This window comes from Gammaproteobacteria bacterium (assembly GCA_029880545.1).
Classification (GTDB): domain Bacteria; phylum Pseudomonadota; class Gammaproteobacteria; order Acidiferrobacterales; family SZUA-150; genus JAOUOD01.
The window spans coordinates 173014-230684 of record JAOUOD010000004.1 but is presented as its reverse complement, the minus strand read 5'-3'; the positions used below and the strand labels follow the sequence as shown (position 1 = coordinate 230684).

General features: G+C 54.3%; 56 protein-coding genes (2 of these 56 only partly in view). 14 read left to right on the top strand and 42 right to left on the bottom strand.

Annotated elements, in window-relative coordinates; genetic code table 11:
* The 8 genes from hemN to OEZ10_06420 all read right to left on the bottom strand — a co-directional run.
* A protein-coding gene (hemN, locus tag OEZ10_06455) for an oxygen-independent coproporphyrinogen III oxidase (GenBank protein MDH5632624.1) crosses the window boundary here: on the bottom strand, positions 1–472 show its 5' end (the start). 911 nt of this gene lie to the left of the window's left edge; the window shows 472 of its 1383 coding nt (coding positions 1–472); its start codon is at positions 470–472; its stop codon lies beyond the left edge, outside the window.
* Positions 473–956: 484 nt separating this feature from the next.
* Positions 957–1814: a tetratricopeptide repeat protein gene (locus OEZ10_06450; GenBank protein MDH5632623.1), complete on the bottom strand. Its 858-nt coding sequence runs from the start codon at positions 1812–1814 to the stop codon at positions 957–959.
* 27 nt (positions 1815–1841) lie between these two features.
* Positions 1842–3110, bottom strand: coding sequence for a TRAP transporter large permease subunit (locus OEZ10_06445; GenBank protein MDH5632622.1), 1269 nt, complete (start codon positions 3108–3110; stop codon positions 1842–1844).
* On the bottom strand, positions 3107–3640 hold the full coding sequence (locus OEZ10_06440; protein MDH5632621.1) for a TRAP transporter small permease: 534 nt from the start codon (positions 3638–3640) through the stop codon (positions 3107–3109). Before OEZ10_06440 ends, OEZ10_06445 begins: the two co-directional genes overlap by 4 nt.
* Positions 3637–4656, bottom strand: coding sequence for a TRAP transporter substrate-binding protein DctP (gene dctP, locus OEZ10_06435; GenBank protein MDH5632620.1), 1020 nt, complete (start codon positions 4654–4656; stop codon positions 3637–3639). The genes OEZ10_06440 and dctP (OEZ10_06435) overlap by 4 nt, the downstream gene beginning before the upstream one ends.
* Positions 4643–5524: a TRAP transporter TatT component family protein gene (locus OEZ10_06430; GenBank protein MDH5632619.1), complete on the bottom strand. Its 882-nt coding sequence runs from the start codon at positions 5522–5524 to the stop codon at positions 4643–4645. Before OEZ10_06430 ends, dctP (OEZ10_06435) begins: the two co-directional genes overlap by 14 nt.
* Before the next feature lie 168 nt (positions 5525–5692).
* The gene (moaA, locus tag OEZ10_06425; GenBank protein MDH5632618.1) at positions 5693–6700 is read right to left on the bottom strand and encodes a GTP 3',8-cyclase MoaA; all 1008 of its coding nucleotides are present in this window, start codon (positions 6698–6700) and stop codon (positions 5693–5695) included.
* A 45-nt stretch (positions 6701–6745) separates the two neighbouring features.
* Positions 6746–7264: a hypothetical protein gene (locus OEZ10_06420; GenBank protein ID MDH5632617.1), complete on the bottom strand. Its 519-nt coding sequence runs from the start codon at positions 7262–7264 to the stop codon at positions 6746–6748.
* 209 nt (positions 7265–7473) lie between these two features.
* Here OEZ10_06420 and OEZ10_06415 point away from each other — a divergent pair, with 209 nt between their 5' ends.
* Positions 7474–8520 (top strand): COX15/CtaA family protein, encoded by a 1047-nt coding sequence (locus OEZ10_06415; protein ID MDH5632616.1) that lies wholly within the window; start codon positions 7474–7476, stop codon positions 8518–8520.
* Positions 8521–8531: 11 nt separating this feature from the next.
* Here OEZ10_06415 and OEZ10_06410 read toward each other — a convergent pair whose 3' ends face one another.
* The 3 genes from OEZ10_06410 to OEZ10_06400 all read right to left on the bottom strand — a co-directional run bounded on the left by OEZ10_06410 (position 8532) and on the right by OEZ10_06400 (position 12312).
* Entirely contained in the window at positions 8532–10985 is a 2454-nt protein-coding gene (locus OEZ10_06410) for an EAL domain-containing protein (protein ID MDH5632615.1), read from the bottom strand.
* 166 nt (positions 10986–11151) lie between these two features.
* On the bottom strand, positions 11152–11877 hold the full coding sequence (locus OEZ10_06405; GenBank protein MDH5632614.1) for a 16S rRNA (uracil(1498)-N(3))-methyltransferase: 726 nt from the start codon (positions 11875–11877) through the stop codon (positions 11152–11154).
* A 36-nt stretch (positions 11878–11913) separates the two neighbouring features.
* Positions 11914–12312: a TraR/DksA family transcriptional regulator gene (locus tag OEZ10_06400; protein ID MDH5632613.1), complete on the bottom strand. Its 399-nt coding sequence runs from the start codon at positions 12310–12312 to the stop codon at positions 11914–11916.
* Positions 12313–12413: 101 nt separating this feature from the next.
* On the opposite strand from OEZ10_06400, the gene moaC reads away from it, so the two are divergent.
* Positions 12414–12896, top strand: a complete 483-nt coding sequence (gene moaC, locus OEZ10_06395; GenBank protein ID MDH5632612.1) for a cyclic pyranopterin monophosphate synthase MoaC — start codon at positions 12414–12416, stop codon at positions 12894–12896.
* 69 nt (positions 12897–12965) lie between these two features.
* On the opposite strand, the gene OEZ10_06390 is transcribed toward moaC, so the two are convergent.
* Together OEZ10_06390 and OEZ10_06385 are read right to left on the bottom strand one after the other, a co-directional pair.
* Positions 12966–13547, bottom strand: coding sequence for a porin family protein (locus tag OEZ10_06390; protein MDH5632611.1), 582 nt, complete (start codon positions 13545–13547; stop codon positions 12966–12968).
* 84 nt (positions 13548–13631) lie between these two features.
* Positions 13632–14216 carry a hypothetical protein gene (locus OEZ10_06385; protein ID MDH5632610.1) on the bottom strand — a complete coding sequence of 195 codons (585 nt, stop codon included), beginning with the start codon at positions 14214–14216 and terminating at the stop codon, positions 13632–13634.
* Positions 14217–14542: 326 nt separating this feature from the next.
* Here OEZ10_06385 and OEZ10_06380 point away from each other — a divergent pair, with 326 nt between their 5' ends.
* From OEZ10_06380 to nhaD, 3 genes are all read left to right on the top strand, one after another.
* Positions 14543–14737, top strand: coding sequence for a DUF2892 domain-containing protein (locus OEZ10_06380; GenBank protein MDH5632609.1), 195 nt, complete (start codon positions 14543–14545; stop codon positions 14735–14737).
* A gap of 145 nt (positions 14738–14882) precedes the next feature.
* On the top strand, positions 14883–18389 hold the full coding sequence (locus OEZ10_06375) for an FAD-dependent oxidoreductase (GenBank protein ID MDH5632608.1): 3507 nt from the start codon (positions 14883–14885) through the stop codon (positions 18387–18389).
* Between the two features lie 170 nt (positions 18390–18559).
* The gene (nhaD, locus tag OEZ10_06370) at positions 18560–20035 is read left to right on the top strand and encodes a sodium:proton antiporter NhaD (GenBank protein MDH5632607.1); all 1476 of its coding nucleotides are present in this window, start codon (positions 18560–18562) and stop codon (positions 20033–20035) included.
* Between the two features lie 49 nt (positions 20036–20084).
* Here nhaD and OEZ10_06365 read toward each other — a convergent pair whose 3' ends face one another.
* The 4 genes from OEZ10_06365 to OEZ10_06350 all read right to left on the bottom strand — a co-directional run bounded on the left by OEZ10_06365 (position 20085) and on the right by OEZ10_06350 (position 25013).
* Entirely contained in the window at positions 20085–20432 is a 348-nt protein-coding gene (locus OEZ10_06365; GenBank protein MDH5632606.1) for a hypothetical protein, read from the bottom strand.
* A 249-nt stretch (positions 20433–20681) separates the two neighbouring features.
* Complete coding sequence (locus OEZ10_06360; GenBank protein MDH5632605.1) at positions 20682–21080, bottom strand: GFA family protein; 399 nt, start codon at positions 21078–21080, stop codon at positions 20682–20684.
* 62 nt (positions 21081–21142) lie between these two features.
* Positions 21143–23632 (bottom strand): EAL domain-containing protein, encoded by a 2490-nt coding sequence (locus tag OEZ10_06355; GenBank protein MDH5632604.1) that lies wholly within the window; start codon positions 23630–23632, stop codon positions 21143–21145.
* A gap of 214 nt (positions 23633–23846) precedes the next feature.
* Complete coding sequence (locus tag OEZ10_06350) at positions 23847–25013, bottom strand: patatin-like phospholipase family protein (protein MDH5632603.1); 1167 nt, start codon at positions 25011–25013, stop codon at positions 23847–23849.
* A 181-nt stretch (positions 25014–25194) separates the two neighbouring features.
* Here OEZ10_06350 and OEZ10_06345 point away from each other — a divergent pair, with 181 nt between their 5' ends.
* Both OEZ10_06345 and hflD read left to right on the top strand, forming a co-directional pair.
* Positions 25195–25449: an iron-sulfur cluster assembly protein gene (locus tag OEZ10_06345; GenBank protein ID MDH5632602.1), complete on the top strand. Its 255-nt coding sequence runs from the start codon at positions 25195–25197 to the stop codon at positions 25447–25449.
* Between the two features lie 13 nt (positions 25450–25462).
* A complete protein-coding gene (hflD, locus tag OEZ10_06340) occupies positions 25463–26113 on the top strand; it encodes a high frequency lysogenization protein HflD (protein ID MDH5632601.1) in 651 nt (216 codons plus the stop codon).
* Positions 26114–26128: 15 nt separating this feature from the next.
* Here the strand turns inward: hflD and OEZ10_06335 are convergent, their stop codons facing one another.
* The 5 genes from OEZ10_06335 to OEZ10_06315 all read right to left on the bottom strand — a co-directional run bounded on the left by OEZ10_06335 (position 26129) and on the right by OEZ10_06315 (position 32280).
* Positions 26129–27304, bottom strand: a complete 1176-nt coding sequence (locus OEZ10_06335; GenBank protein MDH5632600.1) for a GGDEF domain-containing protein — start codon at positions 27302–27304, stop codon at positions 26129–26131.
* Between the two features lie 102 nt (positions 27305–27406).
* A complete protein-coding gene (locus tag OEZ10_06330; GenBank protein ID MDH5632599.1) occupies positions 27407–29512 on the bottom strand; it encodes a VWA domain-containing protein in 2106 nt (701 codons plus the stop codon).
* A gap of 16 nt (positions 29513–29528) precedes the next feature.
* Positions 29529–30341: an AAA family ATPase gene (locus OEZ10_06325; GenBank protein MDH5632598.1), complete on the bottom strand. Its 813-nt coding sequence runs from the start codon at positions 30339–30341 to the stop codon at positions 29529–29531.
* A 134-nt stretch (positions 30342–30475) separates the two neighbouring features.
* Complete coding sequence (locus OEZ10_06320; protein MDH5632597.1) at positions 30476–31030, bottom strand: response regulator transcription factor; 555 nt, start codon at positions 31028–31030, stop codon at positions 30476–30478.
* On the bottom strand, positions 31027–32280 hold the full coding sequence (locus OEZ10_06315) for an ATP-binding protein (GenBank protein ID MDH5632596.1): 1254 nt from the start codon (positions 32278–32280) through the stop codon (positions 31027–31029). Before OEZ10_06315 ends, OEZ10_06320 begins: the two co-directional genes overlap by 4 nt.
* A gap of 131 nt (positions 32281–32411) precedes the next feature.
* On the opposite strand from OEZ10_06315, the gene OEZ10_06310 reads away from it, so the two are divergent.
* From OEZ10_06310 to mtnC, 4 genes are all read left to right on the top strand, one after another.
* Positions 32412–33674, top strand: coding sequence for a PhoX family protein (locus OEZ10_06310; protein ID MDH5632595.1), 1263 nt, complete (start codon positions 32412–32414; stop codon positions 33672–33674).
* Between the two features lie 170 nt (positions 33675–33844).
* The gene (locus OEZ10_06305) at positions 33845–34465 is read left to right on the top strand and encodes a methylthioribulose 1-phosphate dehydratase (protein ID MDH5632594.1); all 621 of its coding nucleotides are present in this window, start codon (positions 33845–33847) and stop codon (positions 34463–34465) included.
* Positions 34462–35019 carry an acireductone dioxygenase gene (locus OEZ10_06300; GenBank protein ID MDH5632593.1) on the top strand — a complete coding sequence of 186 codons (558 nt, stop codon included), beginning with the start codon at positions 34462–34464 and terminating at the stop codon, positions 35017–35019. Before OEZ10_06305 ends, OEZ10_06300 begins: the two co-directional genes overlap by 4 nt.
* 2 nt (positions 35020–35021) lie before the next feature.
* Positions 35022–35696: an acireductone synthase gene (gene mtnC / locus OEZ10_06295; protein MDH5632592.1), complete on the top strand. Its 675-nt coding sequence runs from the start codon at positions 35022–35024 to the stop codon at positions 35694–35696.
* A gap of 9 nt (positions 35697–35705) precedes the next feature.
* Here mtnC and OEZ10_06290 read toward each other — a convergent pair whose 3' ends face one another.
* The 9 genes from OEZ10_06290 to OEZ10_06250 all read right to left on the bottom strand — a co-directional run bounded on the left by OEZ10_06290 (position 35706) and on the right by OEZ10_06250 (position 46361).
* A complete protein-coding gene (locus tag OEZ10_06290; GenBank protein MDH5632591.1) occupies positions 35706–37889 on the bottom strand; it encodes a malate synthase G in 2184 nt (727 codons plus the stop codon).
* A gap of 81 nt (positions 37890–37970) precedes the next feature.
* Complete coding sequence (locus OEZ10_06285) at positions 37971–39335, bottom strand: TRAP transporter large permease subunit (GenBank protein MDH5632590.1); 1365 nt, start codon at positions 39333–39335, stop codon at positions 37971–37973.
* Positions 39336–39338: 3 nt separating this feature from the next.
* Entirely contained in the window at positions 39339–40481 is a 1143-nt protein-coding gene (locus OEZ10_06280) for a TRAP transporter small permease subunit (protein MDH5632589.1), read from the bottom strand.
* 126 nt (positions 40482–40607) lie between these two features.
* Complete coding sequence (gene dctP, locus OEZ10_06275; protein ID MDH5632588.1) at positions 40608–41753, bottom strand: TRAP transporter substrate-binding protein DctP; 1146 nt, start codon at positions 41751–41753, stop codon at positions 40608–40610.
* Positions 41754–42021: 268 nt separating this feature from the next.
* Complete coding sequence (locus tag OEZ10_06270) at positions 42022–42681, bottom strand: cyclase family protein (protein ID MDH5632587.1); 660 nt, start codon at positions 42679–42681, stop codon at positions 42022–42024.
* Positions 42682–42732: 51 nt separating this feature from the next.
* Positions 42733–43512 carry a PhzF family phenazine biosynthesis protein gene (locus OEZ10_06265; protein MDH5632586.1) on the bottom strand — a complete coding sequence of 260 codons (780 nt, stop codon included), beginning with the start codon at positions 43510–43512 and terminating at the stop codon, positions 42733–42735.
* Between the two features lie 9 nt (positions 43513–43521).
* Entirely contained in the window at positions 43522–44799 is a 1278-nt protein-coding gene (locus OEZ10_06260) for a TRAP transporter large permease subunit (protein MDH5632585.1), read from the bottom strand.
* Entirely contained in the window at positions 44796–45320 is a 525-nt protein-coding gene (locus tag OEZ10_06255; GenBank protein MDH5632584.1) for a TRAP transporter small permease, read from the bottom strand. The genes OEZ10_06260 and OEZ10_06255 overlap by 4 nt, the downstream gene beginning before the upstream one ends.
* A 33-nt stretch (positions 45321–45353) precedes the next feature.
* Entirely contained in the window at positions 45354–46361 is a 1008-nt protein-coding gene (locus tag OEZ10_06250; GenBank protein MDH5632583.1) for a TRAP transporter substrate-binding protein, read from the bottom strand.
* A 235-nt stretch (positions 46362–46596) separates the two neighbouring features.
* Here OEZ10_06250 and OEZ10_06245 point away from each other — a divergent pair, with 235 nt between their 5' ends.
* Entirely contained in the window at positions 46597–47373 is a 777-nt protein-coding gene (locus tag OEZ10_06245) for a sulfite exporter TauE/SafE family protein (protein ID MDH5632582.1), read from the top strand.
* Here OEZ10_06245 and OEZ10_06240 read toward each other — a convergent pair.
* The 11 genes from OEZ10_06240 to gatC all read right to left on the bottom strand — a co-directional run bounded on the left by OEZ10_06240 (position 47364) and on the right by gatC (position 55725).
* Positions 47364–47894, bottom strand: coding sequence for an NnrU family protein (locus tag OEZ10_06240; GenBank protein ID MDH5632581.1), 531 nt, complete (start codon positions 47892–47894; stop codon positions 47364–47366). The two genes, OEZ10_06245 and OEZ10_06240, sit on opposite strands and share 10 nt — an antisense overlap.
* A 53-nt stretch (positions 47895–47947) precedes the next feature.
* Positions 47948–49078, bottom strand: a complete 1131-nt coding sequence (locus OEZ10_06235) for an HD domain-containing protein (GenBank protein ID MDH5632580.1) — start codon at positions 49076–49078, stop codon at positions 47948–47950.
* A gap of 67 nt (positions 49079–49145) precedes the next feature.
* Positions 49146–49469 (bottom strand): YciI family protein, encoded by a 324-nt coding sequence (locus OEZ10_06230; protein MDH5632579.1) that lies wholly within the window; start codon positions 49467–49469, stop codon positions 49146–49148.
* Positions 49470–49509: 40 nt separating this feature from the next.
* The gene (locus OEZ10_06225) at positions 49510–49860 is read right to left on the bottom strand and encodes a DUF6176 family protein (GenBank protein ID MDH5632578.1); all 351 of its coding nucleotides are present in this window, start codon (positions 49858–49860) and stop codon (positions 49510–49512) included.
* Positions 49857–50147, bottom strand: coding sequence for a DUF1330 domain-containing protein (locus tag OEZ10_06220; protein MDH5632577.1), 291 nt, complete (start codon positions 50145–50147; stop codon positions 49857–49859). The genes OEZ10_06225 and OEZ10_06220 overlap by 4 nt, the downstream gene beginning before the upstream one ends.
* A gap of 69 nt (positions 50148–50216) precedes the next feature.
* The gene (locus tag OEZ10_06215) at positions 50217–50861 is read right to left on the bottom strand and encodes a class I SAM-dependent methyltransferase (protein MDH5632576.1); all 645 of its coding nucleotides are present in this window, start codon (positions 50859–50861) and stop codon (positions 50217–50219) included.
* A 132-nt stretch (positions 50862–50993) separates the two neighbouring features.
* Positions 50994–51545, bottom strand: coding sequence for a hypothetical protein (locus OEZ10_06210; GenBank protein ID MDH5632575.1), 552 nt, complete (start codon positions 51543–51545; stop codon positions 50994–50996).
* Between the two features lie 153 nt (positions 51546–51698).
* Entirely contained in the window at positions 51699–52439 is a 741-nt protein-coding gene (locus OEZ10_06205) for an isoprenylcysteine carboxylmethyltransferase family protein (GenBank protein ID MDH5632574.1), read from the bottom strand.
* A gap of 43 nt (positions 52440–52482) precedes the next feature.
* A complete protein-coding gene (gene gatB, locus OEZ10_06200) occupies positions 52483–53916 on the bottom strand; it encodes an Asp-tRNA(Asn)/Glu-tRNA(Gln) amidotransferase subunit GatB (protein MDH5632573.1) in 1434 nt (477 codons plus the stop codon).
* A 10-nt stretch (positions 53917–53926) separates the two neighbouring features.
* The gene (gene gatA, locus OEZ10_06195) at positions 53927–55384 is read right to left on the bottom strand and encodes an Asp-tRNA(Asn)/Glu-tRNA(Gln) amidotransferase subunit GatA (GenBank protein ID MDH5632572.1); all 1458 of its coding nucleotides are present in this window, start codon (positions 55382–55384) and stop codon (positions 53927–53929) included.
* Positions 55385–55422: 38 nt separating this feature from the next.
* Complete coding sequence (gatC, locus tag OEZ10_06190) at positions 55423–55725, bottom strand: Asp-tRNA(Asn)/Glu-tRNA(Gln) amidotransferase subunit GatC (GenBank protein MDH5632571.1); 303 nt, start codon at positions 55723–55725, stop codon at positions 55423–55425.
* Positions 55726–55852: 127 nt separating this feature from the next.
* Between gatC and OEZ10_06185 the strand changes: the two genes are divergently transcribed.
* Together OEZ10_06185 and mreC are read left to right on the top strand one after the other, a co-directional pair.
* The gene (locus OEZ10_06185; protein ID MDH5632570.1) at positions 55853–56893 is read left to right on the top strand and encodes a rod shape-determining protein; all 1041 of its coding nucleotides are present in this window, start codon (positions 55853–55855) and stop codon (positions 56891–56893) included.
* A gap of 36 nt (positions 56894–56929) precedes the next feature.
* Positions 56930–57671, top strand: partial view of a rod shape-determining protein MreC gene (mreC, locus tag OEZ10_06180; GenBank protein ID MDH5632569.1) — the 5' portion only. 137 nt of this gene lie beyond the right edge of the window; the window shows 742 of its 879 coding nt (coding positions 1–742); it begins with the start codon at positions 56930–56932; its stop codon lies beyond the right edge, outside the window.

Genomic DNA, 57671 nt, shown 5'->3' with positions numbered 1-57671 from the left:
CTGCGTCCAGCTCTCTCGGGTCAATCTCGATGGAGTACTCGCCGGTATCATCGTCGTGCAGGTTAAAGTGTTTGCGCGTTACTGACATCAGCTCGCGCATTTCATCATGGCTGATAAATGTGGGTGTACCGCCGCCCCAGTGAAGCTGGTCGACCGACCTGTCCGTATCCAGCTCCGCAGCGACCATGGCCATCTCTTGATAAACCAGCGCCAAATACGGTGCTGCACGCTCGCGGTGCTTGGTTACCACCTTGGAGCAACCGCAATAAAAGCACACGGTATTGCAGAAAGGGACGTGAAAATACAGTGACAACGGCCGACCGCTGGAATTGGAATCACGCAACGCCTGACGATAGTCCTGCTCGCCATAACCGACATCAAATTGAACTGCCGTAGGATAAGACGTATACCGGGGTCCGCTGGTGTCGTATTTGCGTATCAGCGATTCTTCGAACAGGATTTCTTTGGCCATGGGGTACAATCTGCGATGGTCAGGAAGCTTATGATACCCCGTCTGTTGTCTTGTTGTCTGCCCCCGTAAATACTGACCCGATTCCGCCCCGGCCGCCTGGCAACACCCGGGCCGAGGTCAAAAACACTCTCGCCAAACCTCGTTTTGGCCGGGTGACAGCAAATGGTCTTTCGATTACGCCGGGCCACATCCTGACCCCAAAACTTGGTCGTACTCCTCTTTAGTGAGAGAAACTTTAACGCCACAACGCCCAACCACATCACCGCGCCGCCTTATTTAGAAGCTGCAATACCATCGGCCTGCTCCAGGCAGGCTCTTCGAGGCTGGCTGCAACAAAAAACTGACATGCAGATGAAATATCGATTGGCGTTTCCAAGTTACCGGGATTGCCAGGCAGTTGATTACATCAGCCACGGAGCGGCAATACCGGCGCCAGGTGGTAATCGGCCGGGGAACCGGGAAGGAACACGATACCACGGCGAATCTAGTGCAGATAGCTGCTGAGTTTTTGCCAATAAACGGAGGTCAACGGGTGATCGCGACCAAGCAGGTCGAACAGGGCAAGCATACTACGTCGACCAATATCATCGCGAAAATGCCGATGCTTTTCGACTACAATCATGAGCTGTTCAAGCGCCGCTTCAAAATCATTTTCCAGTACGCAGGTTGCCGCCAGCCTGAACCGGGTTTCCGGCAAATCGTTGCGAGCCAGTTCATCAATTAATGCTGATCTGTCGTGCCCGGATTCGACCAGCAGCTCAAGATGGGTTTTCAGTGAGCCTATCTCCGGCTTCTGCTGCATGGATTCGTCAAGACCGGCCACCACATCCAGTCCACGCTGATAGGCCTTCATGACGATCAGGAATTTCAGCAAGGCAGCAGTAACCCGCATATTGAACGGATCGGCCGCAACCAGCTGTACCAGAACATCAACTGCCTTGCCCTGATCGCCCGAATGAAACAAGGCGGTTGCGTGAGCCAATACCTTGTCAGACGGCGTAGCCAGGTATCGATCAATGGCGTCGATGAAGGATTTCTCCGACTCAGCCCCGTGGATACGATGCACCACCTCGCCATCACGATAGATATGCACGGTGGGCAGACTGTTGACTCCGAGCTGCCTGGACAACTGGCCATAGCTGTCGGTATTGATATTTACCAGCAGAAACCGGCCTTGATAGCTTTGTACCAACGCCTTGAGTGTGTCCCACACGCGCAGGCACGGACCCACGCCCGCCGACCAGAAATTAACCAGCACAGGCCCCCGGGTCGAGTTTTCCAGGACCAGTTGCCGGAATGACTCGTCAGTTGCATCGAAAACAAAATCGGGATTACTGTCCATAAGAAGGATTCATGGAAACAGGATGCATCATTGGCTGATGGCAAACAGGGACAGCGTCGGCCAATAGGTAATAATCAGTACTGCCAGCATCATGATAAACATGAACGGAATACTGGCCCGGTACAGCTCCATGACCGGACGATTAAACCGGAAACTGGCAATAAACAGGTTCATGCCCACCGGCGGCGTGAAATACCCGATCTGCATGTTGGCCAGGAAAATAATGCCAAGATGCACCGGGTGGACACCATAGCTCACGGCCATCGGCAATATCAACGGAACAATAATCACCAGCGCGGAAAATATATCCAGCATCATGCCCAGCATCAAAAGAAACAGGTTGAGCAGAATCAGGAAAGTCAGCTTGCTGTCGACATACTCACGAACGAATGCCAGCAACTTTTGCGGTATCTGCGCGTCCACCATGTAGTTGGTAGATGCCAGTGAGACCGCGAGGATAATCAGTACGCCGCCGATCAATACCATGGCTTCATGCATGATCTCCGACAACTGCCGCGGCCTGATCTCACGAAGCACAAACAGTGACACGACCAGTACGTACAGCAGCAGCGCGGCGGCCGCTTCTGATATGGCCAGCACTCCACCATAAATGCCGCCCAGCACAACAAATGGAATAGGAATCTCCCATCGCGCCAGGTAAACCGCCTTGCGGATCGTCTGCCAGTCAGATGGCTTCTTTTCCATGGCCGGGCTGTGAAACACGCACCAGCTGCCAAGCAATAACAGCATCAGCAATCCTGGAGCAATGCCGGCAACAAACAGCTCATCTATGGAAACCGGTGCACCGACACCCACTTGCTGGACAATAACGCCGTAAAGAATCAGCGCAATGGATGGCGGGAACAACAAGCCCAGGCTGCCGGATGACGTAATCAGTCCAAGGCTGAAACGCTCGGCATACCCGCCCTTGATCAGGGCCGGGTAAAGCAAGGCACCAAGAGCGATAATGGTTACGCCCGAGGCGCCGGTCAACGCGGTGAACATGGCACAGGCGGCCAGCGCCACCAGCGCGAGTCCACCGGGCAACCAGCCAAACAGCGCATCAACCAGGTTAACCAGTCGGCTCGATGCCTGGGTATGACTCAAAAGATACCCGGCCAGTGTAAACAGCGGTATCGCTACCAGTACCGGTGTTTCAACCAGCCTGTAAATTTCAATAATGACAACGGAAAGATCTATCTCTCCCTGGTGAAAACCGTACAGTGCCGATGCCGCAATGACAATAAACAGGGGCGTACCCAGCAAGGCGAGGATTAGCAGCAGCGCGGGAATCATTTGCTGATACCCGTGATACCGGATAATTCATGCAGTGCATACAGGGCAAAACGCAGCGCCATGACGCTGAATCCCAGTGGTATGACTGCGGCAACAATCCAGGTCGTAACAAATGCAAATGCGGTTGTTCCCGCTTCCAGCTCCATGCCAACAAAACGCATGCTGTGCCATGCCAGCAACAGGCATATGAAAAATGACACCCCGTGGATCAGCAGATGCAGCCAATGAGTCCAGCGCTTCGGAAGATAGCGCGACAGCACATCAATTCGAATATGACGATTGTCCCGCGTCGCCACCATGGCACCGATCATGGCTACCCACAGCACCAGTGCACGCAATAGCGGGTCGGCCCAGACCAGGCCGCCGCCAAACAGGTTGCGCAGCAGTATCTGGGCAATAGCGAACAATGCCATCGCACCGATCAAGACAACCAGCATGACATCTTCAAGGTAATGCAGTTTTGCGATCAGCGGTGATGCCGGCGGCGGCGGTTTTGGTGCATCCAGGCCGTTATGATTAAGGTCGATCATTTTTTTTCAGCGGCACGAGAACTCTTCAGGATTCCGAACATCTTGTCCACCGTCTTGCCACCGACGACTCCCTGCTGCCTGAGCTGATTGGCGGCACCGGTGGCAATTTCATACCAGCGCTTGCGTTCCGCCTGTTCAAGCTCAACATAGGTGATGCCCTGTGATTTTAATGCTGCAATTGCCTGATCGTTATCGGCACGGTTGGCCCGGTCTATTTCCTTGTAAATTCTCTCCATGACATCACGCACAATAGTCCTGTCCGCCGGAGATATTTTCATGAATTGCTTCTTGTCGATCACCATAAGCGCGTAAATATACATTAGCGGCAGATTGGTTAGATGAGTGACGCGTGTATGCCACTGCAGCGCGATAGCCGCTATAGGTGGTCCGCTGACGGTATTGATCAGCCCGGTCTGTAGCCCGGTCAGTACATCGGACACCGGCAGTGCTACCGGGGTAACACCGCCCTGCTGGAACACTGCGTAAGTAATCCTGTCCCCGTTGGGCGCCCATACTTTCAGGTCCTTGAGGTCGGCAACTGAATGCACCGCCTTGTTGGACATCAGGTAGGCGAAGCCGCCTTCGGCCAGGCCAAAACTGACATAGCTCTTTTTGTCCAGGCCGGCGATCAGTTCAGGATCAATGATAGCCCGCACCGTGTCCACTTCGTCGAGGTTACGGAAAGCAAACGGCATATTATAGGCAAGCATGTCAGGCAGAATCTTTGCCAGGCTGCCGCCGGTAATCGCGCCGCCGTGCAGTTGACCGACTCGCATCTTGCGCAACACGCTTTCATCATCACCCATGATGCCGCCGGGGTAAAACTTGAAGTTGACCCGATCAGATGTTTTTTCCGAAATCTCTGCGGCACCGGCACGCATCTTCTGCATCCACGCCGTGCCTTCAGGTGACAAGGTGGCGATTTTCAGCGTCAGCGCCTGGGCCGTTGAAACAGACAGGCCGGCCATCATGGCCAGCATCAGTCCCTGCAATCCGAATTTTCTAGAAATACTCATTGGCAGACCTTAAAAGTTTTTGTGCACGTTCCTGCGCCAGGACATTGGTCAGGGTAAAGCCGCTGGCCTCGACATTGGCAGCAACCACTTGTTTCAACACACTATCGTGCAATTTGCGATTAAATGTCGGACGCGCGTATTTTTCCGCCAGCATGACCTGGGCCATCAGATTCTTTTTGTCCGAAAGATCAAAGGCCTTTTCGAAAAACTGTCGCGCTTCTTCAGGTTTCCCTCCCAGTGCCGGTGGCAACAATGACGCCAGGCCACCCAGGTAGAGGTATATCACGCCCTGGTCATGATCGGGGTGCAGCTGTGCTACGCGCTCCATGGCAACACGCACCTTGGGAATGTCGGCGACTATTTTCCAGTTTCCGCTGTTGACCTGGATCCAGCCCGCCCAGACACTGGCATAGGTATACAGGGCGGCGGCATCACTGTCTTCGACTTTTGAAATTACCCCGGAATACTCGGCGAAGGATTTCGTACTCAAATCACAGTACGCCTTGCGTTTCAGACAAAGGCCCTTGTTGACATGGCTCCATGCCTTGCCGCTCAACCGCCGTGCACGGTCAACATCATTGACGAAAATACTGGAGTAGGAATCATAGATTCGCGCCCCGGCAAACAGGACACGATAATTGTTTCCGTCACCCTCGACCAGGCTGTCTACCAGCAACAGGTAGGCGGGCGCGCCCTGGCGCACGGTTTCCGGATCGTTCTGGTTGCGAACTGCCGCCCCCAGGTTGGTGGCCAATTCGTCAGCAGCCAGGCTTACCACGTAGGTGCAACCCGACACCGTTGCCGCCAACAGCGCCAGCAAAAATACCGATACGACTCTCAATCCTGGACCCAAAACCGCTCGCCTCACGAAATTATCCGAACTCCCGCGTCTGCCTGTATCCAGACTGCCGGGGCCAGACAAACAACCAGAAAGTAATAATATGTATTGAATGATCAGGCGGGAAAAGACTACAGAAAAAACCGGCCAAACACTAGGAATGCGTGGCCAACGTCATTACCGGTCGGGAATTCCCCGTCAACCGCCGGTCATGGACATGAATCGAACGACTTGTTCCGGCTTGTCGGTAAACTCGTGCTTTTGCGGTTTGAGGGCCAGCGCCTCAACAATAGCGGCCTGCAACGCGGCGTCATCAGCGCCACTGCGCAATACCGAGCGTAAATCATATCGGGCATCCTGGCCCAGGCACAGGTACAGCTGGCCATCAGCAGACAAGCGTACCCGGTTACAGGTTTCACAAAAATGTCGTGATATGGGAGTAATAAACCCGATACGCAACTCGGTTCCGGCGACTTGCTCATAGCGCGCCGGACCGCCACCGGGCATGACGCCGGGGACCAGCTCGAACCGGCGTTTTAGCAGGGCGCGAACGTCGTCCAGGCTATGATAGTGGCTGGACGCCCAGCGACCGGTACTGCCCACGGGCATGGTTTCAATGAAGCGCAGGGTAAAGTCGTGCTCAAGGCAGAATTCCACCATGTGCTCGTATTCATCATCGTTGATGCCTTTCAGGGCCACCATATTGATTTTGACAGGGCCAAAGCCGGCGTCCTTGGCCGCCATAATTCCTGCCAACGCCTTGTCCAGTCGACCGCCACCGGTGATCTCCGAAAAACGCTGGGGCTTCAGGCTGTCGAGACTGATATTGAGACGACTGATACCGGCCTGGCGCAGAGACTCGGCGTGCCTTTCAAGCAATACAGCATTGGTGCTGAGCGACAAGTCACTGATTCCCGGGATGGCATGCAGTCGCGCTGCCAGCTCCGGCAACCCTTTTCGAACCAGCGGTTCTCCGCCAGTAAGGCGTACACGCTTCAAACCCATCGCGGCGAAAGCGCGCATCAGGGTTTCTATTTCTGCAAAATCCAGCCACTCATCAGGAACCTCAAAATCCCGGAACCCCTTGGGCAAGCAATAACTGCAACGCAGGTTGCAACGGTCAGTCACGGAAAGCCGGACATATTCAATATGACGGCCAAACGGGTCCGTCAGAACGGGAGCTGAAGCTGGATTATGCTGAGTCATGAACTGAAGTATATCGCCAGAAGATTCGGACTTCGCCCCTAATTTCTATGCGACAAAACGCATTTCAATGGCCTTGGGCTCGGCGATGCAGCTTTCAAGGCACAAGCCGCAACCCGGACAATGACCGCTGTCAATAACCGGCTTGTAACTGTCGGTACGGTAGATGGCACCGTCAACCGGGCAGACGGTCAGGCAGGCGTCACAGTCCTGATCGGGGGAAGCCAGGCACCGCTCGGCAACAACCGACAACAGCCCCAACCGCGGCATTTCTCCCGGCTCAGGCATACGCAACGCGCCGGTTTCGCAAGCTGACACGCATGGCCAGTCTTCACACAAATGGCAGGCGTGCCGGCAAAGCTCCATCGCCGGCGTTGCCGAACGCAGAAAACCGCAGCGGGCGGGCAGCAGGTGCAGCGCATGATGGGGACACGCGTGAACACAGTCCGCGCAATGGGTACAACGGCGCAGGAATTGCGCCTCAGGCAGGGCAAACGGTGGCCGCACACAGCAGCGCGGCAAACCCTCGCCCATCTCGGACAATTGTTCCTCGGCGGCCTGCATCATCAGCCCCCGAATCAAGTCACCTTTTCGTTTCCCCTCAACCATAAATGTGCTGTCAGCAGTATTCTGTGCTGCGCTGTTTTCCTGATTTTCCCCAAGTTTGAACTATAGAGGCGGACTGCGAATCATTCATTGATACGAATCAATATTTGTATGGGCCTGACTTGGAGCGTCCATATTGGGTAAGATTCAGCCCGGATGAGGAGGAAGATATGACAACAACAAGCATTAAAGCCGACCGGGATCGGCACCTGGCCATCTGGCTGCTGGTAATTTGCGCACTGATTTTTGCCATGGTCGTACTGGGAGGTGTAACCCGGCTCACCCGTTCCGGGTTATCCATGGTCGAATGGGCTCCCATTATGGGCGTAGTGCCACCCATAGGCGACGAAGCCTGGCAACAAACATTCGACAAATACAAGCAGTTTCCCGAGTACCAGAAAATCAACCAGGGCATGAGCGTTGATGAATTCAAGTCGATATTCTGGTTTGAGTATAGTCATCGACTGCTGGGTCGAATAATTGGTCTCGCGTTCCTGGTACCATTTTTGTATTTTCTCATGCGCGGCTATGTGCGCAGACCGCTGATTCCCAAACTGGCTATCATGTTTGTTCTCGGGGGGCTCCAGGGGCTGCTGGGCTGGTACATGGTCAAAAGCGGATTGGTAGACAAGCCTCATGTCAGCCAATACAGGCTAACCGCCCACTTGCTGGCAGCGCTGTCTATCTACGGTTACATGCTCTGGGTTGCGCTTGGGCTGCTGCCTGACCGGGAACCACTACCGAACAGCAGTAACAACCGCAAACTGTTCAGTAACAGTATTCTGGTTACCGCACTGATCGTGCTAATGATTGTTTCCGGCGGTTTCGTCGCTGGCACCAAGGCTGGACTGGTATTCAATACCTACCCGTTGATGGCCGGCCAATGGCTGCCACCGGGCAGCATGGCACTAAGCCCCTGGTACATTAACCTGTTTGAAAACCTGGCAACTATCCAGTTCAACCATCGAATGCTTGCACTGGTACTGTTCGTCACCATTCCGCTGCTGTGGATATCGGCTCGCCGGCAAATGCTCACGCGCCAACTGCGCCTGGGGCTCAACGCACTGCTGGTCATGCTGTTCATTCAATTTGGTCTTGGCATCGCGACCCTGCTCATGGCTGTACCTGTAAGCCTGGGGGCAACGCACCAGGCCGGCGCACTGGTGCTGTTCAGTTTTGCCCTGTTTGTCGTGCAGAGACTGCACAACCGGTCCTGACCCGGAAGCTGCTAGGCAATAACCGTTGCTGAATCCTTCAGCAACGGTTCTATCTGCAACGCCGGCAATGGTGTTCCGAACAAAAAACCCTGCACACCATCACATTCGATCTGCCTGAGAAAGGCCTGTTGCTCAGCAGTCTCCACCCCCTCGGCAATGATGTGCATGTTCAGTGCCCGCGCCATCGCCACGATTGCCCGGATAATGGAGGCATCATCCGGATCGGTAGTGATATCCCGAATGAAGCTGCGATCGATTTTCAGGGTATCGACAGGGAAACGCTTCAGGTAGCTCAACGACGAATAGCCGGTACCAAAATCATCAATGGCCAGGCGCACGCCAATATCGGCCAACGCGTTCACCACCCTGAGCGCCAGTGACGTATTTTCCATTAACACGCTTTCGGTGATTTCCAGTTCCACCAGCGCCGGATCCATGCCGGTTTCCTCAAGCACTTCGGTAACCAGCTCGACAATTTCCATGCTGTTGCACTGGCGCGCCGATATATTCACCGCGACTCGCAGCGGCCTGAGGCCAGCATCATGCCATGCCACGGCCTGCCTGCAGGCATCGTATATAACCCAGTTGGTAACGGGAACAATAAGACCTATTTCTTCCAGTACCGGCAGAAATTCATCAGGCAACAAAACGCCGCGTTGCGGGTGATTCCAGCGCAACAACGCCTCGACCGCGACAATACGATCATTGCTCATATCAAACTGTGGCTGGTAGTAGAGTTCAAACTCGTTGGCAGCCAGGGCATTGCGCAGTTCATTTTCCAGGGCCAGGTGTTCGTACACCCTGTGGGACATGTCCGCAGAATAGAACTGGAACGTATTCCTGCCCAGCTCCTTGGATCGGTACATGGCGGTATCGGCATGCTTGACCAGTGTAGACGAATCTTCGCCGTCGCCGGGATAGATGCTTATGCCGATACTGGCAGTTACAACAATATCCTTTTCCAGTATCCGAATCGGATCATTCAGTACCGAAAGCAGTTTTCGCGCAATCAGTTCGATATCGCTGACCGTGGCAATATCCGTTGCCATGATCACGAATTCATCGCCACCAAACCGGGCCACGGTATCACCTTCGCGCATTGCTGCGACGAAGCGCTGGCCCAGCTCCTTGAGCAGGTCATCACCGACTTCGTGCCCGAAGGAATCATTGATATTCTTGAACCGGTCTATATCCAGGAATAATACGGCTACCAGTCGATTATGCCAGCGACCGCGGGCCAGGGCCTGGCGCAATCGATCAATAAACAATGCGCGATTAGGCAATTCGGTAAGCGCATCATGGTGCGCCATATAGTGGAGGCGCTCCTGTGTCTGCATACGCTCGGTGATATCACGACCGGTGGCGACAAAGTGGGTAATTTCCGAATACCGGTTTTTCAGCGGCGTGATGGTTTTTTCCTCGAAATAGAGCTCACCGTTTTTTCGTCGATTGACAAATACTTCACTGAATACGTTGCCGGCCTGGATGGTTTCCCATAACTGGCTGTAGAATGCCGGCCCCTGCTTGCCGGATTTGAGCAGGCTCGGTCTCTTGCCCAGGGTTTCATCGGAACTGTAACCGGTTATTTTTTCATAACCCGGATTGACATACTCAACAATACCCTGCCTGTCGGTAATCATCACTGCATCAGCCGTCTGTTCCAGCGCCCGCGTCAGCTTGCGCATCTGCTCTTCGGTGCGCATTCGCTCGGTGACATCAAACAACGTCAGCAACAGGCCCGTTACCGTGTCGCCATCGACAACAATAGGGACAATACTCCAGTCCCAGCTGGTCTGGGTCTTGCTGCTACTTGCATACCTGAACGGCTTATTGACCTCGAAATAGGTCCGCCCTGTTGCCAGGCAGTCACTGAATGTCTTCTGGCGTGCATCGTTGGGGGAAAAATCAAAATAGCTGCGACCAATCAGCTCTTCCGGCTCCACGCCGAATACCGCCGCCATGGCCGCGTTCGCCATTACCAGGATAAAGTCCCGGTCAATTTGCGCCATGGGCATATGGGTATTATTGAACATCGCCTCCAGTACCGGGCGGTTCTGGTCGCGCTGCATTTCCAGTTTTTTGCGCCAACGAATATCGCGCAATACCACCATGGTGGCTGGCTGGCCGTTCCAGTCAAAGACGGAGGAGCTGATTTCCAGTGGAATACTATTGCCTTCACGGTCAAGCATTCTCAGTTCGTAATGGTCCGGGACATCTTCACCGGATAACCGGCGCCGGTGGTTTCCCTTGACCATGTCCAGGTCTTCAGGATGTACCAGGTCGTCCATGATTGTGCCAATCAATTCTTCGCGGGAATAACCGAGAATCCGGCACAGTTGCAGATTGATAAAGACGTGATGCCCGAACTGGTTAACGAGAATGCCATCGCGTGCACTTTCGGCCAACGCCCTGAAGCTGGCGTCAATGTCGCCGGTATAAAGAGAACTTCCTGATTCGCCCGTCATATCTCCATCCAGCCTCATCGTGAACCGGCTTGTGTCAGCCTGGCTCCGACTGCCTTGTCCTGCGGGCACCAGAGGCACTTATAATGATTTATAGTAATTTCTGTTAGCGTTGCACGAAACGATGTTAAAACTTTATACAAAAAATTGTTTATAAATGTAAAGCGAATTATATATCACCCAGTTGTGCCTGCAGAATTGCAAGCATGGCCGGGCCGGCGGTTTCCATGCGCAATACCCTCGGCCCCATCCGAACCAGCCTGCAACCCTCATCCTGCAGCAAATCAATTTCCTGTTCACTAAAGCCCCCTTCAGGCCCGACTACAATGGCAACAGGTTGTGTGACATTGGTTACACTGGAAAGACTCTCCATCGCCTGTGGATGCAATAACAGGCAGGTCTTTTCGGACTTCTGTTCCAGCCATTGCCGCAGACTGCAAACCGGCGCAAGCCCGGGTATAACATTGCGCCCGGATTGTTCGCACGCGGAAATAATGACCTTGTGCCAATGCTCGAGACGCTTCTCGGCCCTGTCTGCTTTCAATTTTATGGATGTGCGTTCCGTGGTGACAGGCACGATGCGACTGACGCCCAGTTCCGTCGCTTTTTGAAGGGCGTAGTCCATGCGTTCGCCACTGGTAATGGACTGGACCAGGGTAATATCAAGCGGTGATTCACGATCGTCCGGGCTAAACCGGTCCAGCTGTACCGACACCACGCGACGGTCAATACCTGCAATCTGTCCATGGTGCTCACCACCTTTGCCGTTAAACAGCACTACCGGGTCCCCGGCTGCCAGGCGCAATACGCGGGTCGCGTGATGCGCGGCATCACCAGGCAACATCACTAGTCCTGGAACCAGCGGGATATCAACAAAGAAACGTGGCGCAGTCATGTGCCGATTATATTTCGAGCCCGGTTTCCCGATCAGCTACAACGATGGAGTGCGATCACGGCCACCGACCGGTCCTTCCAGTTTTTGCTGGCAGGTGATGCAGCGGTCAGCGGCGGGGTTGGCCTGCAGGCGTTCAGCCGGTACGACCGAACCGCATTCCGTACATCTGCCATAGACACCGCGCGCCATACGCTGCAGTGCCGCTTCAATATTCTGGAGCTCCTCCATTTCCATCTCGGTGGTAATAGCGGACAGGCTGCCAAGCAACTCCACTACCGATTCGTCACCGGCGTCCCGCACTTGTCCTACCAGAGCAGCATAATCCTTGTCCTGCGTGCTCTTCATGCGTTGATGCAGCTCTTCCGCCAGCTGTCCGCGCCGCCGGATCAACTGTTGTTTCAGTGCGTCAATTCGTTCGCCGTCCAATGTAGCCATGACACAGTCCTCACACCTTGTTGCCGGATCATTTATACTAGTACGTCATGACCGGTACCCACAAGTCGGATTATTTTCAGCCGGCCCGGAGAGGAATATCCATGAATGACAAACTGACCCATTTCAACGCCAGTGGTGATGCCCACATGGTTGATGTTGGCGACAAGGCCATCACCCGGCGCGAGGCCACCGCCGAAGGTCGCATCCTGATACAGGATGAGACCCTGGCCAGGATCAGGGCGGGCGACAACAAGAAAGGCGACGTACTGGGAATCAGTCGCCTTGCCGGAATCATGGCCGCCAAGAAAACATCCGACCTTGTGCCACTGTGCCACCCCCTGCCAATTACAGCGGTTACTGTTGATTTTGAGCTTGCCGACAGCCCGGCCTCGGTTTATTGCCGGGCAACGGTACGTACCGACGGCAAAACCGGTGTCGAAATGGAAGCGATCAATGCCGTGCAAGTATCACTGCTGACCATCTATGACATGTGCAAGGCCATTGACAAGGGCATGATCATCAATGACGTGAAATTACTGGCCAAGTCCGGGGGAAGATCCGGCGACTGGAAGCGCGATCAATAGGCGCCGCTCTGAATCCTTAAACAAGAAGCCCCGGCAAACAAGGCCGAGGCTTCGTATCGCAGTTACAATCTAGAAAAACATGCGCAGGTAGATCTGGCTGATCGTGTTCGTGTATTCCCTGTCGGTAGAGCTACTGCCAACAACAACTCCCGCAGAAGATACGGTCTCTACGTCCTCGGTCACAGAATGGTAATACAGACCAGTCTGCACCGACACATTGAACGAATCATTCACCGCGTAACTCAAGCCCACTGCCGGGCCAACAGAGTAGCCACTGCTTTCGCGCGTATTCGAACTGGTAATATAATTGGATTCCGATTCCGAATTAATGTACCCGAGCCTGCCCCCGGCATAGGCGCCCATGACGCCTGTCAAGGGTATCCTGGCAAATAGGCCGACACCGATACTGGTATAACTGTTGCTTTGATCACTTGTAATGCCAGTGATATTGTCCGTTGAGTCAGAAGTATAACTCGATATCATAATATCCGGCTCAATCAGCAGCGCCGATGTACGAATGGGAACCGAAATACTGTAAGATGAAGCCTCTTCACCGGTATTGACTGAGGCGCCAATACCGACATCAACGGCATGGGCTGTACCAATCACCATCAACAATGATGAGCAGGCAATCAACAATGTCTTTTTCATGCTTTTCTCCCTATGTATCCTGTTACTTCTGATTGGTGTTGACATAAACAATTTGGCACATCTTTATGTCTGTATATGGCGATTCTAGAAAAACATGCGCAGGTAGATCTGGCTGATCGTGCTTGTATTTTCAATGTTATCAGAGGTGCTTGAAGTTACGACCCCGGTAGTCGACACGGATTCCTCGTCATCGGTACCAGAATTAAAATACAAACCAGTCTGCACCGACACGCTGAACGAATCATTCACCGCGTAACCCAGTCCCACTGCCGGGCCCACGGAATAACCACTGGTTTCTCTTGTTAAGGTACCGGCGACACCATAATCATAGTCTGACTGTATATTAAAGTACCCAAGCCTTCCCCCAGCATAGGCATCCATGGCACCTGTCAAGGGTATCCTGGCAAATAGACCAACACCAATACCTGTATAACTATAGTTCATACCGGTTTCAGCACCGGTGATATTGTTGGTTGAGTCACTTTCTTGACTCCAGAAAGAAATGTCCGGCTCAATCAGCAGCGCCGATGTTCGAATGGGTACCGAAATACTGTAAGATGAAGTCTCTTCAGTGGTATTGATTGAGGCACCAATACCGACATCAGTGGCATTGGCTGTTCCAAGAATAAACAATGATGATGAGCAGGCAATCAACAATGTCTTTTTCATTATTTTCTCCCTGTGACCGTTGTTAGTGTTTGCTGGTATTGACATAGACAATGTATTGCATATTTATGTCTGTTAACAATAATTGTATACAGTTCTTCAGCACGCAAAGGTGAAGCACTTCACGCGCAGTAACTTAAAAGCAGTGAAACACTTCACGGTCTCCGGCATTATTTGTGACTGGTAACTGCTTCCGCTGCCGTACCTGACACTAAAGTATGGGGTTATGGCGATATACCAATTGGAGTCGTACTGTCTTACAATGCACGCACCGGGCACAGCCCGAAACTGACTCACGACCTTCTTGATCACCTCACAGGGAACTGACCATGAACAAAAACATCGGATCAATCGACAAGATCATTCGCATCATCCTGGGCCTGTGCCTGATCAGCCTGTACTTCCTCGTCGAGGGCCCGCATAAATGGTGGAGCATCGCCGGTGTCGTGCTGATTACCACGGTGCTGATCGATTTCTGCCCTATCTACAGAATCATCGGCTTCAAGGGCACGGCCGGGAAATAATCCCGCCCCGATCAGCGCGAGCCAATTCAGGGAGACCGGGTAAATTTTCCGGTTTCCATACCAATTCAGCCGGGGGCGCTATACAATTGCCGCTCCCGCGGGGCAACCCCCTCGACAATCCGTGCAAGCAGAAAGAAGGATGGCGATGCCTGAGCTGAACCTGGGTCTCGGTGGCCTGCAATACTCCGATCTATTTGAACTGGACGGCCTGACTACCCTGGACAATCTGTTCCTGGACAGGCTGAAGCAACAGGACAATAACCTGTACGACAAGCTGCTGGCCTACCGCGCTGGCGAGCTGCCGGTACCCGATTCCGACACCAGTGAACTGCTCATCAGTTGTGCCAAATTGCTGGAGGACTTTGTCGTCGAACTATTCCGGATACAGGACGCTGCCGATGCGCTGGCAACAGCGACCAAGGGCCAGCGACCGGTACTGGCATTCAAGAAATTATTTGTTCAGCGTCGCGCCCGGCGCAGGCTGATGAAGCAGGAAGATTTCGAAAGCTTCGCCGAGCTGGATGCCTGGCTCGACAACCAGGTCAATCCCGACCTTGGCAAAACTGACCGTGAACTGGCGGTTTCACTGTGGGGCCAGGGCCTTCTGGCTGATGCCGAGGCCAATGCCGACAATATCGAAACGCTCACACGCTGGTGCATTCGCGCCATGACCACCGACGAAGGTGCAGCTGCCATCAAGGACTGGATTGCGTTCCGCCTGTCATCCGGTATTGATCACCAGCAACTGGTACCGGTGGAATCACTGAAAGATGATTCCGGTCGCCTGAAACTTTCCACTGGCGCACATCACTTCCGTGATGGCTTTGATCTCACTGATCCGCGCATGAGTGCCCGCGAAGTGGCGGCCGAGGTAGATTACTGTATTTACTGCCACGATCACGATGGAGATTTCTGCTCACGCGGCTTCCCGGTGAAAAAAGGCGAACCGGAACAGGGACTGAAAACCAATCCCCTGGGCGTATTGATGACCGGCTGCCCGCTGGAAGAAAAGATTTCCGAAATGCATCGTCTCAAGCGAGACGGTGATGGCATTGGCGCACTGGCCATGATCATGGTGGATAACCCCATGTGCCCGGCTACCGGCCACCGCATCTGCAATGATTGTATGAAGGCATGCATCTACCAGAAGCAACAACCGGTAAACATTCCCGAGATTGAAACCCGCGTATTGACTGACGTGCTGCAACTGCCTTGGGGCGTGGAAATCTATGACCTGCTGACACGCTGGAACCCGCTGCGTAACAGGCAATGGCTGCCCAAGCCCTACAACGGACTGAAAGTCCTGGTGGCCGGCATGGGCCCGGCCGGGTTCACGCTGTCTCACCACCTTACCCTTGAAGGTTTTGCCGTAGTGGGCATTGATGGCCTGAAGATTGAGCCACTGCCGCAGCACTTGATCAACCAGCCAATCTACAACTACAACGAACTGGAAGAAGCGCTGGGTGAGCGCATCATGTCCGGCTTCGGTGGCGTTGCTGAATACGGCATCACCGTACGCTGGGACAAGAATTTCCTGAAACTAATCTACATCAGCCTGATGCGACGCAAGCTGTTCCAGGTCTTTGGTGGTGTACGCTTTGGCGGCACGCTGACGCTCGAAACCATCTGGGAACTGGGATTTGATCATGTTGCCATTGCTGTCGGTGCCGGTCTGCCGCAACCCCTGCCCATACCCGGGTCACTGGCACCAGGCATGCGCATGGCGGCCGACTTCCTGATGGCGCTACAGTTAACAGGTGCCGCCCGCGCGGATAGCCTGGCTAACCTGCAGGTCAGGTTACCGGCCGTGGTCATTGGCGGCGGCCTCACCGGCGTCGATGCGGCAACCGAAGTACGCGCCTACTACCTGGTGCAAATTGAAAAAACACTCGCACGCTATGAAACCCTGGTTGCAGCCAAGGACGAAAAATCGGTTCGTGCCGCCCTGGGGCCGGCCGAGCTGGAAGTGCTTGATGAACACCTTGAGCATGGCCGCCAGTTACGCGCGGAACGTCAACGCGCCAACGCCGCAGGCGAACAACCGGACTTGCAGAAACTCATCGACAACTGGGGCGGCGTCAGCATTGTCTACCGTCGACCCATGAGCCAGTCGCCGGCCTATACCCGCAACCATGAAGAAGTCATCAAGGCCATGGAAGAAGGTGTGTATTACGCCGAATGCATGAGCCCGACGGCAGCGAAACTGGATCAATACGGCCAGGTGGAAGCACTGGCCTGTGAACGTATGCAACTTGATGAGAACGGAAAGCTGGAAAGCACCGGGGAAGAAATACTGATGCCGGCGCGCTGCATCCTCGTGGCCACCGGTGCCCGTCCCAATATTGCCTACTTCTTCGAGCACCGGTCGATGGAAGTCGACAGCATGAAGTACAAGCCCCATGTGTTCGCTGATGGCGCACTACGAGCAGTCGAACCCGTGCAGCATTGCAAGCAGGATGGCTTCGGGCCGTTTACCTCTTATGACAACGATGGCAGGCGCGTCACCTATATAGGTGACACCCACCCCGATTTCGCCGGCAACGTGGTCAAGGCGGTCACATCCGGTCAACGCATCTATCCAAAGATAGTTGAATCCTTTGGTGATCGCGCGAATCAGGCAGGAGAGCTGTCCGCATACGAAAACTTCCGTGCCGACATTACCGACAAGCTGCAGGCGCGGGTGGTTTCCGTAACGAGGCTGACGCATGATGCGGTCGAGCTTGTGATCAAGGCCCCGCTTGCCGCCAGTCGTTACAAACCGGCGCAGGTGTTCCGGCTGCAAAACTATGAAACCGTCGCCGCCAAGGTTGAAGCCACGCGACTGCAGACCGAGACCTTGCCGCTCACCGGTTCAAAGGTGGATGCAGACAGGGGTACGATTTCAGTCATTGTTCGCGATCGTGGCGCCAGTTCACGACTGGTATCCACGTTCAAACCCGGTGAACCACTTGTGCTCATGGGCCCAAGTGGTAACGGCACCATGATTCCGGAAAATGAAGCCGTACTGATTGTCGGCGACTGGCTGGCTGCGGCGGCCGCACGCTCACTGGGCCCGGCGTTCCGGGCCAGGGATAACAAGGTCCTGCTGGCATTAAACCTGCCAACCGCGGCTGACCTGTTCTGCCTTGACGATCTGGAAGCGGCCAGTGATGCGCTGCTGGTGGTAACGGACAAGGGTGAGCCGGCGGTTATGCGTCGCGACCAGGACAGCTCTGTTACCGGTGATATTACCGAAGCATTGTTACAGTACGCACGGGGCGAATTGCATGATGGCAATGCGCCGGTTCCGCTGGGCAGCATCACGCATGTACAGATTACTGCCAGCAATGTTTTGCTGAAGCAACTCAACAAGGCGCGACACAACGAACTGAAACCCTATTTTGCCGAATCGTTCAAAACCACCGGCTCCATTTACAGCACCATGCAATGCATGCTCAAGGGCGTGTGCTCACAATGCCTGCAATGGCAACTTGACCCGGCTACCGGCCAGCGCACCAAGGCGGTGTTTGCCTGCTCCTGGCACGATGAACCACTGGATATTGTCGACCTGGATGCGCTGGACGAACGCATTTCCCAGAACCGCATGCAGGAGTCCTTGACGTCGCAATGGCTGGATTTTGTGCTGGACAGGAGTGGTGTTGACCGCGTCTGACGGGGCATGACCCGGCCTGCCGTACAATCTGTTGTCGGCGGCATACTTATTATGTACGCCTGATGCACGCCGGCAACCCATACAGCACCACCCCGAAACCTGTTGACCGCGCCACCATCTAATCGCTACCCTTTCAGCGGATTTTTGGTGAAGTATTTCTGGAGAGAACAATGACAAGCGGTTTCAAACGAATCACCGGCCTGGTATTGCGGTCGACATCCCTGTTTATTGCCGGACTGCTGCCGGTTTCGGCACTGGCAGCAGGAGCCGTGGAAAACCGGCTTGACCTGACCTCTCACAACGTGGGTTACATCGCCATCGCCATTTTTGTGCTGGCCTACCTCGTTGTCATGGCCGAAGAATTTACCCATTTGCGCAAATCCAAACCGGTCATTCTTGCCGCCGGTATCATCTGGGCGATTATTGCCTATGTCTATGCACAAAAGGGGATTAATCACACGGTTGAACAGGCATTACGCCATAACCTTCTGGAATTTGCCGAACTGTTCCTGTTCCTGTTGGCTGCCATGACCTATGTCAACGCCATGGATGAGCGCAATATATTTGAAGCCTTGCGCGCACGACTGGTCAGCCGGGGATTTGGCTACCGCAAGCTGTTCTGGCTGACCGGCATACTGGCATTTTTCCTGTCACCGATTATCGATAACCTGACCACGGCACTGGTCATGTGTGCGGTAGTACTGGCGGTCGGCAAGGACAATAATCGTTTTGTCGCACTGGCCTGTATCAATATTGTTGTTGCCGCCAACGCCGGTGGTGCATTCAGTCCTTTCGGTGACATCACGACACTCATGGTCTGGCAAAAAGGTATCCTGGATTTCTGGACCTTCTTCCTGTTGTTTGTCCCGTCTGTCATTAACTATGTTGTTCCCGCAGCGTTCATGCATTTTGCCGTACCTGATGAATCACCGGCAGCCACTAACGAGACGGTATTGATGAAGCGCGGCGCGATAACCATTATGCTCCTGTTTGTCGCCACCATTGCCACGGCAGTCAGTTTTCACAACTTCCTGCACCTGCCGCCAATGCTGGGCATGATGACCGGCCTGGCCTATCTCAAGTTTTTCGGCTACTACCTGAAAAAAACCCACATCCGCGTGCCTGATGAAAACGAAAGCTATGGGCAGGCCGGTGATGTAATGCCAATACGTGTCGACAGCAAAGAGCCATTCGATGTATTCCGAAGGCTGGCCCGGGCCGAATGGGATACGTTGCTGTTCTTCTACGGCGTTGTACTCTGTGTCGGTGGCCTGGGTTTTATCGGTTACCTGGCCATGATCTCGGAGAGTATGTACGTCAATATGGGTCCAATGTTCTCAAACATCATGGTTGGTATCCTGTCCGCCATTGTTGACAACATCCCGGTCATGTTCGCGGTACTGGCCATGAACCCGGCCATGTCCCAGGGTGACTGGCTGCTGGTCACTCTTACAGCAGGAGTGGGCGGAAGCATGCTTTCAATAGGCTCGGCAGCGGGCGTAGCGCTCATGGGTCAGGCGCGGGGCAAGTACACGTTCTTCAGTCACCTGAAATGGACACCCGTGATTGCCCTGGGTTATGCCGCCAGCATATACGCGCACGTGTTGATAAACACGAGTTCGTTCAGCGTCGCCATATCGTCGTAATCACGAGATCGTTCTGACCGGTTGTCGATAGCCATCTCTCCACAACCGGTCATGTTCCGGGCGCCTGGGAGTCCGGGGAACCTGTCCCGGGAACCAGGCCATCAATAGGGAAACCGTTTTTCTGTTGCCAGTCTCCCATAACTCCCTGCCTGCCTTTATTTCTGCCCAGTCGACCAATAGCCCCGATCCCCGGCATAGTCAAAATACGGCACGCCAAAGCCGCGTGACCTCTGTACAAGCCCCAAATCCATATCAAAAACTGCCGTACGCCTGTTGCCGGCGTGGACCGCGCATACAATTCGTTCCAGTCGTTGTTATCCGGATGAACTGCCCCGGCCTTGCGATACAAGCGCAATACCAGGTGCTCGTCGTCAAAGGCGGCAACCATCAGGGTCATGCGGGGATCAACTCGAACATGGGCCGCTGGTTTGTTGCCACTTCCGGCAAGGTTAAGCCAGGTGGCGCGGTTGTTGTTGATCGCCCTCGGGCTATCCAGGCCATTCGGCGGGATGTTTATCCGGCTATCAGCCGAAGCGGTACTGACAATTTATTTTTTGCCTGGCAACAAGATCAATCGGCTTCTCATCAAGCGGTCCAGTTGTTTAGCCACGACAATTCCTTTTTAAGCGCTCGATCCCGGCGCCAATCAGGACTTTTTGGGCAACTCATCGTTCACCGCAAACCAGTCCACGTGGGTGTCATAATGGGCGTGCACCTGGGGAAGACGATCCACCGCCTCAGTGAAATTGGCCAGCGCGATATGCAGCTCTCCAGGCCAGTTGACAGAACGAAAGAACAGGCTGCTGCCGCAGCGACTGCAGAATCCACGTTCTGCACCTGTTGTGGATTGATACCAGCGGAGCTGTCCGGACTGATCGCTGATCGCTGTGCCGACAGCATCAACGCTTACCCAGGTAACGAATGCGGCGCCATGCGCCGCGCGACACAGGCTGCAATGGCAGTGTGCGACCCAGTTTGACGGAAGGGCCGCCGAAAAAATCACTGCGCCACAAAGGCATCGTCCACTAGCTTCAGTCTTTATCATGGGTATCCATTCTATTCGCCCGTCAAACCGGCGTGACCGGCTCCTGACAACCCAATGTTACTTCAGTCCCGGGGCTCGGTATCCGGAACCTTGCGAGGCAAGTGTTCAAGCGGGGCACCAACATGAAATCCCTGGACAAAATCCACGCCCATTTCCGTAACCAGCTTCAGCACGGCTTCAGATTCAACGTACTTGGCCACGGTCTTCTTGCCAAAACCCTTGGCAATATCGTTAATGGTTTTGACGACAACCCGGTCCGATGCATCTCTTGCGATGCTCCTGACATGATGTCCGTCAATCTTGATATAGCTGACCGGTAGATGCTTGAGATGGTGAAACGAGCTGAAGCCGGAACCAAAATCATCCAGCGCAAATCGGCAACCCAGCCGGTTCAGTTTTATCATCACCTGTCTTGCCAGCTCAATATTTTCAATGGCAGATGCTTCGGCAAGCTCGAGTACGAGCCGTGACGGATCGGCGCCATACTCCCTAATCAGTCCGGTCACGTAATCAACCAGGTTCGCATCTCGAATACTTTCTGCAGACAGGTTTACGCTGAGCATTGAATCGTTGCCTCCGGCTTGCGCATCGGCCAGGCTCCTGATCGCATCAGACAACACCCACCGATCAATACGGGACATTAATCCAAGTCGCTCGGCGGTTGGCAGAAACGCATTTGGCCTGACGAGTGCACCACGATCATCCCGGTAACGCAGCAATACTTCAAAACAATCAGGATCATCATGTTTATCCGGGTCTGTCGCTGTCACCGGTTGATAATGAAGAACAAACCTGTCCTGTTCCACTGCTGTCTGCAGTCGTTCCGACCAGCCCATGTCGATGCTGACAACACTGTCTTCATCCCGATCCGGTTCAAATACATGAACCTGGTTGCGGCCGGCAGTCTTGGCCAGGTAACAGGCGATATCGGCACGCGCCATTACCTCCGCTGCATCAGGCGTAGCCCTGTCAACAAGACTTACACCTATGCTGCCGTGCACACTGAATTGCCTGCCGCCATGAACAAAGTTGTAATTTTCCAGCACAATACGGAATGATTCGGCTACAGCAGCTACGGATTCGCGGTCGATATTCCTGGCGATAATGGCAAATTCATCGCCGCCCAGGCGGGCCAGCAAATCCGTGTCGCGCAGGCGCGCCCGCAACAGGTGACTGATCTCGACCAGCAGTTCATCACCGGCTGCATGGCCGGCGGTGTCATTAACATACTTGAACTGATCAAGATCAATATACAACAGCGCACTCAGCTCATCGCTGCGCTGCCGCCTCGCCACTTCGTGTCGCAGCTCATCCTCGAAGTAGTTCCGGTTATAAAGCTCGGTCAACGGATCATGGTTGGCCTGCCACAACAATTCACGCTCGAACAACTTGCGTTCAACAATATCCCGGAATACAACCACGCTGCCCTGTAAATCACCGTCGATATACAGCGGCTGAATGCCACACTCTACATCTATGGCCTGGCCGCTTGCGTTCCAGAACACGGTTTCCCAGGATTCCAGGTTGTCGCCGGTCTCGTAGGCCTGCTGCAGGAAACAGGTTTCCGGGAGATTTGGCTTGCCGTCAATATGTGAGTGATGGAACAGGCTGTGCGCCTTCGTACCGACCAGGGCGGCTCCCTTCGGATACCCGAGAATCTCCAGCGCTGCCGGGTTGATAAAGCTGATTATTCCCTGGTTATCAACCCCGTAGACACCATCGCTGACCGAGTTCAGAATTCCCTCGAGGCGACGACGCTCCGAATTGGCGGCCTTTCGCGCCTGGGCGGCGTGCGCCAAGGTTGCGACACGGGCAAGAATAAGCGCCTCTGGCTCATTCTTGAACATACATTCCACAGCACCTGCTGCCAGGCTGTCATGAATCAGCTCGTCAAGATAGCTGCCGGTCAGGATGGCGACGTGCAGATCCCTGGTCCGGGCATGCCGGGCAAACTCCCGGCACAGCTCATCGCCATTACCATCAGGCATAAAATAATCAACAATAGCCAGGTCAAATTCACCTGTCAGCGCTGCCTGCAGTCCCTGGCTGCTGTTTTCCGCGGTGGTAACGATGTAGCCATTGGATTGCAGAATATGGCTGAACTTTTTCCGCGATGTTTTTGAGTCATCCACCAACAGCACGCGGGTCACTAATGGTGCCGCCTGAAGTGGCTCGCCATCCAGGCCACGCCCCAGCTGCCTGACACTTTCAATGAGATCCTCAGTTTCATCCCACAAGAGCATGCCGCTATGAGGTCTTCGCGCCGTCCATTCGAAGATGCGTCGGGATTTTTCGTGGCTAAGAACCAGCAACGCCACGCCGGCAAAAAGCGGGTATTCCAGGACCTCCTGGAACAGCTTCAAGCCATCGTCATCGTGGTCGTTAAAACCGACAAATACCGCGCGAAAACTGCCCGCGTGATCGTCCTTTAGCACATGAGTCGCATCTGCATAGCAATCCACACTGACCACGTCATGCGCGTAACGTTCGAGCTGGCGCTCCAGCCCGCGTCGCAATGTTGCCGACTGCTCGACAATCAGAACCCGAGACACTGATTCCCCTTTGTTCCTTGTCAGATAGTTTTTATTGTTCAGGGAAGCAGTGTCGGTCTTGACCCGGTCACCATTACCCCATTCCCTGGATCACCTTGCAGGAACTATACCAAAAGTTAACGCATTGATTTAAGTGATATTTTGGTCAGCCAGGTTATACCCCATGACAATAAAGGTCATTAACCCGGAAAAAATCAGCCACTTCGACCCCGGTTTATCGGGTATCCGGCCCTGGCTGGCAAACAAACTGTATCAGCCGCTCACGCTGGCGCATGGCATCATCGTAGCCCAGGGCGATCAGTTCACGGCAATAAGACTTTTCGAACAGCAGGTAACTGACCAGGCTCGAACCGTTGCGATTCAAAGCACCGAGGCCACGCAGGAAAAAACGCACCGTCCACGGCAGGTGATGCATGTGCTTTTCGGCGATTTTCTGCAAATCCTCACTGGGTGATATCACCAATGACTCTACGTGACGAAGACGCACACCGGGTTCTTCCAGCTGGCGGGAGGGTATCCGGGCAAGGGTGTCGTTTATCCGGTTGAGTCGCTCCAGGTCCGCTTGCAGGCCATCGAGAAAGATGCTGTTCATGATGTGACCACCGATTTCTGCCAGGGTTGGGTATCCAGGATCAGCATTGCGTTCGACGCTAATACGGTGGTTGGTGACACCGATTACCAGGATGCGTTCGGCACCCATATGCAGCGCCGGGCTCAGCGGCGCTGACTGGCGCATCGAACCATCGCCAAAATACTCCCGATTGAGCTTCTCGGCGGCAAACACGAATGGTATGGCAGATGAGGCCATCAGGTGATCAATGGTGATATCCGTCCGAAAACCGAGGCGACTGGCCCGGTTCCAGCTATCAATACCCTCGGTACCCTGGAAGAAAGTTACCGATTGGCCGGAATTGTATCCCGAGGCAGTTATGCCCAACGCATCCAACGCGCCGGCCTCAAGTGACCGGTTGATGCGGTCGCAGGGCATATAGTGCTGGAGCAGCGTACGTAGCGGCGCTCGGTCAAACAGCGAAACCGGGTTGCGCTTGCCCAGTCCGCCCGCCATCATGGCCAGCAGCCAGTGAGCGCCGGTTTTGACAATGCCGGGAAGGTCCGCGCGAAACACCTTGTCCACCCGGAAATTACGCCAGACTCGCAGCAGACGTTGCACAGCTTCCGGGAATCGCTCGGCGTAAATAGCCAGGGCTGCAGAGTTAATCGCCCCTGCGGACGTACCACAAATTACCTGGAACGGGTTTGGCGCATCCTTTGGCAGGCATTCTGAAATGGCCTTGAGCACGCCCACCTGGTAGGCCGCGCGGGCACCGCCGCCGGACAGCACCAGCCCGAGCTTCCGTCTTGTATCAGCTTGTCTCATCATTCCCTGGATTTCCTCGACACAGCCTTTATCGGCCTGGCTGCCGCAGAACTGTGGCAGAACGCCGTTCGATAATAATGGTAACGCAATAAACCCTGTGCGGCACTCAGGTATAACATAACTTTACCTTTGGTACCGGTCCGTTAAGTTGCTAAACTGGAGAAAATTCACAGGACCCAAGGTAATGACTGTTTCTGAAAACGATATTCTCGAAGCCCTGTCAACGGTTATGGATCCCGAGCTTAACCGCAATGTTGTCGAACTGGGCTTCATACAGGAAGTGGATATAGCTGGCGATTATGTGCATCTCGAAATCCAGCTAACCACCCCCATGTGCCCACGCGCAGACGAAATTGTTGCCATGATCAAGAACGCAGCAGAGTCCGTTGATGGTATTCGTGAAGCTGAAGTTGAACGTAGCTGTATGAAAAACGCCTGAAGACCCCCGGGCCATGAACACCTCTCCGCTTCGCCAGCAAGTTATTGCCCTGGCTGCCGTATTTCAGTCTGCCCGGCTGGTTCAGCAACTGGCTCGACATGGTCGCGCTGACAACCAGGCACTGGAAACCAGTCTTGGCAGCATACTGGTCACCGGCCCGATGTCGCCGTCAGAGATATACAAACCCGAACAAGGGAGCCTGCGCCTTGGATTGCAGGACATCAAGGAACGCTTTAACGGCGAAGGCACATCTGAAGACATGGAAATGGCACGCTATGTCATGAGCCTTATAGCGCTTGCACTGAAATTACGGAAACACAAACCACTGTTATCCGCACTGGCTGAAGGCATCGATACTATCAGCGAACAGGCAGAATTCTTTAAAAATGAATCCGGGCCGGCGGTCATGCACAACAACATTATCGCCAAGCTGGCGGATCTGTACCTGCATACCATAAGTACAATGATGCCGCGTATTATTGTTCACGGTGAACCCGGTTACCTGAACGCTACAGCCATCGCCGACAGGATTCGCGCGACCCTGCTGGCGGGTATTCGCGCAGCCTGGTTGTGGCGCCAGCTCGGTGGCAGCCGTTGGCATTTTGTATTCAGGCGTCGTGCGATCCTGAACGAAACTGACCGGTTACTTGCGGGCAACAGTTAGTCAAGCCGGCGCAACCTATCCGACGGCAGCTGTTGCCAGCACCACCTGGTTTCTGCCGCCAGACTTGGCCGCGTACAAGGCATCATCTGCCCGGCTCATCAGGCTGTCAGCGGTATCCTGCTTCCCGAGTGATGCCACACCAATACTCACCGTAACGCCAAACTGCCTGGACGACGATGCCATGATCTTGAGTGAATCACAGTTCTGCCGGATCTTCTCGGCCAGCATCCGGGCTCGCGGCTCTTCGCAGCCCGGCAACACCACCAGGAACTCCTCGCCGCCATAACGACTGATGAAGCTGCTTGACGAAGACAGGTCGCGCCTCAGCAACCTGGCAAAGGTTTTCAGCACCCTGTCGCCCACCAGGTGTCCCCACGTATCATTGATGCGCTTGAAATGATCCAGATCAAACAACAGCACTGATAATGGTCGCGCCTGTTGCCTGGCCTTGGGAATTTCCATCGCCAGCCATTTGTTTAATACCCGACGGTTGGCCAAACCGGTCAAGGCATCATGACTGGCTTCACGATAGAGTCTGAGCAGCATCTGTAGCTGGGATAATTGCGTCCAGGCCGCGATACCCGCCAGCAACAGCAGCAGCCAGATATCACCAAGCCTTGACAGTGTCAGTGAGCCACCGAAAAGCAGTTCAGTACCAACAAATGTCACGAGCACCAGCGCCGCATGACGCAGGCCTTCAAAAAACGTCAGCGGGAATATGGCCAGGAATGCGATGGTCAGGTAGGGCAGGAATGAATAGCCGACAAGAATGCCTTCATAGGAAGCACTGCTTGATAATTCAATCCGCGAAAACCCGTAAAACAGGCAGGCAACGATAACAAAAACGGCGAGCCTGATCTGCGCCCAGACCAGGCTCTGCATACCATGACCGATACTGCCAAGCAAAAAGTACGCACCAGCGTAGATGCCGCGAAGTACCAGCATGGTACCAAGCGACTCGGGCGGAACAGTCATCATGTCTACCGGTACCCACAAAACAGCCAGCACCGCGAACACCAGTGAAAACAGGCGAACCCTGAGGCTGATAAACTCGGCTCGTGAACCACTGAAATCCTGTGAATGAATGGAGCTGCCGGCCAGGTCAGAAAAATCAACCTGCCTCAACCACTCTCCAAGCCCAAGTCCTGCCTCAGCGGAATCATTGTTGTTTTTTTCCGGCGCATCGATCATGGCAATGCCAATATCCCGGTTGGATTACATGTTTATAACTCTAGCACAGATTTGAAAAACTGCCGGACCCGGGAAGATAATCTGCTCTGGAAATCATCCGCCCTAGCTGGTCAGGCGCCGATAGATATCCGACACCTTCAGCGGCAGCTTCCTGACTTCATCAATTACAGTATAGGCGGCATCACCGTACATGTATGGCAAATAGTCCCTGGCCTCAGTGTCGATAGTGATGCAATAGGGATGGATGCCTTCACGCCTTGCCTCTACCAGCGCCCGGCGCGTATCTTCAATGCCGTACTGGCCACGATAACTGTCATAGTCGTCGGGCTTGCCATCAGACAGTGTAATCAATACGCGGGTATTGGCTTCAACTTCGGAAAGCACACGAGTCAGGTGGCGTATGGCAAACCCCATGCGTGTGTAATCCTGCGGCTCAATGCCGCTGATGCGGGCCCGGACTTCGCTGTCATAGATCTCATCAAAATGCTTGATGTGATACAGCTCGCAACGCTTGCGCGCCATGCCCGAAAAACCGTAAATAGCGTAACGATCCCCGAGTAATTCGAGCGTCTCGCACAGTAACAATAATGATTCCCGTTCCGCCTCGTTGATCCAGCCGCGCGTGGAGCCGCTCATATCAACCATAAAGACAACAGCAATGTTACGTTCGTTTCGATGCATGCGGGTAAACACCCGGTCGCTCATCTCGCTACCATCCGATGACTCGGCCATGGCCTCCACCAGGGCATCGATATCAATGTCATCTCCATAAGTCTGTCGCTTGAGCAAATGGTCCTCGTCTCGCATGGCTTCAAAACTACGGCGCAAATGTTTTAGCAAACCGCGGTACTTCAGCAGTGTATCGCCTACAAAGCTGTCGTAGACAGGCTTGACGGATTTTTCCCGGACCGCGCACCAGTTCTTGCGGTAATGTTGGCGCTTGTAATCCCATTCGTTGTACAGCCACGCACCCTCTTCATGATAAGTGCCCTGCCAAACCTCGTCCGGGTCGGCTTCCTTTTCCCTGAACAGCGACGGATCATATTCACCCGGACCTGCCGGCTGCAGGTAATCATCGGGAAGTTCGCCAAGATCCTGAACGATTGAGGTCATTACTCCCTTGATACTTTCCGGCACCGCGATTGGAACATCATCAAGCGACAGTTCGATGCGCAGTTCCTGCAAGGTGGCATCAGAATGTTTCGCGCCAGCCTTGAAGTCCATTGATTGCGGTTCGCTGTCCGGTTTCAGGTCCCTGGCAATATCAAACAGGGCAGTTCGCAGAACAGCCTTTTCCCTGAACTGCCGTTCGGCCATGACCTCCCGGACAAGATCGATATTGATTACACCGTGATAATACGGTTGTGATGGCCATGACACGCGACCGGCATGCTGTCGGGCCAGCCCGAGACTGTCCTTCGCCGAAGCATCAGCCTGATGCAGGGGTCGTGACAGCAATTTCCAGTTGTCGGCAACTACGGGGTCATTCTCAATATCGACCATAGTCTGCATGCGCCGGTACAGGCCGGGCAGCTCTCGCGCAAGGCATGTCTCGATTCGCTCCGCCTCCAGACGCATGAACAACGTCAGCAACTCGTCGCCGCCATGCTGCAACACATCAAGATCAATACGGAATGTGCCGAAACGGGCCTGCGCCCAGTGAAACGCTGCCATCGCCTTGTACAGCTGGAAATTTTCATCGCGCTCGCTGAAATGCGCCAGCAGCGGCGGGAGATAAATCGTTTCCGTATCGGTATGCGCCTTGTCGGCTTCATCAATTTTCAACGGGCGTCCGGACAAGCCATGAACAAAATGCAGCAGCACGCCGCGCACATCTTCCAGTACTGCGCCGACCGCACGCTCACGACTCTGCTGAATAAACTTGTCAACACTCTTGATGACGGAGAGTGCCGGATGCAGTCCCTGCTGGTCATACATGTCCATTGCGTGCAGCGCCCACGCCTCGATGGTGTGTCGGTCAAGCCGGTCCATGGCTTCAATGGCAAGAGTAATGAACTGGAAAGCCAGCTGAATATTGGTACTGGCGATTCGCTCGACCCAACCAAGAACATAGCTGCACTCGGACTGGGGCAATGATGCCAGGACTTCGGCGGGCTCCTCGACGCGCAGAAACGAGAATTCCACCTCGAGACACCGGTTCAGGCGGTCGACAATTTCTTTGTAGTGCAGCGACGCCCCGGCAGTCACAATGAGCTCACTTCAATCAGAACAATGATGAAGACAATTCATTGATGGCTGACAACATCTCGGGATCGTCCGTCAACGCCTGCGCCACCGCTGAGCGGCAGGCGGTTGTGGGTGAAATGCCATCAGCCATCAACCGGCCTGCGTGTACCAGCAAGCGGGTACTGGCGCCCTCTTCCAGGCCGCTACCCTTGAGATTGCGTGTCATGCCGGCGAATTTGACCAGGCTTGCTGCCAGTTCGTGACTGATTCCGGTCTCCTTGACCAGGATGTTGGTTTCCAGCTGCGGCGATGGATAATCAAACTCAAGGGCTACAAATCGTTGTCGTGTGCTCTGCTTGAGGTCCTTGAGTACACTCTGGTAGCCGGGGTTATAGGAAATCGCCAGGCAAAACTCCGGGGGCGCCTCGAGGATTTCGCCGAGCTTTTCAATGGGCAGGACGCGCCTGTCGTCGGCGAGCGGATGGATCACCACCGTGGTGTCCTTTCGTGCTTCCACTATCTCGTCAAGATAACAAAGTGCGCCGTTTCTTACTGACCGGGCCAAGGGGCCGTCCACCCATACAGTCTCGCCACCCTTAACCAGATATCGACCCACAAGGTCTGATGCCGTCAGGTCGTCATGACAGGATACGGTTATCAGTGGCTTCTTGAGACGCCAGGCCATATGTTCAATGAACCGGGTTTTACCGCAACCGGTTGGCCCCTTGAGCAATACCGGCAAGCCTTGCCGGTAAGCGGCCTCGAACACCTCCACTTCATCGCCAATAGGCTCGTAGTAAGGTTCCTTGTCAATAAAATATTCTTCGGTTTTTAAGGCGCGGCCGCTCATCACAATTCTGTTTGTTGGTTTCGGGGTCGCCATTATGGCCAATGCCGGCCATCAGGCCAAGCGAATACCCTTGCAACCGAAAAGGGAATGAGTCAAGCCGGCGCGGTGTAGCGACCCGGCACGGGACGTGGTGCTCAGCTCTTGACCGGGTGCTTGGCCAGTTTTCTCTGCAATGTTCGACGGTGCATGTTCAGACGCCGCGCAGTTTCTGAAATATTGCCGTCACACTCGCCCAGAACTTTCTGGATATGTTCCCACTCCAGGCGCTGAACCGACAGCGGCCGGTTGCTGACATCAACGGAACTGTCGCCCTCATCCTTGAAGAACGCTGCCTCAATCTCATCGGCATCAGCAGGCTTGGACAGGTAATGGGTAGCACCGAGCTTGATGGCCTCAACCGCCGTTGTTATAGAAGCATAGCCACTCAATACCACGATACGGGTATTTTCGTCGGCCTGCTTGAGCGCTGATACCAATACCAGCCCTGATTCACCGGGCATGCGCAGATCGACTATGGCAAATTCCGGGCTTTCTTGCCGGGCCAGGGCAATGCCCTGGTCAACATCATGCGCCAGCCTGACCTCGTAGCCGCGACGCTCAAAAGCCTGCGCCAGCACTGCACAAAACGTTTCATCGTCGTCTACTATCAACAAGCTCGGGTTCTCGCCCGGGTTAATCATTTCCGTCATTGGTCAGCCCTTATATTTGCCAATGGCAGCCGAATCCGGCATACAGCGCCACCGCCGTCGCGATTGAACAAACGGATATCACCGCCCATTCGTTCCAGTGTATTGTAACTAAGATATAGACCAACACCGAGGCCTTCCTGCTTGGTGCTGACAATAATCTTGCCGGCTGCGTCCACAAGGTCCCTGTGCAGGCCCGGTCCACGATCACGCACCTCGAACAATAAGGTATCGTTGCTCCAGTCTGTTTCAACTTCTACGTCTGCAAGTGATGCATCGGCGGCGTTATTCAATATATTAAGTATCGCCTGGTCCAGTGTTCGATCGACCACAATAGCTGTCTCCGGCGCACCTGCACTGCTATGTACCTGCGCGACCAGGCCGGGATGCAATTCACGCCACTGATCCAGCAGGCCGGTCACGTAATCTGACACCAGCATCCTGCGGCCGGATTCGGCCCGAAGATCACCGGCAGCCACTGAAAGCGACAGCAATATTTCCTTGCACCGGCCCAACTGGTTTTTCAGAATGGCAAGACTGTTGTCAGGAATCGGTTCATCGGCCTGTACATCTTTCAGGATTACCGCCATGGTGGACAGGGGTGTACCCAGTTCGTGTGCCGCGCCGGCGGCCAGCGTACCGAGAGCAATCACTTTTTCATTGCGCGCCTGCTGCTCACGCATTTGGGCGATGCTTCGATCACGTTCGCGAACGGTTGCCGCAACCCTGGCAGCAAATCCGGCAAACAGGCCGGCACTGAACAGAAACCCGACCCACATGCCCCAGATATGCACCTGGAAACCATGACTGTGCGCCATGGGCAAGGGAATGAAATTAAACAGCAAAAACGTATAACATATCGTGGTCAGGGCGAACATGGCCCAGACATAAATGCCGGGCAAGGCCACAACTGTCATGGCCAGCGGCAACAGGTACGCCGGTGCAAACGGGTTGGTGGAACCTCCGGTCAGGTAAAGAAGAATGGTGAACACCACCACGTCAAACACCAGCTGCGAAAACAGTTCCTGCTTGCTCACCGGCCAGGGTCCGCGCAGGCGCAGCATTGTTGCCAGGCCAACGAGCGCCATGCACACCAGTACCACGGTAATGCTATTTACAGGCAGCTCTGCATGCAGATAATTCCCGGCCAGCCATACTGCCAGGGCAACACCGGGCAACAGCGCCATACGCATCCACAGCAACCGGCGCAGATTGATGGCGTTTTCCTTGGGCAGTGACACCGTGTAATTCATAGTCCTGATTCTAGGTGCTGACCCCTGAATTGACAAAGGGGTGCGTCAAACTGTCGCATCCCGCCGCGAGAGTATTGCAATACCGGATCAATCATCCGATGATAAATACGAACGATTTAAAGGAATACTTAATGGCTTTACGCGGCTCTCGGCAAATACTCGTCTTGCTGACCATAACCCTGTCGATCAACCTGGTTTTCGCAGCACAACCGGATAACTGGTCATTTGTTCCGCTTAAGCACTCGGTCACACCGGGAAGCCTGCCGGACGACAAACCATTCATGCTTCCGGAAGGATTCGGACAAACCACTCTGATAGATGAAAACCGGCTGAACATTTTTTCGCGCACCAGGCCGGCCGCGGCAGACTGGCCGGACATGAACACGGTAAATGAAACCGGCAAACACGCCGGTCGCTACCTGTATCGCACACACGAAGTTCGGCCGGGCAAGAATATCGATGATTACGAAGGCGGCGCCCTGTCGATAATTGATCTCGCAACCGGCAAGGGCCATGTTCTCGCGCAACGGCGAGACTGGGAGGCACTGGACGGCATTGTCTGGACGCCCTGGGGCACACTCTTGTTCGCCGAGGAAACCGGCAACGCACGACTGCCAGACCCGGATCACCCCGAGGCCAGGCGCGGCCTGTTATACGAAGCCAAACCCGATCTAAACCACCCTGGCAAGCTCCAGTGGATAAAGGTCAGACCCGCTCTTGGCTCCATGGCCCACGAAGGTATTGAAGTTGATGCACATGGCAATGTCTATGTCATTGACGAGTATCAGCATGGCGCTATCTATCGGTTTGTACCTGACAGCTATGGCAATCTCGAGCAAGGGCAACTCCAGGCATTGCAGGTATCCGGCGGCAAAACCGGCAAGGGTCGATGGCTGGCCGTTGCCGGTGATGCGGCCCGGATAGATGCCCGTAGCGCCGCTGCCGAGGCCGGGGCAACAACCTATTGTCGGCCTGAAGACATCGAGCGTATTGGTCAAACCATTTTTGTGGCACTCACCTGTGAAGATGCGGTGCTGGCCATAGGCGCGGGTGATGCGCCCGTTGTGCGATTTTTCGTCAAGGCCGGCACCAACGTGCCGGGTGAATCAGCAAACCAGTCCGGCTTTCGTGCACCGGATAACCTGGCCGCAGACCCCGGTGGCCGGCTCTGGATAGTTGAAGACAATTCCCCCTCTGATATCTGGGTTGCCTGGCCCGATGCAGACGGCAATGGTACCGCCGACCGGGTCGAACTGTTTGGCTCGCTGTCGACACCGGGCGCTGAGGCCAGCGGAATCTATTTTGGCACCGATCCCGGACGCATGTTTATCAATACTCAGCACAGTTTTCACGGAAACGACCGTACACTCATCATCAGCCCTGAGCGCAACTAGCACTACCCGGCCACGGCAGCAAGGCCAGGTGCCGCTCTTCATCTCGCCGGCGGCGACGAATCGGTCCGGGCTGCAAAGCCACGGGATTTTGCCCACCGGGCAAGTTTTGCTTTTACGCCCGCGGTGGAACCGCTATTCTATCGACCATCCACAGACAACATGATCACTGCATGAACCAGACTCTTTACCAGCACCTTGCCGATGAACTGATCAGCGCCGGCCACCAACTGCACGGCCACGGCTGGGTGCCTGCCACCAGCGGCAATTTTTCCGCGCGCATTGATGACGCCAGTATGGCCATTACCGTATCAGGCTGGCACAAGGGGGAGTTGAACCGCGAGGGTATCATGCGTGCCAACATGCAGGGCCAGTCGCTCGATGAGGGCAAGAATCCCTCGGCCGAGACATTGTTGCACTGCCAGCTGTACGGGCGCGATGGAAATATTGGCGCAATCCTGCACACGCATTCCATGAACGCGACATTGTTATCGCGAATGCACGAACATGAACTGTTATTGCGGGACTACGAACTGCTCAAGGCCTTCAACGGCATCACGACACACGATACCAGCATCACGATTCCAATTTTTGCCAATGACCAGGATATTCCACGCCTGGCAGCCGCGGTCGAACAATACATGGGCACTCACCCGGCCATATACGGCTACCTGATTGCCGGGCACGGCTTGTATACCTGGGGACGCACGGTCAGGGAAACACTGCGCCACCTGGAAGCATTTGAATTCCTGTTTGCCTGTGAACTTAAATCAAGAGAGGTCAACAAATCATGAGTCGTTTGACAATATTCAGGGACAGCAACACCAACAGTCACGAGGATTTCGAGGATTACCTGGAAATCGCTGATCGACTCAATGCCATAGGCGTACAGTTTGAACGCTGGAACGCCAGCCAGCCATTGGCGGACGATGCTGACCAGGAAGCCGTGCTTGCTGCCTACGAAAAAGATATCGAAACCCTGAATTCCACCTACGGCTTCACTGCTGTTGATGTTGTTGCCTTGCGTCCGGATCATCCGCAAAAAGCCGAAATGCGCGCCAAGTTCCTCAGCGAACATACACACGATGATTTCGAAGTCCGGTTTTTTGTTGATGGCAGCGGTATGTTCTACCTGCACAAGGAAGGTCATGTCTATGCCGTTTTGTGCGAAAAAGGTGACCTGATCTCTGTTCCGGCCAATACCACGCACTGGTTCGACATGGGTACCAGTCCGAACTTCAAGTGCATCCGTTTTTTCACCAAGGCTGAAGGCTGGGTTGGCAATTTCACCGGCAACGATATTGCCGAACGCTTCCCCGGCTATGACCAGATGACAGGTAACGCCTGAACATGATTCGCGCGGTAGTCACTGACATCGAAGGTACTACATCATCATTATCCTTCGTCAAGGATGTATTGTTTCCCTATGCGCGCAGGCAATTGCCGGACTATGTCAGGCAGCATGGCGGCGAACCGGCGGTGCGTGCATTGCTGGATGATGCGCGCGAATTAATGGGTACTGCAGCCGACGACAACGCCGTGGTGGCGCAAATGCTGGCCTGGATCGATGAAGACAAGAAGGTGACGCCACTGAAATCGCTGCAAGGCCTGATCTGGGAAGCCGGTTACCGGAACGGAGATTTTACGGGACACGTGTACGAGGATGCGGTCGACTGCCTGCGCCAGTGGCATGACCAGGCCATTTCCCTGTATGTATATTCCTCGGGCTCGGTCTATGCACAAAAGCTCTTGTTCAGTCACACTGAATTCGGCGACCTGACGCCATTATTCAGCGGCTATTTCGACACCAGCATTGGTCACAAGCGCGAAGCTCCATCCTATTCACACATCATCGGTGAACTGGGTTTGCCGGCCGACCAGGTCATGTTCCTGTCCGACATAGTCGAGGAACTTGATGCCGCCGCCGAGGCCGGCATGAATACGACCTGGCTGGTTCGCGGTACCGAAATCAATGGCAATGCTGTTCACCGCCAGGTGGACAACTTTCACGATATCGAGCTGTAACAACGACCTTTAACGGTCACCGCGCAACGCAGCTTTCAGTTGTTTGCGACGGCGATGCAGTGTCGGTTCGGTATAGCCATTGGGTGCACGACGGCCGTGAAAAATCATGTCCTGCGCGGCCTGGAATGCAAGACTGATATAGTGCGGCGCCATGCAAATGTAGTTGGGCGCGCCAATATTCTGCTGATCAACAAACTCGGCCATACGCCGCATTGATGCCATCACCTGCGCTTCGCTGACTACGCCATGGTAAAGCCAGTTTGCCACATGCTGGCTGGAGATGCGCAACGTGGCGCGGTCTTCCATCAGGTCAATGTGATTGATATCGGGCACCTTCGATGCGCCCATGCCCTGATCAATCCAGCGCACTACATAACCCAGGATGCCCTGGATATTGTTATCGATCTCTTCGCGAATTTCCTCTGCAGTCCAGTCCGGAGATTCCGCCAGCGGTATGCATAACAGGTGATCAAGACTGGCATGCCCTCGCCGTTTCAGATCCGGATGCAGTGAGAACACATCCACCTTGTGATAATGCATCGCATGCAGCGTCGCTGCTGTCGGTGAAGGCACCCAGGCAGTGGTGGCACCGGATAGTGGATGGGAAATTTTCACCTCCATCATGTCATGCATGCGCTCCGGCATGGTCCACATACCTTTTCCTATCTGCGCCTTGCCATCCAGGCCGCAGGCCAGGCCAACGTCCACGTTCCAGTTTTCATAGGCTTTTAGCCAGGCGGAAGCCTTCATGTCATTCTTGCGAATCATGGCGCCTGCTTCCATGGATGTATGGATCTCGTCCCCGGTACGATCCAGAAAACCGGTGTTGATAAAGATAACCCGCGACATTGCGGCGCGAATACATTCCTTGAGATTGAGCGTGGTGCGTCGCTCCTCATCCATGATACCCAGCTTGACTGTATTCTCTTTCATCCCGAACAGCGTTTCGATGCGCTCGAACAAGTCAACCGTGAAAGCCACTTCCTGCGGTCCATGCATTTTGGGTTTGACGATATATATATTTCCATTGGCGCTGTTTTTGTACGGGCTGTTGCCTTTCAAGTCATGCAGGGCGCTGTAACAGGTGACAAAAGCATCAAGCAAGCCTTCAAAAATTTCACTGCCATTGGCATCCAGCACCGCATCAGTTGTCATTAGATGCCCAACGTTACGAACCAGCATCAGGCTGCGCGCAGGAATTTCCAGAAAACTTCCATCCGGTGCGCTATAACGACGATTGCCATTCAGCTTGCGGGTTATCACCTGGCCCTTTTTGTCGAATTTACTGGATAACGATCCCTTCATTAATTCCAGCCAGTTCCGGTACACGTTCACCTTGTCGTCGGCATCAACAGCGGCAACAGAGTCTTCACAATCCATGATCGTGGTAACTGCGGACTCCAGGTAGATATCCCGAATCCCTGTGGGGTGCAGCTCATGTATTGGGTGGTCTGTATTAAACAGGATCTCGATGTGCAGGTTATTGTTTTTCAGCAGCAGCGAAGAAATATTCTCCTTGTCCTGTTGATAGCCGACAAACTGGGACGGATCCTGTAATCCCGTATGCTGGCCGCTGGACAGGGTTACCGACAACTCGCCATCCCTGAGCGTATAGGCAATGGCATCAACATAACTGCCGTTTTGCAACGGTATGGCCTGGTCGAGAAACGCCTTTCCTCTGGCAATCACCCTGGCACCACGAACCGGGTTAAACCTGGCGCCCTTGTGCGCGCCATCATCTTCCGGAATCACATCAGTTCCATAAAGCGCATCAAACAGGCTGCCCCAGCGGGCGTTGGCAGCATTCAGCGCGTAACGCGCGTTACTGACCGGCACTACAAGTTGTGGTCCCGCGATGGTGGCAATTTCCGCGTCAACTTCAGCTGTCGTGATGGAGAATGCTTCGCCTTCTGCTTCGAGATAGCCAATCTTCTCAAGATAGGCCTTGTAGGCTGACGGATCGAAATCCTGGCCACGGTGCTGTAAATGCCAGGCATCAATTTTCGCCTGCAGTTCCGCCCGTCGTTGCAACAGGTCACGATTCCGCGGCGCGAGTTCGGCAACAATTTCCGCAAAACCTTGCCAGGCCGCATCGCATTGAATACCGGTACCCGGGGAAATCTCGTCCTTCACCAGCTGGTACAGGGACTTGGCAACCTGCAGGCCCGCAACATCAATACGTTCGGTTAACATGATCACCTCGACATATCGCGGGCTCCAGTGCCCGGTCAGTTCTCCCGGCTGCTTCCGGCCAACATTTGCTGCGTCAACTTCCTAGCCATATACCTGCCTTGGCAGCCACAGCACCACTTCGGGGAAAATAATACAAATGGCCAGTCCAAGCGCCTGCAAAAACAGGAACGGAATTGATGAACGGTAAATCTGGCCCATGGTAACTCCGGGAGGCGCAACACTCTTTAGATAGAATAGCGCATAGCCAAACGGCGGACTGATGAACGACATTTGCATGTTCACCATGTAGACAACACCAAACCACAACGCCAGTTCTTCCGGTGCCACGCCGGGCAAACCAAACACACCATCAAAGGACATGGTTTTCAACAGCGGTATAAAGATCGGTACTGCCAACAGCAGAATGCCAACCCAGTCCAGGAACATGCCCAGCACCACCAGGATAACCATCATCAGCACCAATACACCGTAAGGGCCGAGGCCGGTACCGGCGATGGCTTCATTGACAAACTCCTGACCGCCGTTGACCACGTAGAAACCGACAAACAAAGTGGCGCCAAATATGATCCATAACACCATGCCGGTTACACGCAGTGTTGTCAGTGCTGCAGAACGGATATTTTCCAGGTTCAGTCGACGATGCATGGATGCCACCACCAGGGCACCAAACGTGCCGACACCGGCCGCTTCCACCGGCGTGGCAATTCCTGCAAAAATGATACCCAGCACCAGTGTCACCAGCGCCAGTGGCGCGAACATGTTTTTCAGCAACCGGATTTTCTCCCGGGTGTTGACACGCTCGTCCACTGGCAACGCCGGTCCGTATTCAGGCCGGAAATGGGTCACTGCAGCCACATACAAAATATATGTGAAAGAAAGTATCAACCCGGGCACAACAGCGCCAATGAACAGTTCGCCAACGGACTGTTGCGCGATGACAGCAAACAGTATTGCCAAAATTGATGGCGGTATCAGGATGCCCAGGGTGCCACCAGCCAGGATCGAGCCACAGGCAATCGTCGGGTGGTAGTTACGCCTGACCATGGCCGGCAAGGCAATCATGCCCATGGTGACCTCGGTTGCACCGATTACGCCGCACATGGCTGCCAGCAGCGTTGAGGCAATAATTGTTGAAATGGCAAGCCCGCCCTTCAGTCCTCCGAGCAGCTTGTACACCATATCGTAAAGCTCTTCGATGATACCGGCCCGCTCCAGTACCGACGCCATGAATATAAACAAGGGTATGGCGGACAGCTGGTAGTTGGTCATCAACGGGAAGATGCGTGATGGCAGTATATTGAGCATCTGTGCATCACCAAACAGGAACAGGAAGATACAGGCCAGGCCGCCAGTTACGAAAGCCAGCGGTAACCCTGCCATCAACAGCACCAGCAGCGAACCAAACATCAGAATGGTCAACCAGAAGATATCAATTTCCCATCCCATGTTTTAACCCTCCGGCCTGACTTCGGTGTGGAGATCGACGGAATCATTTCCCGTCAATACGGCGATATCCTTCACCAGTTGCGCAATACCCTGCAGCATTAACAATACTGCGCCAAGCGGAATGGCAAACTTGATTGGCCAGTACTGCACTGCCCATTCAGTAAATGAAACTTCGCTCACCTGCAACGAATCGTTGAAAAAGATGTACCCGGTTACCAGCAGCGTCGCCATGAAGATAAAAAAGAAAAAGGACGTAACGACATCAATAATGGCCTTGGTGCGGGTTGAAAAGAATCCGTATATGACGTCCACGCGGACATGCGCGCCTTCGCGCAGAACATACCCCCCGGCAAGCAGGTATTGCATACCGAACATCAGGAACATGGATTCATGGGCCCAGTTGGTGGGTGAATTGAATACGTATCGCGCGACGACTTCGTAGTAATAGACAACTACCGCAATGACCGACCAGTAGGCGACCATCTCACCGAACATGCCGTTGATCCTGGAAACGATCCGGTTGAACCGGAACGGCTCCTGCTCCGGATCATATTCCGATTCCACCGCCGGACAACGGAAGCCCTCCTCTTCCCGAACCGATTCGACTTCATTGCGTCTCCCGACCAGTTTCGGCAACTGCCAGGCATCAATGGCCATCAGCAACAACACAATCAATCCCAGTGACATGGCCGCGGTATCCCAGCGGTCGCTTGTCTGGCTGATCACGGCATGGCGCTCGTTGACTTCCGCCAGTCGCGACTGTGCCCGGGCCAGCTTTTCCGGGGCATCTTCATCCCCGCCCTCTATCGCCTTCTGCGCACTCTCGATTCTGAACTCGGCAATTCTTGTTTCATTGTTCACGCCGGATACTTGTTCGCGCACTTCCCGCACCTGGATATTGACCGCCTGGATGCATACAAACAGAACAATAAACGAGACCGCCCACATGCTCTTGAGATACATGCGATGAACACCGACAAAGCCACCCGTCAGCAGCAGGCAATAGGCCAGCGCCAGCGAAACCGGCTTGTCCTGGATAGTTTTTTGTTTAATTTGCTTGCGGTAAATAAAGAATGCGGCTGCGGGAAACAACAACAAGCCGCCCCAATAAAGCCAGTGCGGCAGAATAAAATTAAGCTCCGGCATTGCCGATACTCCTGAAGCGGTCTTGCGTTTCGTTTATGCGGGCGCTGAAAACTGTATACAGCAAAAGAACGATGATCTGCGCCACGCCCTGGACGGACGAGGCGCAGATCAATGCCTGGAAAGTGTTTACAACTTCAGCTTTTGCCCCTTGATCATGGCCTTGTCGGCATAACCGAGGGATCCGGACATCATGTAATCCAGCTGGATCTTGAATGCCCTGGCTGCGTAGGTATCCTTGTTGGCCCACTTGAACCACAAAGGCACCGCAAGCTTGGTAAAGGCTTCGACATCGTCCTGGCCGAGGCGGGTGACCTGTGTACCGGCAGCCTCGAACTTCTTCCAGGCTTCCTGGTCGGCCGCCTGGATTTTCGCATGATGAATGTCGGAGTAAACGTGTACTTCCATTTCCACGAATTGCTGCATCTTCTTCGACAGCTTCTTCCACGACTTCTGCGACACCGTCAGGTCCATGAGGTCCACCGGCTGGTAAATGGACATGAATCCCGGAGGGCCCATGGAGATATAGTTTGTTACCTGGTGGAAGCCCAGGGCGTAGTTAATGGCCGGGCCTACGTAATCGGCCACGTCAATCGTGCCTTTTTCCAGGGCCGGGAAAATTTCCGAACCGGGCAGCAACGTGGTCTTGGCGCCGGCAGCCTGGAACAGCTCTGCCACCATGCCGCCGGGCAGGCGCATCTTTCGGCCACGGAAATCATCAATGGAACGAATCGGCACCTTGGAATGAATGATATTGGGGCCATGATGCACAGGACCCACATAGTGCAGTCCCATTTTCGAAAATGCTTCACGCGCCAACTCCAGGCCGCCAAGCCCGTAGAAGAACGTATCCCATTCATGCGGGTTACGCAGACCCATTGGATAGGAGCTCAGGAACACCGCTGCCGGCATGCGACCGGCCCAGTACAAGGTAAACGGATTCATGGCGTCGAGCACGCCATTCTTGACCGCATCAAACAGCTGGAACTCACCGACCACATCCTTGGCACCAAATGGCTTGAACGCCAGTTCGCCGCCGGTCTTTTCGATGATGCTGCCACACCATTCCTTGAAAATATCGAGACCGATACCGCCTGGCCATGAAGTCTGTATTTTCCAGGTAGTGGTCTTGGCTGCTTCCGCATTACTGATAAAGGGTGCGCCCACGACCGCACCGGCGCCCATAGCGGCGGTAGTCTTCAAAAAACTTCTTCGGTCGGTTTTTGCGGCTTTGGTTTCGGACACCCGGTCGGTACTTATAATTTTCTTTGTCATCGCCGTTTCCTCTTGTGGATGGTAGTGATAGTCAACCAAATGTGAATCGGTCCTTCGAATACACCTGGGATTGAAACGAATTTTATTATAGTCCCAATTACACACTTTTGAACAATTTTAAAAACAAAATCCGGATATATTCTCCCGTCATGCAAAATTGGAACAACAAACAAAAGACACCGCCCAGTATTTCAGTAATTTCTTATATGCTTAATTGGGTTCGAGCGATTCCTGGCAATCAGAATAACCCAGTTTTTTGACCAACTATTTATTCATCAATGACAGCAAACGCGCGCACCGGAAACGTTCCCATGCCTTTCACTTTTACCGGGACCGCGTAAAAACGAAACCCGTCTGCCGGCAAGGCATCCAGGTTGCACATGTGCTCTACAATGGGAATACCTGAGCCAAGCAAGGCCGAATGCACCGGTCGTTCGCCTCCGGATATATCATCGATATTATAGGTGTCCACACCTACAAGAACGGCACCGGCATCGCGCAGGTATATGGCGGCGCCCTCGGTAAGGTAAGGATGATTTTCGTAATACTGTTCGGTATTCCAGTGTCGTGACCAGTCAGTCTGGATCAATACTGCCTTGCCGTTCACATCCACGGGTTTCAGCATATCGGCAGTGATCGCAGGCACGTCAGGGCCTGTCACTATCCTGATGGCGTCGAGACTGGCTACGGACTCAAGCGCCAACTCGGATACATCCTTGCCGTCTTCATAGCGATGAAATGGTGCATCAAGATAGGTACCGGTATTGGCAACCATATCGATACGGCCAATATGAAATGATGTGCCTTCGCTGTAAATTGATCTTGATGCTTCGCGACTCATGTAATCGCAAACCAGTGGCGCCGGCAAGCCCTTGTAGGTAACCAGCCCGTCTTCAATGGTGTGGCTCAAATCAATCAGCTTCGACATACAGCTCCCGTGCAAACCACGTACAGTTCAGGATCTGCGAACGCGAACTGGCTACAGGCATATTGTTCCTTGCATATAAAGTCTTGCACCACCGGCAATCCTGACTCGATCACCGGCCAGTTCGCAGTAAACATTGCCGCCACGTCTGGACAGCTGTCTCGCGGCAAGTTTTGTCTTGCCCAATACGTCAGCCCAGTAAGGAACCAGTTGTGTATAAATGGAACCGGTTACCGGGTCTTCATCCACGCCGAGCTTGGGCACAAAGAATCGCGCGACAAAATCATGGTGTTGTCCTGGCGCAGTAATGGCTACGCCTCGCCCGTCAAGCGAACGGAGCATGACCATATCAGGCGCAGCCGCAAGTACCTGCTGCTCATTCTCAAGCACAAAGATATAATCTTCCGATCGCAGGCAGATGAGCGGCTTGCGGCCAAATGCCTGCTGCAGGATCTCGGGGCATTGTCGAGGACTTCCCGGTTGTGCCGGAAAATCCAGTTCCAGTCGATCTTGCTGCTGCCTGACTTTCAGCTCGCCACTTCGTGAGTTGAATACAATGGTATCACTGTCAATCCCGGTAACATGGAACAAGACATGGGCACTGGCCAGGGTCGCGTGGCCACACAAATCCACCTCGGCAACAGGCGTGAACCAGCGAATGTGGTAGTTGTCCGCTTCTCGAACAAAAAAGGCTGTTTCCGAGAGGTTGTTCTCGGCGGCAATGGCCTGCATGACAGCATCAGGCAACCATGTATCAAGCGGGCACACAGCTGCCGGGTTTCCTTCAAAGACCTGATCAGCGAATGCGTCTACCTGGTATAGCGCGAGATCCATTGGTGTTCGTCAGAACATCAGGCCGACCAGGTACAGGCTGAACCAGGGTACATAGGTGATAATTATCAGGGCGACAATCAATACCGCCATCCACGGCAGCGCGGCACGCGTGACCTGGCCAAGACTCATGCCGGTGAGACCGGCGGCAACATAAAGATTAAGCCCTACCGGTGGCGTAATCATGCCGACTTCCATATTGGTCGTCATAATGATGCCGAGATGGATCGGATCTATACCCAGGTTCAGGGCGATAGGATGGAACAACGGCGACAGGATCAGCAGTATCGAACTGGGCTCCATAAAGTCACCGGCGAACCAGAGGATCACGTTCACCATCAGCAGGAACATGGATGGGCTGAGGTTATGCTCGATAACCATTTTCGAGAGATTCTGCGGTACCTGCTGTTCGGTCAATACATGCGCGAAGATCATTGCGCAGGCAATAATAAACATGATTACCGCTGTCATCTTGGCCGAATCAAGCATGACCTTTGGTACATCAGCCAAGGTCATATCCTTGTGTACGAACAAGGCAATAAAGGCCGAATACACGGCAGCCACGGCTGCTGCTTCGGTCGGAGTAAATACACCGCCGTAAATACCGCCAACGACAATAAATATGAGAAACAGGCCGGAAAAGGCGCGACCAAATGATTTGAAAAAGTGGCCAACGCCCTGCCACGGTTCACGCGGCATATTCATGCGACGTGCAGTCACCCAGGTTGCCAGCAGCAGCAACGTGCCCATTAACAAGCCCGGCAGAATACCGGCAATAAACATTTTGCCGACTGACTCTTCAACGGCGTCAGCATAGACAATCATCGGGATGGATGGCGGAATCAGGATGCCCATGCTGCCGGCGGTAGCAATTACACCTACCGAGTATTGCGGCGTGTAGCCGGCCCGAATCATGCCCGGAATCATGATCGAACCGATGGCCACCACTGTTGCCGGTGACGAGCCCGATATGGCGGCAAACAACATGCAGGCGACAACGCCGGCCATGGCCAGTCCGCCGTGCGCCCAGCCAACCATGGACTTGGCGAATTCGATCAGCCGTGCAGAAACACCGCCGGTGGTCAGGAAATGAGACGACAATATGAAAAACGGGATTGCCAGCAACGTCGTGTGTTCCATGGTATCGAACAGTTTCTGAGCGATAACCACCGGCGAATCCTCGGTAGCCAGCAACACGTAAGCCAGGCTGCTGGCGCCCAGGCTGATGGCGATAGGCACGCCAATCAACAACAAAAGCAGCAAACCGATAAAGAGCAGGGTAACTGTCATTGCTCCAGCTCCTCCAGTTTACGGTGCGATTCCCTGGCATGAATGCTGTCACGCCGGCCCCGGAAAATATCCCAGGCCAGCACCAGGAAATGGTAAAGCATCAAGGTCATGCCCAATGGAATGGCGATATACGGAATCCACTGCGGAATACGCAGGTCTTCGGTCAGATCACCCCACTGGTAAATCCTGATCATGTACCGAAAAGCTTCGTAATCGACTATGGCAACAAAGGCGATGCAAATAACCACCGCAATTCTCAGCAGTGTCTGTCGCAAGACAGGCGGCAGTTTTTCCAGCAGGATATCAATACCGAGATGAATGCCGACCTTGACGCCATGGGCGGCACCAATCAGCACTACCCAGGCAAACACGTACTGCACAAATTCCAGCGCCCACAACAGGCCGGTATTGAATACGTAACGCAGTACCACGTTGGTAAACAATACCAGCGTGGCAACTGCGAACCCGACTGTTATCGTGTACTTCTCGAAGACATCGATATAACGATTTATGCTATTCATTATTAATGCAAGCAGCCAGCCGCGGATCTGCGATCAGCGTCCGAGCAGCTTGTTAATGTCATCGATCAGGTCGGCGCCAATCTTGTCACGGAACTCGGCCCAGACCGGTTCGGTGGCCTTGCGCCAGGCGGCACGTTCGGCCTTGCTCATGTCGACAACCTTGGCATAGCCGGCTTTTTCGATCTTCTGACGATCTTCGGTATCAGCTTCTGCGGCATACTTGCGGTTGGCAGCGGTGGCTTCTTTCAGGGCTGACGAAACCTGTTCACGCACATCTTTCGGCAACCCTTTCCAGAACTCGCTGCTCACCACCATCAGGTAGCCAAGGTATGAGTGATTGGACACGGAGATGTAGTCCTGAACTTCATGGAATTTCTTTGAGTAGATGTTGGACCAGGCATTTTCCTGGCCGTCGACAACACCCTGCGCCAGTGCAGTATAGACTTCCTTGAACGGCAACTTCTGCGGTGTACCACCGAGGTGGGTAATCATGGAACTGGCCACATCAGAGGACTGGATACGGAATTTCTTGCCCTTGAAATCAGCCGGAGATTTCTTCAGTGGCGCGCCGCCCTTGGTGGAGAATACTTTCATGCCATTGTCCCAGACAGTCAGCGCATGCAGGCCCTTGCTGTCCAGGCCGGAAGTCATACGGTCCATGATCGGCGAGTCCACGAGCTTGTGCACATCATTCATGTCACTGAACAGGTAGGGCAAGTCAAAGGCCTGAAGCGTATCGGAGAACTTCACGAACTTGGACAGGCTCGGTGCCGCCATATAACCCGTGGTCTTGCTGGATTCCAGGCGCATTGCTTCCAGCACCTTGTTGTCATTGTAAAGCTGGGAATTGGGGAACACTTCCACTTTCACGCGGCCCTTGGTCTTTTTGTCCACCAGTTCGGCGAACAGGTCAGCCGCCTTGCCTTTTGGTGTATTGGGCGCAACCACGTGGGAAAACTTGATGGTATATTCTGCGGCATAGCCCGGTATTGCTGCCAGAGCCAATACTGCCGCTATAACGAGTCGAAATGGAGTTTTCATAACGCCTTGCCCTCTGTATTGTTTGTGGTTGAATAAAGCCGGCTGCAATACGCGCCGGTTTTTGTTTGTTACATTATTGTACGAAGATTGATCGCGTGCCACCCCAAATTCAGTCACGGAAGAAAAACAATACACACCACAAGCTGTGGATTTATTGAGCTGGCTCAAAAACAGGCGCATTATCAATTTCTTACAGCCAGCAGGACAGCGACAAACTGAATATGCGAAAACCCTTATGGATCTAGCTTTCCTGCCCGTGCTTGTACTGGGCGCCTTTATTCACGGCGTACTGGGCTTTGGATTCCCGATGTTTTCAACGCCCGCGCTGATCCTGCTCTACCCGCTGCCTGTCGTTGTGCTGCTGACCCTGTTGCCCACGCTCAGCATTAACATTGCCAGCATCGCCGGCGAAAAACACTGGCGTGAAGCCTTTGTTCGCTACTGGCCGATCCCGGTATTCACCATTATCGGCAGCATCGCCGGCACCCAGATCATGTTTGGCCTCGACCCGAAACCGCTGAGATTGATACTGGCCGTGGTTATGATGATTTACCTGGTCGCGGACAAGCTGCCTGCGGCAGCAATCGAGCGCAACGTACCCCGCTGGCTGATGGCGTTATTCGGTGCCAGTCTCGGCCTGATGGGCGGACTCACCAATACCATGGCGCCGGCCATTGTTGTCTACGCACTGTACACACGCATGAATCCGTTACTGGTCGTGGCCGCGTTCAACTTCACGTTTCTTATCAGCAAGAGTGGCCAGGTAGCCGGGTTTCTCGCCAACCGGCAACTGGACTGGAATATTGTCGGGCTGTCCGCCTGGGCACTGCCGGCTATCCTGTTGTCGCTATGGATTGGCATGCGCCTGCGTCGTCGCATGGACACCGCAGCCTACCTGGCTGCATTGCGCTATACGCTGTGGCTGATTGCGATTGTATTGATTGCCGACGGCATCATCGCCTTCGACTGGTTGCCGGCCAACCAGGCCGAGACTCCGAATCTTCAGGGATGAATCATCCGCACGGCTGCAAACACCGCTACGCCGATAGCGACCAGTACTGCATCGCGACTATAGGGCACTGGTTGCGGGCGTGGCGGCTTGCCACGACGATCGGCCGACCACATGGCAAACAGTGAATAGGTCGCCATACCACCAAACAGAATTAACGATGACAGCTTGCCGTTGCTGAACAGGTGGCCGATAGCCCAGGCAATAATCCCCCACGACATGGGGTGACGGCTATAACGCTTGATATTGGTTTTTGCCCTGTTGGCGATAACCAGGATGAAGCTGAGCATCATCATCAAGCCGGTTAGTTGCTGCGCCCAGCCAGGCGGTGTCCACAGGTAAACCGGCTCGACATTACGCATGCCGACAATAATCAATCCAATGGCAAAAATTGAAATCACGGAATACATGCCCCGGTAAGGCATTTCGCCAATGCGGTTAATCAGTTCCTGGCGGGCGCTGCGCATGGCAGTAAATCCATGACACATCACGAATAAAAGCATTCCTGCTACAAGATAATTCATCACAACCTCCTTGTGTCCCGGTTTAAACTGGTATGACCCTGGTTGACCCCCGGTTAACCATAAATGTCTTCGCTGAACTGGCTCTGTATACGCAAGACTTCGTCCATATTTTGCAGCAGTGCCTCCACGCAATCACGGTCAAGCTTCTCGCCGGCCAACTGCTCCAGCAAGTTGACGGCATCTTCATTGGACCATGCTTTTTTATAGGGGCGCTCACTGGTGAGCGCATCAAATACATCAGCCACGGCGACAATTCGTGCCTCAATGGGAATCGCCGATCCCGACAGTCCCGCGGGATAACCCGTGCCATTAACCGCTTCGTGATGATAGTGGGCAATGTTTCTGAGCAAATCGATATGCTGGATATTTTCCATTCCAAAATTGGCAATCATGTCGTCGATCATCTCCCTGCCCCTTGTTGAGTGGGTTCTCATGATGACGGCTTCTTCATCATCCAGCGGCCCGGGTTTCAGAAGTACACGATCCGGGATAACAACCTTGCCAATATCATGCAGCGGCGCGAACATGAACAGGTGCTGGATATAATCATCGTCCAGGCTGAATTTTCCTGACAGGGTCCGCGCAATCAGCAGACTGTAGCGCGACATGCGATCAAGATGACTGCCGGTTTCCGGGTCTCGTTGATGGGTGATTCTCCCGGTAGTTTTGACTGCTGCGGACAACGTATCAATGGAATTGATCTCATTGATCACCATTAACGCCAGCATGTGGCCAAAAATATCCAGTTGTGCCAGCACCGGTTCAGTCAGCACATCGGGTTTCGAGGAATTGAAAAAGATAAAGCCGACAAAATCTCCCTCGCTGAACATGGGCAAGGTGTAACTGGCTGCGTAGCCAAACCGGCCAATGCGCCGGGTATGTTCATGTTTGCCGTTTTCCAGCGTCACCATATTATTGATTACCCGCGGCAGGCCCTTGTCCAGCATGGCTTTCAGAGAGGGTGCTTCATCAATTAATGCCTGGTAGTTGGAGAGCGGGTCGGCATTATCATCAGAACTGTGCAAATACGTCTTCAATACCCGGGTTTCCGGGTCGTAAAGCGTTATCGCGATCCGGGCGATAAACGGCAGCAGTTGCTTGACCGATTCATGGGCGGCAAGCACCTTTTGTTTCAGCGTCAACCGGCGGTTCAGCGACTCCAGTATGTCGTGGTGCTCACTCATGTCGGCTCATTATTCATATAAATATTTGGCAGATACTGAAACAGTATAGATGCCGCGCGGGACAAATTCATTCAACACCGGAAGGACCGGTATCCGACCACAAGGCAAGGCGAAACGGATACAGGCTCGCATGCATAATACCGTGCAGGGTTGCCGGGTCTTTCCTCATAATGTCCCTGGCAATCGATTCAGACTCAGCTTCAAGTATAACAACACCGAAAGTATGTTCATCCACTGTGTCGGTTCGACCGGCGGTGAGTACAACACCGTCATCGCACAATTGTTTCAAATACCGGAAATGCTCACTGATTATCAACGCTTCATCCGGATCGGGCCCGTCTCTGAGCATGTCCTGACGAACAGGAACAAGATGGTATATGAATGTTTTCACGCCTGGGTCCAGGTCTAGATATAAAATCGATAAATAATTTTCAGGTATAAAGTTTATCCATTGCTTTATTCAACTCGCCAGGAACAAAACTCACCGCGTGCTGATAATCGGCAACTTCTTCTTCAACACATTCCTGCCAGAAAGACACGTGTTCCCGATCAACGTCATGCCCGGAAGATACCGGTGTCTCATGCCCCGGCTTTTGCACGGAATACCAGGTCAAATACAGCCGGCCGGCCTGTTCCAGCATGAAAACTGATTCAATGACCATTTTCTCCCGTGCCAGGGTATCAACACACGCTGCCTGCCGGGAAACAAGCACGGCCATCCATTCCCGGGCCCGGACCTCCTTGCCTTGCCTGACCAGAAATGTTGAAAGCTCGGTTTTCAACTTATTCCTTCAACAGCGATAAACTCGGCGCTTGAAACATCATCGCGAAGCTTGCGTGCCTCGGCGTATTCCGGGGAATGGAAAAATGCCTCGGCATCCGCCAGCGTCGGGAACTCGATAATGACAATACGGCGTGATTCCTCCGGACCCTCGAGCGTTACGGTTTTGCCGCCCCGAACAATAAACCTGCCCTTGTATTGCGCAATCACCGCGGGCGTGGCTGCCTGGTAGGCCTTCAGTAACGCCGGGTCATCCACTTTCATACGAACAACGATATATGCCGCCATAAACGCCCCACAAGGATTTCAATTCAGAAAGGATTTGTTGCTCCAGCCAGTGACAGCTGAAGCACGATTTCATGGACGGTAGCGCAGGTAAAAATAACGGAACTCCTGGTTTTTACCACTCGGTGTCACATGCTCTTCGGCAACCTGCTGCATCAGGTCGAAACCATCACCCAATACCGCCAGCAACTTGTCGGCATCGTATTGCACAATGTCCAGGCCACTGCAACGGGCCGGGCCACCTATGGCAAAGGTCGCAATAATCACATGACCGCCCCGGGCCAGGACGCGCCTCAGCACATCGACATATCGCTGGCGATCCGCTTCCTCGGTCAGGAAATGAAACACGGCACGATCATGCCACAGCGTATAGGCGTGGCCGGGAACAAACTGCGTCACATCCTGCTCCAGCCACTCCACCTCATCAGCATGGGCGGCCATGAGTTTGCGTGCGTATTGCAGCGAATGGGCGGAAATATCCAGAACAGCGAGCTTGTGATAACCGGCATCGTGCAGATACCGGGCAAGACTGGAGGCACCACCACCGACGTCAATAATATATGCATGCTTGTCGATACCGGTTCCGGCAATCAACTCCAGCGACACTGAAGGCTTTACCTGGAACCAGCTGACCTCGGTCGGATTTTTGTCCTGGTATACCTGCTCCCAGTGGGACTTGCGATCAAGCATGGCGCGCTCCCGATTTCGTGGTGGCACTACTTTGCGCCAATCTGGCATTGATCGCAAACGCTGCCGGTCGGGCCAGCCCGCCAAGTCATTCAGGGGCACCAAAGCAAACGGCCCGCCGAAGGCGGGCCGTTGCCGGAACAGGCTTTAAGCCTGGGCCGATTACTTAACTTCGTAGATTTCTGCTTCCAGGCGGTAGCCACCAGAGACCTTGCTGATGGTCTTCACCGGCGTGGCAGCCATAACGCCAACAGACATCTGGTCCACGACTTCGTGGGCAACGTCATTGTTGCTTGATTTGAGCGACAGCAGTTCCGGAGCATTGACGTCTTCGCCGGAAATGTAGAGGTCAGGCGCTGAGAAGCACCAGACGTACACGTCATAGTACGTGTCGTCACCGTCCGCGCCAACGATCAGCGGATGCGGGCCAGCGTCGCCTTCGTCGACCGTAATCGTGTAGGACAGGTAGTAACTATTGCATCCAGACGCACCCCAGATGCTCATGGCGTAGGAGCCCGGCTGTACCTGGTATTCCGAGTTCCGGATGATCGTGGATGGCAGTGAGACGTTGGTAGTTGTGAATGTCCAGCCGTGGGCTGCTGTTGACCAGTCAAATGACATGTAGGCCAGGCCGTCATCGCCTTCCGGTCCACAGCCGAACAAAAGTCCGGCCAGTGCCAGTGCGGATAGTTTGCGAACAATTCCTGCTTTCATTATCTCCCCCCCCTGTAAAGTGGTAAAAGTAAGTACTGCAAATCGATTGTTGAATCAGGCCAATATTTTAGTAGCAGATGACGTCATTGTCGAATCCGAATTTCTGCGCGGCGGTTGCGCAATACTCAACACCCGGCCTCGTCAAGGGTCCGGTTAGCGGCCGTCGACATTCAACACCCTGGTGAATTTCTTCAGCAGCCTCAGTCCTGCCCATATGGCGACACTTATCGCCATTAACACCTGCCAGTGCAATTGCATGGCCAGCTTGCCGGTCACTACCCAGTCACCGGCCAGCTCCAGGGCAAACATCAGCAACATGATGGCAAAAAAACCGTTGTACTCGCGGCGCAAAACATTGCGCAGGGAAAACGGCAAATTGGGTTTGACGTAACTTCCCAGTCGCGGAATAAACGCCGGTGTCCGGCTCGCCCACGATTCATACTGTTCGCCAAACTTTTTGCGCAGGAACTCTTCCTCGGCAAACATGATGCGCTCGTAGTACACCCAGAAGGCCAGCACATAAATCACCACCAGCCACCACAGGAACAGGTACATGGCCAGGCCGAGAATCATGAAAAAATTGCCTACATACAACGGGTGGCGCACGGTCGAATAAATACCCGTGGTATTGACGGTTTCGGCCACTTGCTGACGGGTATTGCGACCGGAAGTACCCTTGGGGGTGTGGCCAATGGTAAAGACCCGGACCGCCAGGCCGAAGAAACTGACCGCCAGACAGACAGCTTCCCACATGTGCGCCAGGTACTCACTGCCACCGGGAAACTCGTAGGCGTAAAGCGAGACAAAAAACAGTGCCACCATCACCAGTGGCAGGTAACTGCGCCAGCGGAACAACCAGTTGCCGCTGGATTCAAATTCTTCACGAAGTGGCATGCCTTGACTCCTGCATTGCTTGAAGCATTGTGTTGGAAGTGCCCTAAGCCTTGAGCTTTTGCTTCAACAACTGGTTAACCTGCCCGGGGTTCGCCTTGCCCGCGGATGCTTTCATAATCTGGCCGACAAAGAAACCGAGCAGTTTCTCCTGGCCATCACGATATTGTTGTGCCTGTTCCGGGTTTGCAGCGATGACTTCGTCGACCAGGCTTTCAATGGCGCCGGTATCGGTAATCTGCTTCAGACCCCTTTTGTCGATAACCGTATCGGCATCACCCTCACCGTTCCACATGGCCTCAAAAACACTCTTGGCAATCTTGCCGGAAATGGTGTTATCGGCAATACGGTGCACCAGCCCGGCGAGCATTTCTGCTGTTACCGGTGAATCAATAATATCGCGACCATCCTTGTTGAGGTAGCCGCTCAATTCGCCTGTCATCCAGTTGGCTACCAGCTTGGCTTCGCCACCGACGGCCTTGACCGTCGATTCAAAATAATCGGCCATATCCCGGCTGGCAGTCAGTACGCCGGCATCGTATTCAGACAACTCGTAATCCCGGATAAAGCGTGCACGCTTGGCATCGGGCAGCTCCGGCAAGGTCTTGCGTACAGCCTCGATAAAACGTTCATCGATATCCATGGGCGGCAGGTCCGGGTCAGGGAAGTACCGGTAATCGTTGGCTTCCTCCTTGCTGCGCATGGAACGGGTAACGTCTTTCACCGAGTCGTAAAGACGCGTTTCCTGCACAACCTGGCCACCGTTTTCAATGACATCGATCTGGCGCTCTACCTCGAACTCGATGGCCTTTTCTATGAACCGGAACGAGTTGATATTTTTCAGCTCGGCACGGGTACCGAATTCTTTCTGGCCTTTCGGCCTGACCGAGACATTGGCGTCGCAGCGGAATGAACCTTCCTGCATATTGCCATCACAGATTTCCAGGTAGCGCACCAGTTCGTGCAGCTTCTTGAGATAGGCGACAGCTTCCTGCGGGCTGCGCATATCCGGCTCGGAAACGATTTCCAGCAACGGCGTACCGGCGCGATTCAGATCAATGCCGGTCATGCCATGAAAATCCTCGTGCAATGACTTGCCGGCATCTTCTTCAAGATGGGCGCGGGTAACACCGATAACCTTCTCTTCACCGTTCACTTCGATGGTCAGGCTGCCGCGATCAACAATGGGCAGCTCGAACTGCGAAATCTGGTAGCCCTTGGGCAGGTCCGGGTAAAAGTAATTCTTTCGTGCAAATACCGAGCGATGATTGATTTTCGCGCCGATGGCAAGGCCGAACTTGACCGCCTTGCGCACGGCATTTTCGTTCATCACCGGCAATACGCCCGGCAATCCCAGGTCGACAGCACAGGCCTGGGTATTGGGTTCGGCACCATACCGGATGGATGCACCGGAAAAAATCTTGCTTTGGGTAGTGAGCTGCACATGCACCTCAAGGCCGATGACGGTTTCCCATTCCATGCGCCTGACCTCACTCAAACGCCGCCGGCATACGCGTATGCCAGTCGGTAACTTGTTGATACTGATGCGCCACGTTGAGCAGCTTCGCTTCGGCCAGGTACGGCCCGATAATCTGCAAACCAATAGGCAGTCCCTTGCTGTCAAACCCGGCAGGAACTGACATGCCCGGCAGGCCGGCCAGGTTGACCGAGATGGTATAAATATCGTTCAGGTACATGGCCACCGGGTCATCGGTCTTGTCGCCAATGGCAAAAGCTGTCGTCGGCGTGGTCGGGCCCATGATTACATCACATTGCTCAAACGCCTGCCTGAAGTCCTCGGCAATCAATCGACGCAGTTTCTGGGCCTTGACGTAATAGGCGTCGTAATAGCCTGCCGACAAGGCATAGGTGCCAATCATGATGCGGCGCTTGACCTCGGCACCAAAGCCCTGGGCGCGGGTTTTTTTGTACATATCCATGAGATCGGTATATTCCGGCGCGCGGTAACCAAACCGGACACCGTCAAACCGCGACAGGTTGCTCGACGCTTCAGCCGGTGCCAGCACGTAATAACACGGTACTGCCAGGTTGCTGTTGGGCAGGCTGATGGAAACTACCTCGGCGCCCAGCTTTTTATACTCGGCAATGGCCGCGTCCACGGCGGCACGCACTTCATCGTTCAGGCCATCGCCAAAAAATTCTTCCGGCAGACCAATCTTCAGACCTTTCAGGTCATGGCCGAGGCCGGTGGTAAAATCGGGCACCTCCTCGTTCAGCGAGGTCGAATCACGCTCATCAAAGCCGCACATGACATTGAGCATCAGCGCCGCATCCTCGGCGCTTTGCGCCATCGGCCCGGCCTGGTCGAGACTGGAGGCAAAAGCAATCATGCCGAAACGCGATACCCGGCCGTAGCTGGGTTTCAGCCCGGTAATACCGCAAAAGGCCGCCGGTTGCCGGATCGAGCCGCCGGTATCGGTACCGGTTGAAACCGGCGCCAGTCGCGCCGCCACCGCGGCGGCGGAACCACCGGAACTGCCGCCGGGCACGAGTTTCGTATTCCACGGGTTTTGCACGTTTCCGTAAAACGAGGTTTCGTTGGATGAGCCCATGGCAAATTCGTCCATGTTGGTCTTGCCCAGGGTCACGGCACCGGCCTGCCTGAACCGGGCGATGACGGTGGCGTCGTAGGGCGAAACAAAATTGGACAGGATTTTCGAGCCACAGGTGGTCAACAAGCCATCCGTACAGAAGATGTCTTTCTGCGCCACCGGGATACCGGTCATGGCGGTGGCATTGCCGGCAGCGCGTCGGGCATCAGCCTCGCGCGCCTGGGCCAGGGCCTGCTCCTCATCAACAGTGATGAAGGCGTTAATGGCCTTGTTGGCGCCTATGCGGTCCAGATAGGCCCGGGTCAATTCGACACTGGACAGTTCTCCGGCAGCCAAGGCATCGGACAATTGCTTGACGGTTTTACGATACGGCATGGATCAGGGCTTCCTGCAGGCGTGAATAGGGTTCGCGCTCACTCAATAACCTTGGGAACGAGAAACAGGCCATTTTCCGTTTCCGGGGCCACGGCCTGAAACCTGTCTCGCTGGTTTTCTTCAGTCACAACATCTTCACGCAAACGCAATACGGCATCACGCGGGTGTGCCATCGGCGCAATACCGGTGGTATCGACGGCATTCATCTGCTCAATGAGCCCGAGTATCTGTGACAGGCTACCGGCATAGGCCTCGGCCTCCTTATCATTCATCTCGAGCCGGGCCAGGTGAGCGATTTTCGCCACTTCTTCACGACCCAACTGAACTGCTTTTGACGACATTGTGATCAGCACCATAGGTGAGGAAAGGCGCAAATTATCATAATAGGAGTTTTGGTTGAACCCGTATGCCCGGATTGCTAGAGTTGGCCCACTTAATATAATTAGATGACAGCAGGATTTCTCACCCATGTTCAAAAAGTTTCGCGGTATGTTCTCCAGCGACCTGGCCATCGACCTGGGCACCGCCAATACATTGATTTACGCCAAAGACAGGGGAATCGTGCTGAACGAGCCCTCGGTGGTAGCCATTCGCCAGGGAATGGGCCGCAACCAGCGCTCCATCCTGGCCGTGGGCATGGAGGCCAAGCGCATGCTCGGCCGCACCCCCGGCAATATCGAAGCCATCCGGCCCATGAAAGAAGGCGTTATTGCCGATTTTACGGTTACCGGAGAAATGCTGAAATATTTCATCCGTAAGGTTCACGAAAATCGCCTGTTCCAGCCCAGCCCGCGCATCGTCATCTGCGTGCCTTGCGGCTCCACCCAGGTGGAACGCCGCGCCATCCGCGAATCCGCCATGGCCGCCGGCGCGCGCGAGGTTTACCTGATTGAGGAACCCATGGCTGCAGCCGTCGGTGCTGACCTGCCTATCGCGGACCCGACCGGCTCCATGGTACTGGATATCGGCGGTGGTACTTCGGAAGTCGGGGTCATTTCCCTGGGCGGCGTGGTTTACGCCCACTCGCTGCGCATTGCCGGCGACAAGATGGACGAGGCCATTATCGCCTACGTTCGTCGCAAGTACGGCCTGCTGATCGGTGAAGCCACGGCTGAAAAAGTCAAAAAAGACATTGCCACCGCCTGGAAGGATTCCGAACACCGGGAAATGGAAATCAAGGGTCGCCACATTGCCGACGGCGTGCCGCGCACCCTGACGGTCACCAGCAAGGAAATGAACGAGGCCCTGCAGGAATGCCTGATCGGTATTGTCCAGGCCATCAAGACCGCACTGGAAAAAACGCCACCGGAACTGGGCGCCGACGTGGCCGAAAAAGGCCTGGTATTGACCGGCGGCGGCGCGCTGCTGCGCGACCTGGATCGACTGCTGGCCGAACAAACCAGCCTGCCCATTATTACCACCGAAGACCCGCTGACCTGCGTGGTCCGGGGTTGTGGCCGGGCCCTGGAAGAAGCGGAAACACTGGGCGACGTCTTCCTGTATGAATAGGCCTGCACAGGCCGGCTCAACACAGGGGTAACCCCGATGCGCATGGATCAAACACTGGGCCGAGACAAGCCGTTCAATACCGGCCAATCTCTGCTACCAAGACTGGTGATTTTTGTCGTGCTTTCCATCGCGCTGATCAGCCTGGATCAACGTGGTGAACACATGGGCCGGATTCGGGCTGCGTTGTCTGTGGTTGTCTACCCGATCCAGGTTGTTGCCGCGATCCCGGGCATCATGTATGCCACGATTTCGGAAAACCTGCTCAGCAACACCAGCTTCCATGAAGACTATGACAAGCTGAAACAGGAGCGGCCATTGCTGTTGGCGCGGCTGCAGCAACTGGATGCACTTGAAGAAGAAAACAAGCGACTGAGGCTATTACTGGATTCAGCCGAACGCGTGACCAGCAAAGCCATGGTATCGGAGCTCCTGAAAGTCCACCCCGACCCCTACACCCAGACCATCATTATAGACCGCGGGCTGAACAAAAATGTCTATCGCGGTCAGCCGGTAATAGATGCTCACGGCATAGTCGGCCAGGTGACGCAGGTAGGCGCAGTCAACAGTACGGTCACACTGATTACCGACCCCGGTCATGCCATACCGGTCATGGTCATGAGAAACGGTCTGCGCACTATTGCTGTAGGCAACAGTACCGACAACGGGCTGGCATTACCCTACCTGACCAACTCCGCTGACGTACGCGAAGGCGATGCACTCATTACGTCGGGCATGGGCGGACGGTTTCCTCCCGGCTATCCTGTCGGCCAGATCCGAT

Bases quoted from the DNA above. Each gene is read 5' to 3' on its own strand.
- OEZ10_06415 (MDH5632616.1), top strand. From the start codon at position 7,474: ATGACAACAACAAGCATTAAAGCCGACCGGGATCGGCACCTGGCCATC.
- OEZ10_06210 (MDH5632575.1), bottom strand. From the start codon at position 51,545: ATGAAAGCAGGAATTGTTCGCAAACTATCCGCACTGGCACTGGCCGGA.
- hflD (MDH5632601.1), top strand. From the start codon at position 25,463: ATGAACACCTCTCCGCTTCGCCAGCAAGTTATTGCCCTGGCTGCCGTA.
- OEZ10_06220 (MDH5632577.1), bottom strand. From the start codon at position 50,147: ATGGCGGCATATATCGTTGTTCGTATGAAAGTGGATGACCCGGCGTTA.
- OEZ10_06450 (MDH5632623.1), bottom strand. From the start codon at position 1,814: ATGGACAGTAATCCCGATTTTGTTTTCGATGCAACTGACGAGTCATTC.
- OEZ10_06325 (MDH5632598.1), bottom strand. From the start codon at position 30,341: ATGAGCGGCCGCGCCTTAAAAACCGAAGAATATTTTATTGACAAGGAA.
- OEZ10_06410 (MDH5632615.1), bottom strand. From the start codon at position 10,985: ATGACGGGCGAATCAGGAAGTTCTCTTTATACCGGCGACATTGACGCC.
- OEZ10_06365 (MDH5632606.1), bottom strand. From the start codon at position 20,432: ATGACCCTGATGGTTGCCGCCTTTGACGACGAGCACCTGGTATTGCGC.
- OEZ10_06400 (MDH5632613.1), bottom strand. From the start codon at position 12,312: ATGGCTACATTGGACGGCGAACGAATTGACGCACTGAAACAACAGTTG.
- dctP (MDH5632620.1), bottom strand. From the start codon at position 4,656: ATGAGTATTTCTAGAAAATTCGGATTGCAGGGACTGATGCTGGCCATG.
- OEZ10_06285 (MDH5632590.1), bottom strand. From the start codon at position 39,335: ATGGGATGGGAAATTGATATCTTCTGGTTGACCATTCTGATGTTTGGT.
- gatC (MDH5632571.1), bottom strand. From the start codon at position 55,725: ATGTCGTCAAAAGCAGTTCAGTTGGGTCGTGAAGAAGTGGCGAAAATC.
- moaA (MDH5632618.1), bottom strand. From the start codon at position 6,700: ATGACTCAGCATAATCCAGCTTCAGCTCCCGTTCTGACGGACCCGTTT.
- OEZ10_06350 (MDH5632603.1), bottom strand. From the start codon at position 25,013: ATGATGAGACAAGCTGATACAAGACGGAAGCTCGGGCTGGTGCTGTCC.
- OEZ10_06345 (MDH5632602.1), top strand. From the start codon at position 25,195: ATGACTGTTTCTGAAAACGATATTCTCGAAGCCCTGTCAACGGTTATG.
- OEZ10_06300 (MDH5632593.1), top strand. From the start codon at position 34,462: ATGAGTCGTTTGACAATATTCAGGGACAGCAACACCAACAGTCACGAG.
- OEZ10_06265 (MDH5632586.1), bottom strand. From the start codon at position 43,512: ATGGATCTCGCGCTATACCAGGTAGACGCATTCGCTGATCAGGTCTTT.
- dctP (MDH5632588.1), bottom strand. From the start codon at position 41,753: ATGACAAAGAAAATTATAAGTACCGACCGGGTGTCCGAAACCAAAGCC.
- OEZ10_06390 (MDH5632611.1), bottom strand. From the start codon at position 13,547: ATGAAAAAGACATTGTTGATTGCCTGCTCATCATTGTTGATGGTGATT.
- OEZ10_06420 (MDH5632617.1), bottom strand. From the start codon at position 7,264: ATGATGCAGGCCGCCGAGGAACAATTGTCCGAGATGGGCGAGGGTTTG.
- gatA (MDH5632572.1), bottom strand. From the start codon at position 55,384: ATGCCGTATCGTAAAACCGTCAAGCAATTGTCCGATGCCTTGGCTGCC.
- OEZ10_06385 (MDH5632610.1), bottom strand. From the start codon at position 14,216: ATGAAAAAGACATTGTTGATTGCCTGCTCATCATCATTGTTTATTCTT.
- OEZ10_06440 (MDH5632621.1), bottom strand. From the start codon at position 3,640: ATGATCGACCTTAATCATAACGGCCTGGATGCACCAAAACCGCCGCCG.
- OEZ10_06320 (MDH5632597.1), bottom strand. From the start codon at position 31,030: ATGACGGAAATGATTAACCCGGGCGAGAACCCGAGCTTGTTGATAGTA.
- OEZ10_06270 (MDH5632587.1), bottom strand. From the start codon at position 42,681: ATGTCGAAGCTGATTGATTTGAGCCACACCATTGAAGACGGGCTGGTT.
- OEZ10_06255 (MDH5632584.1), bottom strand. From the start codon at position 45,320: ATGAATAGCATAAATCGTTATATCGATGTCTTCGAGAAGTACACGATA.
- OEZ10_06235 (MDH5632580.1), bottom strand. From the start codon at position 49,078: ATGAGTGAGCACCACGACATACTGGAGTCGCTGAACCGCCGGTTGACG.
- OEZ10_06335 (MDH5632600.1), bottom strand. From the start codon at position 27,304: ATGATCGATGCGCCGGAAAAAAACAACAATGATTCCGCTGAGGCAGGA.
- OEZ10_06250 (MDH5632583.1), bottom strand. From the start codon at position 46,361: ATGAAAACTCCATTTCGACTCGTTATAGCGGCAGTATTGGCTCTGGCA.
- OEZ10_06445 (MDH5632622.1), bottom strand. From the start codon at position 3,110: ATGATTCCCGCGCTGCTGCTAATCCTCGCCTTGCTGGGTACGCCCCTG.
- OEZ10_06280 (MDH5632589.1), bottom strand. From the start codon at position 40,481: ATGCCGGAGCTTAATTTTATTCTGCCGCACTGGCTTTATTGGGGCGGC.
- OEZ10_06405 (MDH5632614.1), bottom strand. From the start codon at position 11,877: ATGACTGCGCCACGTTTCTTTGTTGATATCCCGCTGGTTCCAGGACTA.
- OEZ10_06315 (MDH5632596.1), bottom strand. From the start codon at position 32,280: ATGAATTACACGGTGTCACTGCCCAAGGAAAACGCCATCAATCTGCGC.
- OEZ10_06185 (MDH5632570.1), top strand. From the start codon at position 55,853: ATGTTCAAAAAGTTTCGCGGTATGTTCTCCAGCGACCTGGCCATCGAC.
- OEZ10_06310 (MDH5632595.1), top strand. From the start codon at position 32,412: ATGGCTTTACGCGGCTCTCGGCAAATACTCGTCTTGCTGACCATAACC.
- OEZ10_06375 (MDH5632608.1), top strand. From the start codon at position 14,883: ATGCCTGAGCTGAACCTGGGTCTCGGTGGCCTGCAATACTCCGATCTA.
- OEZ10_06205 (MDH5632574.1), bottom strand. From the start codon at position 52,439: ATGCCACTTCGTGAAGAATTTGAATCCAGCGGCAACTGGTTGTTCCGC.
- gatB (MDH5632573.1), bottom strand. From the start codon at position 53,916: ATGGAATGGGAAACCGTCATCGGCCTTGAGGTGCATGTGCAGCTCACT.
- OEZ10_06380 (MDH5632609.1), top strand. From the start codon at position 14,543: ATGAACAAAAACATCGGATCAATCGACAAGATCATTCGCATCATCCTG.
- moaC (MDH5632612.1), top strand. From the start codon at position 12,414: ATGAATGACAAACTGACCCATTTCAACGCCAGTGGTGATGCCCACATG.
- OEZ10_06240 (MDH5632581.1), bottom strand. From the start codon at position 47,894: ATGAATTATCTTGTAGCAGGAATGCTTTTATTCGTGATGTGTCATGGA.
- OEZ10_06305 (MDH5632594.1), top strand. From the start codon at position 33,845: ATGAACCAGACTCTTTACCAGCACCTTGCCGATGAACTGATCAGCGCC.
- OEZ10_06245 (MDH5632582.1), top strand. From the start codon at position 46,597: ATGGATCTAGCTTTCCTGCCCGTGCTTGTACTGGGCGCCTTTATTCAC.
- nhaD (MDH5632607.1), top strand. From the start codon at position 18,560: ATGACAAGCGGTTTCAAACGAATCACCGGCCTGGTATTGCGGTCGACA.
- OEZ10_06290 (MDH5632591.1), bottom strand. From the start codon at position 37,889: ATGTTAACCGAACGTATTGATGTTGCGGGCCTGCAGGTTGCCAAGTCC.
- OEZ10_06260 (MDH5632585.1), bottom strand. From the start codon at position 44,799: ATGACAGTTACCCTGCTCTTTATCGGTTTGCTGCTTTTGTTGTTGATT.
- mtnC (MDH5632592.1), top strand. From the start codon at position 35,022: ATGATTCGCGCGGTAGTCACTGACATCGAAGGTACTACATCATCATTA.
- OEZ10_06360 (MDH5632605.1), bottom strand. From the start codon at position 21,080: ATGATAAAGACTGAAGCTAGTGGACGATGCCTTTGTGGCGCAGTGATT.